The following is a 49076-nucleotide window of genomic DNA, read 5'->3' as shown; positions in this document are numbered from 1 at the left end:
AAATAAGAACTCTCAGCTCATCCGTGGTCAGGCTTTCCGTATTGTAGCGGTCATAGAGAAGCTCGCTTTTCATTCTGGCCCACATGCTTTCACATCGAGCATTATCGTGGCACCTGCCACCATCACTGTTCATGCTTTGTATAATGCCATATTTAGAAAGCGCCTGACGGTAGGTTTCACTGGTATATTGTCTTCCTCTGTCGGAGTGCACAATGGCACCTCGCAGATCAGGATGCGCCAGATAGGCATTATCCAGTGTATGCTCACACAGAGTTGCCTTCATGTTTGTTTCCATTGCCAGTCCCAGAACGCTGGAATCAAAGCAGTCGAAGATGGCTGAAACATACAGTTTTCCATCTTTTGCCTTGATTTCTGTGATATCAGTTACGCATTTTTCAAGTGGCTTATCAGCCTTGAACTCTCTCTTCAGAAGATCATCTGACTTACGTGCTTCCCGATCAGCCTTGGTAATGCCATTTGGCTTGCGCTTTGGCCGATGGACAAGTCCTATTTCATCCATAACCCTGTAAACGGTTCGTTCACTGGGGATCTTGATTCCCGTCGGATTCTTAAGGAGCAGTGCTTGGTACATGCGAATACGTCCATAGGTATCATTGCATTCATCCTCAGCATGGATCACTCTCATGGCATCAGCAAGATCCTGATATTTCCAAGGGCGATCTTTAATAGCAAGATATTTGTAGAAACCCTGGCGGCTGACGCCAAGCATCCGGCAATAGAATGAGAGTTTTCCCTTAATCACGCCGTCTTTCGTTTTTATGGCAATGAACATCATTCTTTGGTTCTTGCTGACTTCCGACGGCTGGCTGCGAAAAAAGCGCTTGCTTCCTCGAGAAATTCATTTTCCTCTTTCAGACGCCGGATTTCTTTGTCCTGATCTTTAACGCGTTTGCGGAGCATGACAAGCTCCTCAGCAAGACTCATCGCGCTTTCCGGAGTATGTGCACCGTCGCCAATATCCAATGTGCCTGCTCTAACTGCTTTCAGCCATGTGTGGATGGTTCCTTCTGGGATACCTAATTCTTTGGCTGCCTTAGCACCGCCGATTTCTTTGGCAAGTTTGACAGCCTGGATCTTATATTCCTGGTCGTATTTACGTTGGGTTCGTGACATTGAGAGTTCCTCCTTATTCTCTTTTATTATACATGAATTCCTTGAGAATAAGGTGTCAACTTTATTTATACAACATCATAATTATACCGAGTCACTATTTGAATCTATTCGTCATGTAAATAAATACGGGCAAGAATTTTGGTATGCCAGAGATTTACAAATCGCTCTGGAATATACTGAGTGGAGAAACTTTTGCAAGGTTATTGAAAAGGCAAAAGAAGCCTGCCGAGGTAGTAATAACGCGGTATCTGACCATTTTGTTGACGTCAACAAAATCGTAAATGCTGGTGCCACCAGTAAGGATATCGGAGATATTCAACTTTCACGATATGCTTGTTATCTTATTGTGCAAAATGGTGATCCTCGAAAAAAGGTTATTGCACTTGGACAAACCTACTTTGCAGTAAAAACCAGACAGCAAGAACTAATTGAAAATTATGAAAATCTTTCCGAAGATCAAAAACGTATCGCCATCCGGCAGGAAATGAAAGAGCATAATAAAATGTTAGTAGCTGCTGCCAAGGATGCTGGTGTTGAAACTACCCTGGATTATGCTATATTTCAAAATTACGGATATATGGGACTATATGGTGGTTTAAAGGCTAGCGATATAAAGGAGCGTAAAGGCTTAAAGAAATCACAAGACATACTCGATTACATGGGATATGAAGAATTAGCTGCCAACCTCTTCCGTGCTACTCAGACGGAAGCAAAACTCCGCCGTGAAAATATTCAAGGCAAACAGGAAGCGAATAAAACCCACTTTGAGGTTGGTAAAAAGGTGCGTGACACCATTAAAGATCTTGGTGGCACAATGCCGGAAGATTTGCCTACACCGGAAAAAAGTATTCAGCAATTAGAGAGAGAGCAAAAGAAAAAATTGAAATAAAAAATCAGCCCAGTGCACCAACACCAGCGCTGATTACCGGGCAAACCGATAAATCACCTTGAACAAGTTTTTAATTATGAAAAATATAATGCCTGGAGACTTTTGTTTGATAAAAAGGATACTAAAGAGAATCGACGTACCTTTTTGGAATGGATGCAACATGAAAATTAAAAACCCTTGAAAAATCAAGGGTTTTTAGAGCGGGTGATGGGAATCGAACCCACGTATCCAGCTTGGAAGGCTGGTGTTCTACCATTGAACTACACCCGCATGTTTATATATGAAGCAGGGCGGCCATTTTAAGAAATGGTGTCCTGCGAAAATGCCCAGAACCGGAATCGAACCAGTGACACGAGGATTTTCAGTCCTCTGCTCTACCAACTGAGCTATCTGGGCCCGCGACTTAATCCTACTTGCAATCTTGTTTCATGACTGCTCTGCGTCACAACAATCGTAGTCTACACAAATTTCGTCCAAATGTCAAGTACCTTATCAAAAAAATTTTAAATTTTTGCAATTATTCCTCTATCTCCTACAAATGATACGGTTAAAACTCCTCTTTTTCCCCGTACCATTGCAGTAAAAGCTCCACCACCCGGTTGTAGCTGATCATGCCATCCGAAACACCATTCAATTTCAGTGAAGCATTGGTCAGGGTATCTGAAACACTGTCCACCGTCTCCGTATTCACCACAGCTTTTCCGTTGATTCTCTCCCATTGCTCTTCTGTGACAAAGATATTGTCCTCCTGCACCTGCTGTAATACCTGTAACGGATGTACCGCCTCTCTGGCCGCCGCATAGCTGTCCGGATCCGCCAGTCTAGTCTTATACAGATCGTTTGCCACATAATTCAGCACACTTAAGTAACCCGCATATTGAAAAGTACTGTCATCCGACTCTACGCAGGCCAGAAATGCAATAAAATTCGCCTCATCCTCATAGATATACCCCCGGATGTGAGCCAGCTCATGACACATGGTTGCCGGTTTTTCCATGATGTACATGACATCATTGTAATTTGCCTCCATGGAAAACGGGAAATAATAGCCACACATATACATCTGACACATGAAATCCGAGAAAAACATAGCCTTCGGCCGGGGATAATAACCATCCAGCTGGTCATACCTTTTCCCCAGGCTCTGCATCACATCGATGGCTTTATCCTCCATATCCACCGCATTACCCCGGCTGTCCACACCACCCGAGTACACCACGGCACCACTGTCATCCCGTTCCATGACCTCACTGAGCTCATTACAGTGCCGGACGATATCATTGTAGATCCGAAGCAGTTCCTCCGTTCGTTCCTGTGTTGTCTGCTCCTGCGCTTCCTCTTCACCGAAATATTTCTCCGAAAATGTAGACCCATGATAGATCATGGTACAATTCAGCGTCATAATGGCAAATACGGCAAGCAACGTCCATGCAAAAAAACCAAAATATCCCTTCACTCCCCGGCAGTACTTTTCCGAATGTCTGCACGCCGGAATCAGCAAACTGCATCCCAGCACAACCGCAGCAAGCACCACCAGAATCCCTGCCACAATCAACCATTCGCCCACGGAAAAGGGAAACAACCCTGTAATCCTTCCGTAGGTATTGACCCAGATTGGGAAAATATAATCAATATAAGCATCGCTGAGGCTTCTGCTGCTCCAGGCAACGACCTGAAGCAGTAAAAGAACTGCAACGATGCTTAAATAAATTCGAAAACTTTTCTTATGGGATTTCTTATTCTCCATAGTACTCCTTAAGTGGCTTCCTCTTTTCCCACCTTGATCCTGGTCTTCTTCCAGATGCCACAGCGGTACAAAACATACAGGATCAACGCAGAAATGCCATTACTGATCACCACGGAATACCAGACACTGCGCACGCCCATATGCAGGACGCTCTCGCAGAACCACAGTGTCAGGAAACGGAATACCCACAATCTGGTCACATCGATGGCCATGGTCACCTCCGTATGGCCGGTTCCCTGGAACAAACCGGAGGTCGTATTGTATACGCCATTGGTAAAGCACCAGAATGCCATAACACTTAAAAAGTCTGCCGCCATGCCCACAACTTCCGCATCCTTGGAAAAGATTCCGACAATTGCCGTGGAAATCATATCTCTTGATAAGATCATACCACCTATGAACAAAAATACAACCGATATCCACATGGAAAACCGATATCCCTTCTCCGCACGGTCCTGCTGCTTTGCTCCCATATTCTGCCCCACGATAGTGGCCGTTGCCGAACCAATGGCATTGGAGGGTAGCGTGATCAGTCCATTCACCTTGTTGCCAATACCGTAAGCCGCCATGGCTTCCGTCCCGTAGACAAACACGTTTTTACTCATCAGCAGAAATCCCAGCTGCATGGTACTTCCGCCGATAGCGGTAGGCAGACCGATCTTAAGGATCATTCCCAGTTTTTCCCTCTGTAATCGCATGTACGCACGGTTCAGGCAGATATCATTTTCCTGTCTGCACAGAAGTCCGAAAGCCACCATGGCCGGAATCGCTTTCGCCAATAGCGTAGCCAGTGCTGCACCGGCAGTTCCCAGATCCAGGATGATCATGAAAAACGGATCCAGGAACAGATTCAGCGTAATACCTCCCAGATTAAGGAACATGGGGCGCACCGTATCTCCCTGTGCCTGATGTACTGCGGAAAAAATGTTGACCATATATAAAAAGGGCATATCCCAGATGACCACCCGCAGATAAACTCTTGCATAATATGCAGTTCCTCCGTCAGCTCCCAGCCAGTTGATGATAGCGGGTGTTCCCAGAAAACACAGTGTGGCACAGACCACGGCAAATCCCATGGCACAGGCAAATATCTGATTTGCCATGGATCTGGCATCCTCTTTTTCCCCGGCACCGATATACTGCGCAATGAGGACTGCACCGGCCACAGTGATGCCGCTGCCGAAATTCGTAATAATATTCTGCATCGGTGTCACAAGATTGATTGCCGCCAGCTGCTCTGTTCCAATTTTTCCCAGCCAGTAAGTATCCGTCAGGTTATACATCGTCTGCAGGAAGCTGTTAATCACTACGGGAATTGCCAGAGACAGGATCGCTCTGATCAGATTTCCGTGCAATATCAGATCCGGATTATATTTTTTAGCCGTTTTCATCGCCATCACTCCTAAGTTGTTCTTATCTATGTCTTTCCAAATCTAAGTCGTATTATACGTCAATTTTTCAGTGGTTTCCACGGAGATTTTAGGGTTATATGTATTAAAACACTTTTTTATTATCTTTTTTATTTACATCATGGAAAGGCGCATCGCCAGACGGCAATGCAGATTCTTGTGCAGGCACAAATCAGTACTTGGCTCATCGTATACGCAAAAAAAACCTCCCACAGCATCTGCCTGCGGAAGGGATCTTTTTCTTAATTCTGAAGTCATGGTCAGACTTATTTGATTACAAGGCTGCTCCAACCATCGCTGGGGATCAGAGAGATATAGGTCTTACCGGTATTGATCTGGATCTCCTCACCGGTCTTCGCATCATAGTAATGTGTGATAGCATTCTCGGAAGACTTGGTCCAGGTAACTTCGATAGCCTTACCCTGAGTAATGTAGTAACCGGAGCGTCCGGAGTCGATGGCATTGTAGATCAGGTAGCCTTCACCCAGTTCTGCAAAAGTGGTATCCTGCAGAATAACGTTCTCGAAAGTGAGCTGTGCATTGCTGTCAGCATCCTTGTGTGCAGAACCATACTCATAGTAATCATAGGTTCCGGTCTCTTCGTTGTACTTCAGAGTAGAACCGTTGTGCTTGAAAGGAAGCTCAATGGTAGTAGCGCTGATAGCATCACTTCTATCATCAAAGGTAACTTCTCCGTCTGCAAATTTGAAGTGAGGTCCCTGATAGTAATCATTGTAAGTAGTGGTATACTTGGAATTTGCAAAACGCTGCTTCAGACCGTCATAGGTCTTGCCCTTCTGGCTGTTGGTATAGGTATCATAAGTAATATACTCGGTAAACTCAGTTGCCTTACCATTGTTGAAACGGGCGAAACCACCACTGAAGTTAGCGGAATAATCTTTTGCTACCCAGTCATTGATGAAGTAAGGGCCACCATCATGGCAGAGAACTGCGTTCCACTCAGCTGCCAGCATGAAGTTGGTAGGACGTGCACTACGAATACTACCCAGCTGCTCGATCTTCTCCCAGTCCTTTACGACTACCATGAAACGTGTAATTCTGTCGTTCAGAGTACTGTTCATGATCTCATATACAACATCTGCATCTGCGGTGCCGAAATGAGGCAGTGCGGTTCTCTCGTTATCTACCATTACCGCGATAGGACGCTGATCCTTCAGATCCTCATCGATCCACTCGTTGGTAAGTTCGCTGCGATAGGAGTGCTCCGGTGCAACTTCATCCGCGGAAGACTCAGTTGTGGCAGGCTGCTCTACCTCCTTGGTATCGGTAGCAATAGGCTCTGCTTCTACGGTCTGGATCGGAGAAGAGATCGGCTCACTGTTTCCACAGCCGGTCAGAACGCCTACTGCAATTAAAATTGCTGCAAGTACTTTCTTTTTCATGAATGCTTCCTTTCATCTGTTTGTTCTATCCGGTCTCTCGACCGGCACTCTAAAATACATTGTATCCCTAAAGTCCTATGTTTGTCCACCGAAAATTCTTAAGATTTTCTTGAGATTTTATTTCGCAAAAAATGACATCTGGCAGTTGTATGCTGATGTCATTTTTGCTTTCTATAATTATTACTTATTATTCTTTTACAGCCCCGATATTTACTCCCTGTACAAAATATTTCTGGCAGAATGGATAAATGATCATAAACGGCAGAATTGCTACGATGACTGCTGCATTTTTTACTGTATTTTCCGTAGCTCCTTCTACCGCAGACGGCAGATCACTTCCCATGATCAATGCCCGCAGTTTCATCTGGAAGTTATATAAATTTGAATTCGTGATATACAGCTTATAGTTCGTGTAATCATTCCAGTATCCCACGGCATACATCAGTCCGATGGAAGCCAGTGCAGCCTTCGACAACGGCAATACGATTTTATACAAAATTTTAAAATGAGAGCAACCATCAATCTCTGCGGATTCCATCAGGCTGACCGGAATTCCCTCAAAGAAATTCTTCATCAGCACCAGATTATATACATTGATTGCCGGCAGCAGGATCACTCCCCACAAGTTGTTTGTCAGATGGAAGTCCTTCATTACCAGATAAGTCGGGATCATACCTCCGTTAAATATCATGGTAAACAACAGCACATTGGCAATAAATGCCCGCCCCGGCATCTTCCACTGAATCAGCACATACGCCCCAAGTACTGAGATCAGCAATCCCATGATCGTTCCCATAACCGTTGTGTAACAGGAAATCAGGAATGGTCTGAGCATCGTCGGATTGGTAAAAATTGATTTATACCCTGCGAACCCGAACTGCTCAGGAAACAACTTCATGCCATAAGCCGTCTTCAGATCAAAAGAGTCCACCAGTACTTTATATACCGGGATGATCATCACCAGCGAAAATACTGTAAATATTACGATCAATACGATATCAAAAATTTTCACTTTCTTTTTCATCATACAATACCTCTTCCTCTCGTCTTATGGCTTACCCTGTTACATACCAGTACCAGAATACAGCTTATAATAGAGGAAAACATACCGACCGCTGTCGTATACCCATAATCCGGAATTGCACCGGAGTTAAATGTCTGCGTATAGATATAAGTCTGCAATACATCCGATACCTTGATAACGGCATCATTCTGTAATACGAAAACTGACTCAAACAAATTCATAACTTTCGCCAGATTCAATACAAGTACCGTCACGATTGTATTATTCAACGCAGGCAGGGTAATATAGATCATCTTCTGGAAACGGTTTGCCCCATCCATCGACGCTGCTTCATACAATTCCGGACTGATTCCCGCCAGCGTTGCCATGAAAATAATCGTTCCCCAGCCTGTATCTTTCCAGACATTAATTATGTAATACGAAAATCTCCACCATTTCTGGTCTCCGAGGAAATATATATTATCCGTGATCAAGTGTAATTTCATCAGGACATCATTGACCAATCCCGCAGATGTCGGAGACAGGATCATGGAAAATATGGATGCTGCCACTACCCAGGACATAAAATGCGGAATGTATACAATTGTCTGAAATACCTTTTTCAACTTTAAAAAAATCAATTCATTCAATAATACCGAAATAATAACTGCCGCACCGGTATTCAAAATCAGCTTTGTAATACTCAGCACCAGCGTATTGCTGAACGCCTTCCAAAACCCCGGCATACTGAACATTTTTACAAAATGCTTCATTCCTACAAAGATCGGATCATTGATTCCTTTATATGTAAAAAAGGCATAACGGATACCAAACATAGGAAGATAATAAAATATCAATGCTGCCACCAATACCGGTGTCGCCATCAGATAGACTCCCCGATATGCACGGGCGTGCTTGAACGCGGTTCCCCCAGGTGTCCTCTTAGGCAAAGTTTTTCCTTTCTCTTTCACAACGTTTACCCTCCGTTCCGGCTACTCTATATCAGCTATTCAAAAATCCCATATATTCGTTGTACTTTGTCTCTTCTGTTTTATTCATATGTATGGTCAGTCCATCCTCTGAGAAATAGAGACGGATGCGGATGGATGCAACACTTTCTCCGATCAGCCAGCAGAAGATAAACAGCGTATTTTGATCCATCCAGGCTCCGGATGAAGCACATTTCTCCTTGTATATAGGGAACTCTCCCTCTTCCAGATGTCCGATTCCAAAGGGAAGCTGACATTCTCTTCCTTCTATTTCATACGAGAGTACTCCTTTTTGATCCGCATCGGAAAAAGTCACACCACACCATGTAAATCCATACTTATTTCGGAGCAGCGGATATTTTTTCCCGAAATCTGCACAAGGTTTTCCTTCAAATACCGTACGCAGCACAGGCAACGTTGTTTTCTCCACATCGTTTTCCGGGAAACAATCCTTCAGCAGCACTTCTCTCACTGCGGCAAGTATCATCTGCTCGGCTCCGCCCATACCCTGTGTATCTGCTGTCGTTACAACGACGAGATCCATTTCCGGAACTGCCAGCATTATCTGACCGCCCAGCCCCAGCATTGCAAAAGTCCCCTCCATCGGGATCCAGAACTGATATCCATACCAGCGATCATCGCCATCAAGCTGTGTTGCCGTTCTCGGTTCTGTCGCTCTCGCTGCATAGGATCCCTTTTCCTGCTTTAACAGCATACAGCCGGTACGCAGCAGATCCTCGGGAGTAGCCATCAGGCCACTCCCTCCCATAGAGGTTCCAAAGGGATCCTCTATGATATAAGACTCCTCGCTGAAGCCATTCTGGCGCAGCAACTTTTCTTTCAGGTAATCCAGCATCTTTTCACCGGTCAGTTTTTCTACCAGCGCACAGAGCACATGGGAGGATGAGGTATCATACATAAAGAGAGTTCCGGGTCTGTGGGTGGGTTCTGTCTGGAAAAAGCTCCTCACCCAGTTTTCCGTTGTGCTGGTCTTGTTATAAGTTGTCATATTGTAACATGTCTGCATTTTCAACATATTTTCTATCGTCATCTCTGCCAGCCAAGGATGCACTCTCCCGGGCAGATATTCCGGGAAATAATCACAGATAGGATCCTGCAGGGAAATTTTCCCTTCCTGCTCCAGCAATCCGATTGCCAGTGAAGTAAAACTTTTAGTCACAGAAAACATTCTCTGCAACTTATTACGGCAATAGGGTGCATAATATTTTTCAAACAATAGGTTCCCATGTTGTGCGATCAGCACACTGTGTAAAGGAATTTTTCTTTTTTCCACTTCTTTTACAAATTCCTGCATATTCTGTTCCGTCAGTTCTCTCATTTTAGCTGCCATACCATAACCTCCCATGCTGTCGCCTTTTTATTTATTATTCAGGGAATCTACGATTGCCTGAGACCATTCGGCTCCGCCTTCCTGTTCAAACCGCTTGTATCCCTCTTCCACAGAAACACCCTGTACCACGCAGTCCGCAATAATAGAGTTCTTCAGGCTGGTCAGATCGCCGTTATACTGGCTCATCATATCTGTTGTTACCGGCAAAGGTGCCGTCTTGTTATTGGCATTAAAGATTTCCATCGATTCCTCTGTATATTTCTTTACGGGAACCAGTCTCTCGGTCAACGGACAGATATTGGTATCTCCCATAATGATGGTCGTATACTGTACTCCGGGCTGGGAACGCATCTCCATCATATGGAACTCTCCATCCTGATACGTATTGCCACATACTGTTTCTGCCTGTCTGGACCAATGAACGCCTTCTACTCCATAGATCCACAATGTTTCCATGTCTCCATCATCAAAAATGCTTTCCAGAAAATATTTGAATACGCCTTCCGGATTCTTACAGGAAGAAGTAATCGCATACACCGGTGCACATCTCTGCCAGTATTTTCCAACCTCTGCGATAGGCGGCATAAATACCAGTTCGCTGTCCTGTCCATTCGCAGCCAGTCCATCCGACAGCTGATCAGACCATCCGCCTGCCCAGTAAGTAAATGCTCCGAACTCCCCTTCCATGAATTTGGTACGGCAGTTGCTGGTCGCATTCGTCAGAGATTCCTTATCGATATAACCCTTGTTGTAAGCATCCTGTAATCTCTTGATCGCTTCCTTCATGGAATCCTCGGTAAATCCATCTCTCCATACGCCATCCTCTCCCTGATAGAAAGAAGGATATGCATCCTGATAGAATTCCGGCAGATAATTGGTATAAGGAGCTTCATTTCCTACAAATCCGGCTGCGGATACACCAATGGTATTTCCATTGATACCGTCTCCATCCGGATCACCGTTGCTGAAAGCATCCAACATTTCCAGATACTCTTCATACGTCGTCGGAATGTCCAGTCCACAGTTATCCAGCCACTGTTTTCTGAGGAAAGTCATACATCCGCCACCTCCGCCAAGTGCCAGTCCGTACAGATGTCCATCCAACATATTGCCTTCTACGACACTCACATCCGTGTTGGGATTCTTCTTCAGCTCTGAATTGTTCCAGGCATCCGTCATATCCCAGAGAGCTCCCTCTCCCGCATATCCGGAATAATAGGAAGATCCAAGGATAACGACATCTGGCCAGTTCTCCGGTCCGCTGGCAAAGGTCTGTCCCAACACATCATAGTAGGCATTGTGATCCGGTTGGATGACTTCCAGTTCGATTCCTGTCAGTTCTTCCCATTTATTGACCCATTCTTCCTGACCGTCTGCCAATGTCGCCTGGAAAGTTCCGTCTACCATAATCGTAATCTTTTCCGGTTTCTCTACATCATCTGCAACATCTGCAACATCCCCGGCAGTATTTCCTGCCTGTGCATCGCTATCTGTCTTTCCTGTATCATTTCCCGTATTTTCCGCAGAGCTCCCACACCCTGTAAATATCATGGAACATACGGTAACCGCAACCAGTGCGACTGATAATAACTTTTTCTTTACCATAAATAACCTCCGTCCATATTCTGTTATCTTCTCTGTTGTTTCTTGTTTCTTATTTTGTTTTGTTTCTTTGCTGCTTGATTTGTTGATTATTGTCACTTCGGCGCCGGAAGTATCAATGTGCTTTCATTATATCTGTCATTTTGCACAATTTAAAGTCACATATTTCAAGATTTAGTGTATATATTTTTTGTTATTAGAGGCTCATTTTTTATGTCAATGATACACATTTTATTTTATTACATTCCATTTCATTGCCTTTTTCACCTATTATGATACTATAATAATATCTCTCAGGAGGGTTTTTGTTATGAATTCCAGAAAAAATAAATACTTCATAAAATTGATAACATCCTACAGTCTGCTCTTGGTCATTGTGCTCATTCTGGGAATTGTTTTCCATTTTATTCTTTCGCATAATGCAAAGCAGGAACTATTGAATGAAAATATGCTTTCTCTTAAAAATGTATCCGAGCAATACAGCAACTGCTATGCGAATATTTATCTGATTTCCAAGCGAATGGCAAATAATTCCAGCCTTTCCCGCCTGGCGGAAGCCGATCAGGGGGAACGAGCGTTTTATTATAATGCCTATATTACCAAACAGGCTCTGGTAGATATGTATTCTGACTATTCACTCCAGCCAATTCAGACCTATTATATCCATCTGCGTCATACAGACTACATAATCAGCTATAATGATTTTGAGAATCTCTATTCCTTTTATAAAAACAATCAAATGCTGGATCCCTCAAAATATGAGGAATGGAAGGAGACTCTGGAATCCTCAGACAATTATAACCATTTTCTTTCTCTTGACCATTTTGCGACCGAATATACACCACACAGAAAAAACTATTGTTATGCTGTCTCTCTGCAGAATTATACCTTCAAAAATATCAATGCTGACATCATTTTTGAGCTGAATGCTGATTATATGCAGCAAATGGTGGATTCTGTCGATCTGATGAAGAATGGCTGTCTCATCATCCAGGATAGCAGCAGTGACACTATGCTTACTTTCAGTAACAATGAAGCGCTGTTAAAAAAAATAGATGTTTCTCTGCTTTCCTCGTTAGATTATTCCGAACGGGGATATTCCAGCACAGTATTTCAGGGTGCTCCCGTCACAGTACTCTATACCTCCGCACAGACACCGAATCTGAACTATTATCTGATTGTTCCCACGTCCTACCTGAAAGCACCGGGAAACGGACTGCAGTTACTGTCTCTATTCGTTATCTTTCTCGGTGTCGTAGGAAGCTTTTTGATTATTGTTCTGTTGTCCAAGGCCAATTATAAACCCTATGAAGCAATGGAATATCGCCTGCGGGAAGTGAATTTCAACCACGAAGAGCTCATGCGGTTAAATGAGTCCCAAAAGATCACCCTCCGCAATTATTATTTTGATCAATTGATTCATGGTACGATTCTGAGTGAGGAAGAAGCTGCGTATGCCCAAAATTATCTTTCCATTTCCGCTAATGCCAATTCCTTTGCTATCTTATACTGTAATGTCTACCTGGATACTTTGGAGCTAAATAATGACCCTCAGGGAATGATCAACATCCTCTCCCCTGATTATGCGGATGTTATTTCCGATATCCTTTCCAGTTATTTTATACATTCCTATATCATGCAGGGTTCCCGAAATAGTGTTTATACTATTTTATTATATGACAGGGAAGAACTGGACAAGGTCGAAGATTTATTTTCACATGTTCATACTACACTATTGCAAGAATACAATATCTGGATTTATGGTGGATTAGGCTGTACAACCGACACCATCTCCTCCGTCTGGAAATCGTATCGCCAATCCAAAGAGGCTGTAAAACGTATCTCCAGCCCAGTGTACCTGTGTCTGTATCGTGAGATTTTGGAATTTCAGGATTCCTTCTTTTATCCTAATGAGGTTGCGGATCAGCTATATAATTTTGTAAAATCCGGTAACTTCAAACAGACAAAAACAATTTTTAATTTTATAAAGGACGAAAATTTTAAGAAACGAAAACTTAATTCCAGACAAGTGAAATGGCTTTTAGAAAATATAGAAATTACGTTATTGAAAGTAATCAGGGATAACGACATTTCCTATGATGACTCAAGCTTAGCCGGTCTGTCCGAAGATTCTACCCTGAAAAATTACGAGCAGATTGCTCTGGAATTATGTGAAAAAAACAAGCAACCGGAAAACGACAACCAGCTGATTGTGCGCATTCAGGCTTATATTGATGAGAATTATGGGGATCCATCCTTATGTTTAAGCAGAATATCGGACCTGTTCCACATCTCCGAGAGTTACTTTTCCTTCCTTTTCAAAAAAACAGTAGGGGTAAACTTCTCTACGTATCTGGAACAGGTCCGCATGACGCAGGCAAAACATCTGCTGGAAACAACGAATATTAAAATAACAGATTTATACGTGGCGGTCGGTTACAACAATCTGACCAGCTTCCGCCGTGCATTTAAGAAAAAATACGGTGTAGCACCCAATGCCCTTCGAGAATAACTACTTATTCTTTTTCGGTTGCTTTCTCGCGCAGCACTTCCTCAAACTGTTCGATGGGTACCGGTTTGGAATAGTAATATCCCTGCTGCCAGGTAGATCCAAATTTCTCGATATAGTCGCTGACTTCCTTATCCTCAATACCCTCAATACAGGTTTCGGTGTTTGTCCTCCTGGCATAATCCACGATAGACTGCACCATGGCCTGATTCTGAGGTTTTTGCTTAATATCACGGATGAAGCTCATATCTACCTTCAGTTCGTCAAAAGGAAGCTCCAGCGCCAGACTTAAGGAACTGTTGCCTGTTCCGAAGTCATCCAGTGCGATCTTGATCCCCTGGGAATGGAAAAATTCTACCTCTCCGCGCAGGAAATGAATATCCAGATCTCTGCATCGTTCTGTCAATTCGAGGCAAAGCTCCTCCGGCTTCGCACCGGTCTCTTTTAAAATATTCATAACAGCACTGCGGAACTCTCTGCGCTCCAGCTGTGCCGCCGCCACATTGACATTGACGAAAAAGCCTTCCGTCTCCTCGCGCAGCTTCTGTACATCCGTAAGTGCTGTCCGAAGGATCCAGTTCCCCAGATCAAAAATACAGGGATCCTGTTCCAGCCACTCCATGAACACACCGGGGGACACCATCCCGTAAGGCTCCAGTTCCCATCGGAGCAGCGCTTCCATTCCCCGGATCTTGCCGGTCTTCGTATCGGCAATCGGCTGATAGAACATCCGGAAGCCTTCAAAGTTATGCGTAGCACACTGATGGATCACACCGATCAGTTCAAACTGGTTCTCGTCACTGCCACAGACCTCATCATTAAAAATCACCAGCTCTCCGTGATGCTCAAGCCGGGAATGGTTCAACGCATAAGTCAGACGGCTGCGGACCGCGTTCGTCTCCTTCATATAAGGTTCCATAAATATTGCGCCGGCAGATACCTTCAGAGGGATCTTTTTCCCCTCTACCTCTGTATTTTCAAAAGCTTCTACGATCTCATCGTATATCTGCTGTAGTTCCTCTTTGGATACATTTTTAAAGCTGATCACAAATTTCGCACCGGAGAGCCGGTATACATATCCTTTTCCCCTTAACAGGCGCAACAGCTCCTGTGCCGCACAGTTCAGAATCTTATCCGAAAAAGCGGCACCGTACATAACATTGATATGACTAAACTGATCCAGTCCGATCTTCAGCAGAGTCCCCTGTCCGCTTTCCTCCAGGAATTCCCTGATTTCCCGATCCAGCGCCGGTTCCGTATGCAATCCGGTAGTCGCATCCACCTCGTCGGAAATACCGTAGTTGTTATATCGTATTACGATCACAAAAGGCTTTCCATCCTTATCATTCAGCATTTTCGCCCTGGCACTGATCCGGTTGTAGGTGCTTCCGTCACGCACCCGGTATTCCCAGGGCTCGTCCATATTTTTCCCGGCAACTCTCTCCTGGAATCCCCTCCGGAAATCCTCCAGATCATCCGGATGAATCGATCTTTTTGATTTTTCTTGTCCGCGGATGGTATAGTTCTCCTGCATACCAAAATATTCCATCGTCTTCTCGGACCACCATGTCACGCCGTTCCGCAGATTGGTTATGGATATGTAGGACTTTTTCGCCAGAGAAGTAATGGCTTTTACAATATCCGGGAACAGGATATCCATTTCCTCCCAGAATTTCTGTTCATCATATGTATTGATACTCATGTCTCCTCCCGACACTTTCTTCTGTATGCCCACAGTCTCTGAATGCACCCTAGCATCAAATAAATTATAACATACCAAAATGATGTTTACGATAGGATAATTAATATAAATTTTTTATGAAATAAAATATCTTATGATTGACTTCGAAAACTATCTGTAATACTATGCAATATAGCAATTATTTCAAATTTGAAATATTCACTTTTGTAATTTCAGTAATTACACTTTGTATAATACTAAGTAAGGAGGCCTTCGGATGAATACTGATATCGAATTCGTACAAAAATTCAATCTGGCTTACAACGCCATGTGCAAACCTCTGTGCCAGCAGTTAAAGCTGCCACAGACAGCTTTTGATATTCTCATGTTCTTCGGCAATAATCCGGAATACCACACTGCCAGTGATGTCGTGGAGATCCGCCGGATCAAGGCGAATCTGGTGTCCGTCAATGTGGACAAGCTGGTGTGCGAGGGGTACCTGGAACGCAGAGAGGCTCCGGATGACCGTCGGAAGACTCTGCTGTTCTGCACGGAGAAAGCACAGGATGTCATCGAAAAAGGCCGCATGATACAGAGCATTTTCAAAGATACTCTGCTAGATGGCACCGATGAGACAAGCAAAGAGATCTTTTACCACATGCTTCATGTCATGGAGAGAAATATGGACAATATCCTGAAAGGAGATAAATAAATGCAGATTTTAATCACGATTCTTGTCACTTTTTTCGCCGGCATGGGAGCCGGCCTGGGCACCGGATTTGCCGGAATGAGCGCTGCTGCCGTCATCAGTCCCATGCTGATCACTTTCCTCGGCATGGATCCGTATCTGGCCGTCGGCATTGCGCTGTCCTCGGACGTTCTGGCCAGTGCCGTATCCGCTTATACCTATGCGAAAAATAAAAATATTGATGTCAAAAACGGCCTGATCATGATGGGAAGTGTGCTGGTATTCACCGTCGTAGGCAGCTACGTATCCAGCCTGGTGCCTTCCGCTACCATGGGGAATTTCTCCGTGTTCATGACTTTCCTGTTAGGTATCAAATTCATCGTCCGGCCCGTAATGACCACCAAAGAAGCCATGCAGGGCGTCTCCGCGAAAAAAAGAGCCATTCAGTCTCTGGTATGCGGTATGCTGATCGGCTTTATCTGCGGTTTCGTCGGTGCCGGCGGCGGCATGATGATGCTGTTGATCCTGACTTCTGTTCTGGGCTATGAGCTGAAAACTGCTGTGGGAACCAGCGTCTTTATTATGGCTTTTACCGCTCTGACCGGTGCAGTTTCCCATTTTGCCATTGGGGGCATGCCCGACTGGACCGTATGGATCCTGTGCGTCATCTTTACCCTGATCTGGGCCCGGATTGCCGCACTGTTCGCCAACAAGGCCACACCCAAGACTCTGAACCGTGTCACCGGTGTGATCCTGGTGGTGCTGGGCATTGCAGTTATGTGTTTTCACCTGTTAGCCTAGCTGATTTCCTATACCGTGTGTATTTTCCGGCGGAGTGATCGTTGCATTGCTCCGCTGATTTTCTATGATCTTGCGGATTTCCGACAGATCCCTGGCAAAATAAATGCCTTCCTGTCTCTCCGGGGAGGACAATCCCATCTCCGTCATATGTGATAACAGTGCTTTCAGGCTGTCATAATAGCCGTTAAGGTTATAGAGAATGCAAGGTGCCTCCAGGTGCTTTAATGACACTTTGGACATCACTTCAGCGATCTCTTCCAGTGTTCCGGTTCCGCCGGGAAAAGCAATAAATACATCTCCCAGTTCGATCATTTTCGTCTTGCGTTCTGTCATGTCCTTTGTGACGATCAGCTCCGTAATGGCATCATACTGGTATTCCATATCAATGAAAAACTGCGGTTCCACGCCGGTCACCTCGCCGCCTGCCTGTAATACGCTCTCCGCGATCTCTCCCATAAGACCGGATTTGGATCCACCGTACACCAGGCGGTTACCGCTTTCACCGATCCAGGTTCCCAGCTCACGCACCGCTTTTCTAAGAGAAGGATCATTTCCTTCATTTGCTCCCAGATATACTGTAATGTTCATCGTATTTTCCTCCTGCTTCCAAGTATAAGGGCTTTCCTTTCTTTTGACAAGGCAGGAGCTACCGGCACAAATGTGAATGACGTATCGGTTGCGTTAATTCAGGCATAGTACACCTGCTGTCCGGATTCTTCTTTTACATAAGCAATAAATTCTTCCGCCACATGGGACAGGGTATGATTTTTATTCCAGATCAAAGCATAATCCGCATGGGCATTCGGATGCTCCACCGGCCGCACGCAGACGTCCTTGTCTCGGATCAGGGAGGAAATCGATGCCGGATAGATCGAGATGCCGACGCCGTGGAGGCTCAGTTCGTAGGCATTCATCATATGTGCGATCCTTCCCCGGATCACCGGAGCATGCCCTGTGCCATCGAACCATTTATCGATTTCACCTTTTCTGGATTCTCTGGAGGGAATCAACAGATCATAGGGCAACAGCTCCGAGGGCTTCACCGGATCATTTTCCCAGGAATACAATGCATGTCCCTTGGGGATCACTGCCACCCAGGGTTCTTCATACACCGGCAGCACGTGGAATTCCTCTGTGTTATAAGGGGCCGTGATCATGGCAATCTCACACAATCCCTTCGTTACGCGGTTATTCACATCATCTGTGTTGCCGTTCCACAGATTGTACTGTACATGAGGATGTCTCTGCTGAAATCCAGCGATCCACTCCGCGAAAAGTCTGGGTCCGCAGCCCTCTACCGACGCAATGTATAATGTCCCCTGCAGTCCTTCCTTGCGTTCTCTGACATCCTCCTCCGACCGGTTCACCAGGTCCAGGATCTGATTCGCATACTGCAGGAACAGCTCTCCCTCTTCTGTCAGGGACACTTTATGGGGTGTGCGAAGGAACAATGTCGTCCCCAGCTCCGCCTCCAGATCCTGGATCTGACGGCTCAGGGGCGGCTGCGCGATCGCCAGCTGCTCCGCGGCTTTCGTGAAGCTTTTCTCCTCCGCCACTGCCTTGAAATACCGGATATGCCGCAATTCCATCTTTCCAGCATCCTCCTTCCATGCTTTTTCCAAAAACCAGCTTAATCTTTCTATTTTGTAACATGTTGTATTTTCTTTTATTATACCTTTTAGGTATTATTATACTTCTATTATATGTATTTCACATTATAAGCGCAATATGGTAAATTATAATCATCAAAAGGAAGTCAGGCCTGACCCCTTAAGCGTAACAACAAAGTCAACAGTTCATTTGTCTTGGAAAGGTTAAGGGTGAATATTATGAAGAAGATCATGGAAAAGGTTAACGAGTTTTTTGACGAGTATTACAAGAGCTTCGCTGAAAAATTCTGATAGAAGTGTGTTTTTCACGCTCATATACACAGAAAAAGCAGCAGATCTGGCGGGATCTGCTGTTTTTTTGTTCAGGTATGAAAATAATATCCGTCTCCATCACTCCCGTCATCCCATTCCTCATTGTCGTCAGATCCTATATATTCTCCGCAATTAGGGCAGTCCCCTTCATAGATTGGGTTCACAAATTCTCCACAATGTGGACAAAATACATCAATAAATGGATTATTCATTTTTCTTATCCCCTTTTCAAGATTTTATCCGCATCCAGCCCATAGGCTTCGATGCACTTTCTCAAATACGCCGGATTCGCCTGTTCGGTCTTATACCTCTCGTACTTATGCTTCTCGTAATACTCCCGCTCGAATTTCTCAGGCGGTGTTCCGTAGCGTTTATTATATCCCTTATACTTTGCTATGGTATTTGGCGGATTCAGGATCTCTATTTTCCTGTCATGGACATATATCCCCACGGCAACCTCTTTGCAGAATTCCTCCTCCGATACCGTTTCGTCACCCCAGGGTCCTTCGTTCCACCCCGTAACCGCAATGATCAGATTCAGATAAGGAAATGCATAGAGCAGTTTATACCATTCTTCGATAAATTCCCTGACCGTGGGGTATTTTTGCGTAGTCGCATTCGCCCCAATCGTTCCATCCGCACGGATCCAGCCATATCCCGTGGGATAATGATTCTTCTGAATGAGACAGTTCTCAAAATTCACACATCCGATATAATCTTCATGGCTGCGAACAGCACTCACGTAAAAATTTAAAAATCTGTCCGTCCTTCGGATAATATCAAATGCCTGCTCTGCCGTTACGGGTACTCCTCTCATCCGGTAATAGGGCCTGCGGACATTTCGAACGGGATTGACTGACTCATCCCCGGCAATAGCGATCTCAATTTCCGAATGCTTTTCATAAACTTCTTTCGGTATCAGCCAGACAATAGCATCGTCTGCTTTATTGCTGATTTCTATGGCTCCGGAAATAATTTTTTCATACTCCCATTCCTTCGTCTCCATATAGGTATTCCCGTATTCATCCGTATATATCGCCACTTCACAATTCTTTTTCAGATAATCAAATATTGTCATTTTCTATTCCCTCATCTGATGTAACTGTATGTGTTTTCTGCCTCCTTCCTTATGCTGCAATCATAGCATAAGAAATCATGTAATCATTCACTATATCTAGGGCTGCGCTTTCTGGCCGCAAAAAGCCCATCGATTATTATTCATCGACGGGCTTTTCCTTCTCTTATTCTCTTATTTCTTTATCAGGATTCCTTTAGGATCTCCTGCAGGCTTCTCGGTTCGTAATCCATCCAGGGTTTCATACAGCCGACATTGCAGGCCCGTATGGGGCTGTCACCAATATGGCGGCAGTCGTTATCCTTCATCCCTGCCAGACATTTCTGAAAATATTCGTCCTCCGGGCTGTTGTGGGTGTGTCCGTAGAGCAGAATGGTGCCGCGGCTCATGTGCTTCCAGCTAAAGATCGGGTAATGGCATAATACCAGCTCATAGCTTTTACCGGCTATGGAGTCCCGAATCTCCTTATAATCACAGACTTCCGAAAAAAGCTGTCGGTATCTGAGGTCGGACACGTCATCGTGATTGCCACGGATCAGGACCTTTTTTCCCTTCAGGATTGCCACCAGAGCGATTAGATCCTCGTTCTTACCGCGCATGCTCACATCCCCCAGGATATACACGGTATCGCCGTTATTCACCTTTTCATTCCACCGTTTTACGATCTCGGTGTGCATTTCCTCCAGATCCCGGAACGGACGGTCATCGAAACGTATTGCCGCTTCATGAAACAAATGCAGATCACTGATATAATAATTCATATTGTTCCCTCCCGTTCCACATTCGCTACAGATAAAACATCTCAATAGTTGAGCGTTCTCATTATCGTTTCAAATTCTAATTCCGCATTTTCATCCAACAGTTTTGCGCAAAACAAAACTTTATTCTTAGAAAATCCAAAATACCATATTTCATCCTTTGGAAGAGCTGCTCCATTTTCAGTCTCAGCAGCACTTAATTCCCATGCAACCGCAAGTTTTCGGATTTTTTCTTCTTTCCTACCTAATTGTAGCTCACTACTGCTCTTTAGTTCTGCATGCTGACCTAAATATACTTGCACAAATTCATCTGCTGTTGTCTCCCGATCAATCCATGATGGTTCTGCAAATTTTGAAATTTCCACATTTGCTATTTCCCGGTCTTGATATAATAGTGTGAAGTTGGCATAATCATCTCTAATATCAATTTCATTTATTGTCCAACCATCATCTGGCGTCCATGATGCAATATTATTAATTGGCTCTGTTTTACTTTTACAGCTTACTAAGCTCAAACATAAAATTGCAATAACGAATATCAGTTTTTGTTTATATCTATTCTTCATAACTTAGCAGTACAGCCTCCTTTTATTGGGAATATCGTTAATATTCCTTTTTCCGTTGCATGCTTTTCCCAGTCATTTTCCGTCAATATCTCTAGCGGTAATAATCTCTGTGGACCGTTTTCATCCTCTTCATATCCCCAGGAGTATCCGCCCAGGAATTTCAGTTTATTGCTATTCATGCGGGAGGGCAGATCTACTAGATAGGTATAAGCTGTCCATTTCAAATGTCTACACCCAGCCAAATTACAACAGGGAGCATCAAATATTTCTGCCGGATAACCATACGCAAAATATGGATTCCCTTTTCCCAGATTTTCATCACTGACATCTATGGAAAGCTCTCTGTTTTCCCCATAATTTTCAATTCTTTCCACGAATTGAATAAATCCACAGGATCTCCGATAACCGGTCGCATTCATATGTTCAAAGTAACCATGCATTACCGGATAACCTGTGCAACATATTTTATCTATCGGAAATCCCTGAAGGGCATCATAGCCAATTTCCCTGGGATCTGTACCTTGCGTGTATTCTACGGTGAGATTTTCTTCTATTCCATGAAGTGTAAAAGGAATTGTTATTCTGCTTTCCAAAGAATTATCCCCTCCTTCTATATATTCTGATAAAACGGCAAAACATTTCCCCATTTCTCCATGTTTTCTTCCTGAATATCAATGATAGAAAATACTCTGTCATATCGAAGATCTAATTCCGCTGACCAATGAATGAACTGTTCCTTTGTTGCATCATCCATTTCATTTTTTATGATAATTACAATATCAATATCACTCTCATCCGTATTATCATTTCTGGCGACAGATCCGTACAATATGATTGCCAAAATACTATCCGAAAAAAGATCTACTACCCCTTGGGTCAAATCCTCTTTCATTGTATTTGTCAGCATACTGTCACCCCTTCGTCTTGAGAATATATTACTGTTATTTGTATACAATTATATTCCTTCTTTTTATCATTCACAATAAAAAATAAGAGAAACACGGCATTTCTACCGTGTTCCTCTCACTAATTAAGTATGCTGGTGGCCGGACTTGAACCGGCACGGGGTTGCCCCCGAGGGATTTTAAGTCCCTTGCGTCTGCCTATTCCGCCACACCAGCGGACGCATCGCAACGCGCAAACCGCGACGTGCGAATGGATGGAGGTGGATTCGAACCACCGAAGCAAATTGCAGCAGATTTACAGTCTGTCCCCTTTGGCCACTCGGGAATCCATCCATGTCAGGCAAAGTGCCTTAACAATGTGAAATTGTAGCATATGTTCACACAAATTGCAAGATGTTTTTATTATTTTAGTGTAAAAGTTCAGCCATAGGATGACAGAAGCGACGATTGGGTGCTTGCACACAAAGCGTCAATTCTGTCATCCTATGAGCAGAGCGCCAATCTATGAGCAAAAGTAGTCACGAAGTGACGAAAAAGCGTGCTAACGCAACTTTGCGAATGGCGCAGGCTGAACTGCTTCAATATAGTATAAATAGAAAGGATACTGCGACAGTTGCATCAGTCCATAATCGGTCACTTGATATCCATCCTGCTGCAATCCGGCGATGACATCTGCGCCAAGTTCATTCGGTGTAAAATACCAGAACCTGTCGGAATCCGCCTGGTTGTAATCTCCGTTCACGATTTCATTATCCGGATAGTAATAATACAGCACGGTCCAACCCAGATGTTTTACACCATTCGTGACCATATTTACATCCTCATCGGGTGTACCGATCAGATCCAGTGTTTTTTCGGTCTCCACCTTCTGCTGTTCATAGCTGTCATAGCATTCCCGATAGTTCTGAATTCCCAGGCCGAATAATACTACCAGCAATACCGCCAGCACAATTCTGTTTACAGCCTCCAGGCCCTTCCAGGACTTCTTCTCTAGCTCTGCAGCCAGTTCCAGCACTCTGCTGCTGCCGATCACCAGCATTACAATCGCGACCGCACTTAGCGGATACAGATATCTCTGTGCCAGCATCGGCGCCATAACAACACTTAACAAATAAGCAAATGCCAAAGTTCCAAGGATTGTGCAGGCTCCCACTGCCATGGCATATGTCTTGTCAGACCAGTTTCTCACAGAAGGCTTCTGCATATGTACTCCGTCTTTTTCCACAGAGAATACAGAAGAATCCACTGCCAGGGTCACCACCAGAAACAGAATCACCAGCGGGAATACGATACCATTCATCCCTCTGCCGCCCATAACGATCTCCAGACTCTGGTCCAGTCCCAGGATCTCTGTCATCCACCAGCCTCTGCTGACATTTTTCAAGCCGGCATAGAAGAAATATAGCCAGGGTGCATAACCTATGAAAAATGCTACGATGGCCAGAACACCCTTTATCCATGTTTTCCCACGGTATTTGATCCATACGGCCACTCCGGTGAAAAACATCATAATGCCTACAGCCACCAGTGCATAATAGTGAGAATACGCTGCTGCCAGTGCCCACAGCACCATGCCTGCCCAGGTCTTCCTGCTGCCGTCAGCAATGACTCTGTAGGAACAATAGAAGCAACCCGTTACACACAGGAAAGCCAGCGCATACATGCGGACTTCCAGATTGTACTCCAGACACGCCTGTCCCAGACCGGAGATCATCACAAAAAATGTTGCCGCAAGCATTCCGAAATGTTTCCGCACAACGGTCAGTGCCAGTACGATCCCGATCACGAAGGGCACCAGAGAGGCCAGGTGGAATACCGGTACCTTATATCCGAACAGGGTCCCGAATAATTTCAGCCAGTAATAATACAGTGGCGGATGATTGTCCCAGTAATACAATACCTGCAAAATGCCATCCACATCCTTGTGAGCCGTATTCGCAGAAAATGCCTCATCCCCCCACAGTACGCGGTCGGACATCATGCTGAAATTCAGACACACCACCAGCACTGTCAATGCCAGTACTGCCACCGGTCCTATGTATTTGCGAAATACGCTCCACGCCTTGCTATCGGTAATCTTACTCAGGACGCTCCGGATCTTCTCATGCTTTCCGGCTTTCGCTTCTTCCACGAACAATTCTGCAATGGCATAGACCAGCATCATGCTGATCTCCAGACATAGAACTTTCACTGCATATTCTCTGGATTCCAACAGCTTTCTCAAGATCGTATTGCCGTCATTGCCGGTCAGCGACAACAGGATCCAGGGAATGACCAGCATACAGAGCAGGCAGGTGAGATAACGAAGGACATATTCTCCCTTCCCGATCGTGACAGACTGTCCGCTTTTTTTGTTATTTTTTAAAATAGATTGCCGCCAGATCCCAATGGATACCAGCGGCAACAGCAGGGTAATAATGATGGTGAACATCGAATATCCTCTCTGTCTTTTGTATTTGTAACTATTTATAGGGCAAAGTAACCACCATGAGCAAAAAGGAAGCCTCGCAGAGGCGGTTTTGCGAATGGTGTTCTGAATAGTTACATATATTTATTCTTCTACATATTTCAGGATCGTTGCCGAGGTCTGTGGCATCTCGATCAGAACCTTGCCTGCCCTGATCTCATACTCCGCACCTTCCATGCAATACCCGTCATCCCTGGACTGCAGGATCACTTTCATCTTACCTGTCTTAGGGGTTCCGATCTCCCACACATGAATCTCTTTGGTGATGGGATGATAATTATTATTGATCAGGATCGCACACTGCCCCTTGCGGTTAAAACGTCCGTAAGAAATAAAGTTGTAGTCATTTTCCAGCATTTTCAAGGAGCCGATCCGCAGCTCCTCGTTCTCCCGGCGCAGGCGGATAATGTCCTTATGAAATGCCAGCAGCACCTGATCCTCATGTCCCCAGGGATACGTTCTGCGGTTGTCGGGATCCGTGAAACCACAGACACCGGCCTCATCTCCGTAATAGATCGTAGGTGCACCCGTCCATGTCATCTGGATCACAACACCTTCCCGGAAGACCGCTTTATTAATACCTTGTTCCGCAGCCTGGGGGCCCAGTGTATTGGTACGTCCCACCTTATGATTTGTTCTCGTCAGGAAACGGGAATGATCATGGTTGGACAGTTCGTTCATCGCCACCTGCCAGCTGGGCATGGAGAAACTGGAGGTATGATGCCGCATAGCACCCCAGAAGCTCTCGGAATTGCCGAGCAGATCCTCCCGGTAGTCATCACTGTGTTTCTCCATACCGGTCAGAAACCAGGTCACGGGCTCCATGAATGCATCGTAGTTCATAACGGTATCCCATTCATTTCCCTGTAACCAGTCTCTGGTGTTGCCGTAATGCTCTGCCAGAATAATGGCTTCCGGATTGGCCTCTTTTACCGCTTTCCGGAATTCCTGCCAGAAATGATGGTTGAATTCCTGACTGTGACCCAGATCAGCTGCCACATCCAGTCTCCATCCATCCACATTGTAGGGCGGAGATACCCATTTTTTCGCTACATGAAGGACATAGTCCATCAGTTCCTGGGATCCCTCGTAGTTCAGCTTCGGCAGTGTGTCATGTCCCCACCATCCGTCATAGGAATTGTTATAGGGCCATGCTGCCTGATTGTGGAAATCAAAGTAATTCCGATAAGGGCTGTCAGCACTGACATAGGCACCCTTGTCATATCCTTCCGCATTTTCATAAATGCGCTCTTTGTCCATCCATTTATTAAAGGATCCGCAGTGATTGAAGACACCGTCGAGGATGACTCTCATGCCTCTGTGATGTGCCTCTGCCACCACCTGTGCAAACAGTTCGTTGCTGGCTTCCAGATTCGCCTTGTTAGTGACACGGTCGATGTAACGGGAAGCAAAACGGTTCTCCCGCTGTCCGTCGGGAAGCAGATCCCCTTCATCACTGACAATCTTTCCAATATGAGGATCAATATAATCATAATCCTGAATATCGTATTTGTGGTTGGAAGGGGAGACAAACAGAGGATTAAAATAAATCACCTCAACTCCCAGATCCTGCAGGTAGTCCATCTTGTCCAGCACACCCTGCAGGTCTCCGCCGTAGAACTCACGGACATCCATCTGTGCGGGATAACGTCCCCAGTCCTCTACGCGGTGTACCGGTTCTCCGATGTAGCAATATTCATTGGTCAACACATCATTGGAAGAATCTCCATTGCAGAAACGATCCGTATAGATCTGGTACATGACCGCTCCCTTGGCCCAGTCGGGGGTGTGGAAACCGGGAATGATAATGAAATCATAATATTCATTAACTTCCTGCACCAGGCCCCGCATATCAAAGATGCCGGTAATTCTGCCGGTCTGCACCTCAAAATAATAAGATACCTTCTGATCATCCAGACGCATTACGTAGGCATAATAGTCAAAATCATTTTTGCTCTCCACACGTACCATAAGATGCTTCTGTCCGCCGCATACCAGGAACACTCTGTCCACATTATTTCTGGCGGTCCGGAAGCGGATCGTCACTTCGGAAAAACAGGCCGGCTCTTCCGGAATCACATACTCCGCACTTGTATCCGTAAAAAGAGCTCTTCTGTTAAATACGGGTCTCATGGCAGCAATATACTGCTGATTATATTCTGTTCGACGTAATCGCTCCAGATCCATAGTATCTATCCTTTCTGAGACTAATGTCTTACTATCTATATTATGACACTGCTTCTGCCAAAGTGCTTTGTTGTCTTGTGCGCTCCGGCAGTATGACATGTCCCAAGCTCAAAAGCTCTATTTATTATACCCTTTTTCCTTACATCTGACAACTGCCCGCCTCTTTATTCAGCGATTTTTAGGCAGTAAAAAGGACAGTCTTGGGAGGACTGCCCTTTTTAGAGAAGGTATTTCTTTCTTATGGGGTATAGCAAAAAACTATATAATGTATTGGGGGGGTTACGAGTATTATAATAGCATGCACTCCTATTTTTGACTATTCTCAAAATTCACAAATATCACAAAAGTGAATATTCATTTTTGTATATTTTTCACAAAATCGGTTTGTACAATACTACCAATTCCACGAAACTCCCGCGAAAACCTTTTCCTATACGAAAAGACCCTCGAATTCTTCTCTGGTGATCTTCTCCTTCTCCAACAGCAGCTGTGCACAGCTATGCAGCACATCCTCATGCTGTAAGATAATATCCTTGGCTTTGGTATAGCAGTCATCTATGATGTGCTTGACTTCCTTATCGATCTCACCGGAAATCTCCTCACTGTGCGCCTTGGCATGTGCCAGATCCTTACCGATGAAGACTTCATCATCGTCATCGTCATAGCAGATGACACCGATATGATCAGACATTCCGTAACGGGTTACCATACGGCGGGCTGTCTTGGTGGCTTTCTTAATATCACTGGATGCTCCGGTGGTAATATCTCCGAAGATGATCTCCTCCGCAATACGTCCTCCCAGAGATACCATGATATCCTGGAGCATACGGCTCTTGGTGGCGAACATCTCATCCTTTTCCGGCAGGGGCATGGTATAACCGGCGGCTCCCACACCGGTAGGAATAATGGATACGGTGTAGACAGGTCCCACATCCGGCAGCACATGGAACAGGATCGCATGACCTGCCTCGTGATATGCCGTAATCTTCTTCTCCTTGTCGGAAATAATGCGGCTCTTCTTCTCTGCACCGATTCCTACTTTGACAAACGCCCTCTTAACATCTTTATTTGCGATAAAGGAGCGATTCTCCTTCGCTGCGATGATCGCTGCCTCGTTCAACAGATTCTCCAGATCCGCTCCGGTGAATCCTGCGGTAGTCTGTGCAAGCTGCTGTAAATTTACATCATCTCCCAGGGGCTTATTCTTCGCATGTACCTTCAGTATTTCTTCTCTGCCACCCACATCCGGAGTCCCTACCGCTACCTTACGGTCAAATCGTCCGGGACGCAGGATCGCGGGATCGAGAATATCCACACGGTTCGTAGCTGCCATGACGATAATGCCTTCGTTGACACCGAAACCGTCCATTTCTACCAGTAACTGGTTCAGGGTCTGCTCTCTCTCATCGTGTCCGCCGCCCATACCGGTACCACGCCGTCTTGCCACGGCATCGATCTCATCGATAAATACGATACAAGGTGCATTATGCTTTGCTTCTTCAAACAGGTCACGCACACGGGAAGCGCCCACACCGACGAACATTTCCACGAAATCAGATCCGGAGATGCTGAAAAAAGGTACTCCGGCTTCGCCTGCCACGGCTTTCGCCAACAGGGTCTTACCGGTTCCGGGAGGGCCCTCCAACAGGACACCCTTGGGGATTCTGGCTCCGACACCGGTGTATTTTCCCGGCTCCTTCAGGAAATCGACGATCTCCTCCAGTTCTTCCTTTTCCTCTTTCAGACCGGCCACCTGAGCGAATGTGACACTCTTGTCACCCAATGTCATCTTGGCGCGGCTTTTGCCGAAGTTCATCATCTTGCCGTTACCACCGCCTGCCTGTTGGGCATTCATCATCATGAACAGGAAAGTTCCCACCGCCAGCACGACCAGCATCGGCAGCATATAGGTCAGGAACCAGTTCTCCCTTTCAATGTCATTGACCACCGGATCAAACCCATACTCACGTACCAGGGTCTCCAGTTCTGTAATGTCCGTTGCGTACAGCTTATGAGATACACCGTTCTTCATCTGGATCTCCAGATATCCGGTAGGTGCTTCTCCGTTGGGCTGCACCACGACTTCCGATACATTGCCGGCATCCAGATCCGCAATGAACTCCGCCTTGGTGTATTCATCTGTACGGTTGTTCAACAGGTTGAGACCGAAGATCACCAGAAGCAGAAGTATGATAAATATAAAATATGAATTGATTGTTTTGCCGTTTTGTTTCAACTTCACGGGCCTCCTACATCTTTGTATCGCTTAATCGAATTCTACCACACCGATGTAAGGCAGATTACGATATCTCTGATCATAATCCAGACCATAGCCCACTACAAACTCATCGGGAATATTAAATCCGGTATAATCCACATGGACATCGATCACTCTTCTCTCGGGTTTGTCCAACAGGGTGCACAGACGTAAAGAAGCCGGACCTCTGTCCTTCAGCATCTCCAGCAGATAGCTCAGGGTTCTTCCGCTGTCCACGATATCCTCTACTACAATAACTTCCTTATCTTTCAGAGATTCGTCCAGATCCTTCACGATCTTGACTACACCGCTGGACTTGGTATCGCTGCCATAGCTGGATACGGACATAAAGTCCAGAGATACGGGAACAGTGATACGCTTTGCCAGTTCACACATGAAAAAGCTGCCACCCTTCAGTACACATACAAGGTGTACCTGCTTGCCCGCATAGTCCCTGCTGATCTGCTCACCGATCTCCTGGATTCTCTTATCTACTTCCTCTTCTGTCAACAGTACTCTGATATGCTCTGCCATTTTCTTTTGTCTTTTCGCTTTTAAGCGAACTCCTTTCTTATTAATTGTACCTTTAAAATACGTTTTGTATTCTCCGTTACTTTATAATATTCGCTGATACGGTATCCCACGACCCACAGTACATGCTCTCCCTCTGCCAGGATCGGCAGTCTGTCGCGTTCCGCCTGTGGGATCTTTTGATCGACCAGATAACTTTTCAGCGATTTATGGATCATCCCGCCTCTGCCGTCAGCAATGGTCAGATAATCACCCGGCTTTCTTGTCCGTATCACCGGACATTTTTTTATTTTATCATAATCAAACCATTTCGTATACTGATTTGTGGGAACTTCTTGGTTTTTTTCATGAGCAGCGGCCAGGTCACACACACAGTATTCCACCGTTCCCACTTCACATTCCACTGTCCCTGTCTGTCCGGGGGAAAGCTGCAGAGTTGGTTGATATTTCTCAGCCACTTCCGTCTTCTCCAAAAGCTCCCTGTCTGTCCTCTCTACTGTCAGCAGGACTTCCTCATATTGCCGTCTACCCCGGATGCCGAACGGAAGACAGATCTGCCGGTTGCCTTCCCTGGTAAACAAGGTCAGCAGCTCCTGAATATGCTGGTAAGTGATGTCTTTCTGCCCGGGAGACAATTGCTTCACTTCTTCATACAAGAGGCGCTTACGGATCACAGGATGCAACGACAGAAAAGACTCCACAGCAATACAGATCACCGCGTTCCGGCTGTCCCCCGTCTCTGCGGACTCTCCGTCACCGTCCGTTGCCCGGATACATCGGCCAGCTGCTTCTTTTGTCTGCAGTTCCAGATAGTCCTCCGTCTCCGCCAGCAGCTCCGCCGTCTGATTCATATGCGCTACACAGCCCTTTACAATATTCTGCTCCGCATAAGGCAAAATATGATGCCGAATACGATTTCTGGTGTAGTCATCCTCCTCATTGGTGGCATCCTTGCAATAGACAATTCCTCGCTGTTGTAAAAACTTCTCGATCTCCCACCGTTCCAGACATAGGAGCGGTCGTATAATCCGATCTCTCACAGGCAAAATGCTGGCCAGTCCCCGGATTCCACTGCCCCGGAACAAATGGAACAGCTGGGTCTCGCTGCGGTCATTGCTGTTGTGGGCCACTGCGATCTTCGTAGCTCCCCACTCCTTTGCCGCCTTTTCAAACGCCTCATATCTCGTTCTGCGCCCGGCTTCTTCCTCAGAGATTTTCTCCATGCGGGCTCTGTTCCTTACCTCTGCCCTGGTCAGGAAAAAAGGGATTCCTCTCTCCTCGCAGAGCTGCTCCACATACCGGGCATCTTCTCCGGCCTCCGCGCGAATGCCGTGATCCACATGCACTACGGCAATGTCTGTAGGTACTTCCTTCTGCCATTCCAGCAACAAAAATAAGAGGCAAACCGAGTCTGCCCCTCCAGAAACACCAGCTACCACACGGTCGCCGGCCTGCAGCATGTGATGCTCTCTGATATATGCAAATACTTTTTCTCGCGTATCCATCCATGTATTCATGTTTTTACTCTATCCTAATTATGGGGAAAAATCAAGGCGGCATCACGTGTTTTCCCACAGGCAGAGCACAAATACCGTCATATCGTCCCGAATCCGTCCCTCTGAGGCACAGATGGCATAGGACAATATTTTCTCTGCGATCTCCTGCGGGTTCTGTTCCTGCAGCCCTTCCAGCACCTGTGCCATGCGCTCTTCCCCGTCTTCCATCATATCCAGAACCCCGTCCGTCATCATGACCAGCAGATCTCCCGGCCGGATCTGACACATCTGTCGTTCCATCTGCACTTTTTGAAAAATACCTAACGGCAGGCTTTCGCCGCCGACACAGAGAACCCTTCCGGAGGTCTTCCAGAACGTGGCAACACCGCCCACCTTGCAGATCTCACATTCGCCGGTATACAGATCCAGGCTGCAAAGGTCTATCGTAGGATGATCGTCCTCTTCATTTTGCGCATACAACGCGGAATTCAGGAGATTCACAGATGCCTCGGTCCCGAAGCCCGCCTCCAGCATTTTTTCCATGAGATCCATGACTCTGCCGCTGCCCCGGCTGGCATCCTCCCCGGAGCCTGTCCCATCAGACAACAGCAGGATCAGCTTCCCTTTTTCCGATTCCATGGTGGCATACTGATCCCCCGAGACTTTCTCCCCTTCTTTTACCGCCCGGCTCACCCCCGTCAGTGCTATGTATTTCGGTTCCTCTGTGAACAGAAAACAATGCGGCTCCTGCTCCACGAGATAAGGGCTTCCTGAAGAAACCTGCAGCTTTTTTCCCAATAATACCGTCAGCATGTCCGCCACCTGTGCCGCCTTATAGTGCCTTTTTTCGGTGGACAGTGTCATACTGATCCCTGCTTCTGTCCCGGAGCTGCTGCCGTCCTTCTCCACATAGCAGAGGTCTCTGGCGATGATCCCTTCACTCTTGAGCGCCTGTACCAGGCTTTTCCTCTTTTTCTCTTCCAGCGGACAATACCCCAGTTCCTCTCCTGCCACCCGTTCCATGATCCGGGCCACTTCCTGCAGATGGTCTCCCATGATCTGTCTGCTCTGCCACAGCATACATTTTTCCAGAATATTCTGCCTGTCCTCTCCTGTAATCTGTATCTCCTGCCGAAAGCTCTTCCCCAGTTCCTCAAAACTCTCCGCATATCCCATCAGTTTCTGTCTGCACAGCAGTGAGATCTGTGCACACTGTTCTCTCTCCAGCCGTTCCTGCTCCTTTTTCCCTATGATCATGGCATCCTCCCCTTTCTGTTTTCACGATTATAGGGCAGTTTTCCTCTTCCTTTTGTCAAATCGAGGGAGGGAGAGACTTCATTTTTTGCGACAAAAAAAGCAGGTTCACTGTTGAGAAACAGTTTCCCTGCTTAATTGTCTTCCTGAAAAAGGATCTCACCTTCGTATACCAGTCCCAGCTTATCCTTCGCCACCTCTTCCACATAAGCTTTCGTCTGAGTGTACTTACCGAATTCCTCGATCTGTTCCGCTCTGGCCTGCTCTGCTTCGATCTGCGCGCCAAGGCTTGCGATCTGGGTATCATAGCCCGCAATCTTCTGTTGTAATTCCACGCTCCGCACCGCAACGACCACCATGATCATCAACACGACCAGGGTCACCAGGAACATACTGAACCGGTTCTGGTGTCTCTTGCGGTAGGCTGCTTTTCTTCTTGCCATACGCGCATCTCCTTTTAATGAATATTTTAAGCATTTTCCTAAGTATAGTCAACTGCTTTTTCAGCCAATTTCCCGTTATCCGCAAGGCTTTCCGGATTGGGTGCAGAAGAGTATTCAGGCCCAGTGCCACATACTTTACAAAAAAGGGACTGATTGTCCTGTGATATAGGTACATTCCCGCCAATGCCCCCAGCACGGCAAACCATCGCAGGTTCCCGTTACTTTCATGAAACATCAGCAGAAAGACCTTTCCCGCACAGTAGATCCAGAATGCCAGATCTTCCAGAGATACCATGCTGGTACTGTGAGCAAACACTCTTCGCAGGATCCGCAGAATATCATACAGAAAAGTGATCCCCACACCCAGCAGAAAGGAATGCAGCAGAAAAACATTTTCATCCATCAGCGGAACAGCCTGCCCAGGAAGGATTCCTGTTTTTCTCCGGATGCTGCGGTATCCGAATATACAAGGCTGTCGATCCGGCCGTCAATATCCACTTCCCCCTTGTCTAATGTCAGGCGGTTCACATGGAGCTCGTTGCCACGGATCATCAGCATCCCCTGTTCCGTCTCCAGCAGGATCTCCCGCAGATCAAAGGAAAGGACGTCATTTACTCCATTCACGGTACATGTCCGTCTGTTGGTCATGGTCACTTTATGCATACGACCTGTCGCGTTTAAATCTTCCATTCTCTCCATAGCCTCCCATCCTCCGCTCCTTCCGGAACCGGACTTACAATGTATTGTATGGGAAAATGTGGAAATTTATACATAGAGAACCTGATATTATATATAACGGAAAAGTTCTTTGGCTTCTTCTTTTTTCACGGTCTCCTGTACATCCAGGACCTCGACTTTTACTTCCTTGTTGCCGAAAGAGATGGAAATGATATCTCCCTCTTTGACATTGGCGGATGCCTTTGCCGGCTTATCATTGATCAGCACTCTGCCGCTGTCGCAGGCTTCATTAGCCACAGTACGGCGCTTGATCAGTCGGGATACCTTCAAATATTTGTCTAATCTCATGCTTTTAACCTCACGATCATCCGTTTCTGAAAAACAAAAGAGACCCGAAAGGTTGTCCTATCGAGTCTCTGAAAATTCAGCTTCTATTATGCGTTCAGCATATCCTTTAATGCCTTACCAGCCTTGAACTTAGGAGCCTTGGAAGCAGCGATCTTCATAGGTGCGCCGCTCTGAGGATTTCTACCCTCTCTAGCTGCTCTGCTGGATACTTCGAAAGTACCGAAGCCAACTAACTGAACCTTACCATCCTTCTTTAACTCTTCAGCAACAACATCGGTGAATGCCTTTAATGCCTTCTCCGCGTCCTTCTTGGAAAGACCTGCCTGATCAGCCATAGCTGCAACTAATTCTGTTTTGTTCATATTGAACTCCTCCTGTAATGAGTTTTCGTTATTAATTTTACGCTCGAAAATAGTTCTTTTGAAACGTCTATACATATATATATCTGTTTTTATCCCTTTTGTCAAGGTTTTTCCGCATATTTACGGCATTTCTTCCCCTCCCGGAAAGGATCATTCTGTCGATGAAGAGCTGGCCGTCAGGTCTACAAATGAGTAGGATACATCCTTTTCTTCTTCATCCACCTGTACCGTATAACTTCTGGTTTCATAACCGGATTTTCGCAGGGTGATCACATGACTTCCTGAGGTCTTCTTAAAACTGCAGGGGGAAATTCCCACATAGTTGCCGTCCAGATATACCTCCACATTTTCCGGAGCATCAATATGCACGCGGTAATAGGTCGTAGTCGTATCTGCGGTGGAGGTAGATTCCGTTGCGGAAGAGCTGGAAGAACTGCTGCTTTCCGTACTGTCTTCACTGTCAGAGTCCGCCTTATCCAGCTGGACATCCACTCCCGCGGATTCCTGTCCCACCCTGAGATACTGTGTAAGCGACTTATAGCCGTCCGCCTTTGCTATAATCTGGTGAATACCGTATTCCAACGTGATCGGCTGGGAAGCATCCACCTGACTTCCATCGATATACAATTCTGCATCGGAAGGATTCAGCGAAAACAGCACCATACCGTACTGTGCCTCTGCCACTTCCAGATCACCGATATCCAGTGTTGTTTCCTCGTTGCGGTTGATTACGACATTTTTCGTGCCACCACCGCCGTTATAGCTGATATCTACCTGATAGCTTCCCTCTGACACCGTCACCAGCATGTCCTCTGTGATCCGCACGATCTGTGTCTGGCCGATTTCCAGCCAGCCACCCACAAAGTTCTCATCGTTGACCAGTCTGAGGTATCCATGGCCTTTTTCCACTGTTACGCTGAGCACTGTGCTGTCAATGCCGTGAAACGTCAGAATATCCGCCGGATTCAGATCCATTTTTTCAATGCTGTGTCCCTGGGAAAAATACTGGGTATCCCTGGACAACTGGAACACCTCTTCCCCGATGGCCACCTCATTCCGTACGGTATTCATCTCGTAGTGCTCTACATCGTCATACTGCCATGCTGTCTGCGCCAGCTGCATGGAGGTCAGATGCTTCTGACTTTTCAAAAAAGTCACATCCACGATGTCCCCCTCCTGCAGCTGACTCAGGGAAATTGCCTTTCCATATTTATCTGCGAACCGCGTTGTTCCGTCCATGGACAGCGTGTAACGTTTGCCTAAATCCAGATTTAACAGTGTGACAGTGTTGTCAACATTATTGATATCCACCAGTACCGCCGTATCTGCGGAATCATAGCTGTCCGGATTGGTGACAACAAAGCCGGTATCTATCCGCTCTGCCTGTGCCGTTGGCGCAGGTGTTGCCGCCGTCCCGGAGGATTCTGTCTGCCCGCATCCAGCAAATGACATTGCTGTCACAAGCAAAAGGATTACCACTGTCTGTTTCGTTTTCGAATACTTTTTGTCTTCGAATCTTTTCAACGTTTTGCTTCTCCTTTGTCTTCTGACGCTGCGATCCTGCCGCAACGTCTCTTCCGTTGTCTGCCGTTCATTGCCCGGCTTTTATCTTTGCAGCAGTTTCAGGAATTTCTTTCTGGCCGCTTCCTGTTCCAACAGGCGGTCCAGTTTCTCCTGATTCTTCTCCGGGATCCAGGCCTTGCCGGAATTATAATAAAAGTTTACGATCTTCCACAATTTCTCAGGATAGGACAGGCGGTAGACCAGATCCTGTCTCTCATAGGGCTTTAACGGTCTGACACTTTCATAAGCCGCCAGAAGCACTCTGCCCCATTCGGCATCCCATTCACTTTTTTCCAAAAGCTTTCGCAACAGCAGATACAGGTCTCTCACCGGCCCGTCTGCCTGACATTTTTCGAAGTTCACCAGGAAAAATCCACGGTCCTGCCGCAGAATATTATGATATTGGTAATCTCCGTGGCAGAAACACAGCGGTACTTCCTCTCCGCTGTCGGAGGCAGCCAGCTCGATCTCTTTCCATTCTTCACACAGTTGTCTTGCTTCCTCTAAAAAAGGATCAATCACTGCAGACAACCGGATCTCGAACCAGGTCTTCTGGCTGCGCTGTTTCAAGAACCTGCGGGCTCTCTTAAGCTCCCGGTTACGCTTCTCATAATCCCGGCTGGGGAGATATCTCTCTATGACCGGTGCCGAAGTCTCCTCCGTCTCCGGAAATACCGGTGTAAATTCCAGATCACCGTGCAGTCTCGCCAGAAGCCGCATGGCTTCCATACATTCTTCCCTGTCACGGATATTACATTCTCGGCCTTCCCACCAGGTCTTCAGAATATATCTGACACCGTCCCGGTCTGTCACCGATAACGCACCTTCCTTTGTGGCAAGCAATCGCTCCGCAGGAACGGTTCCCCGTTCCTCCAGGTGCTTCAGGACCTGCTCCTGCAGACGCAGCTGTTCCTCGCGTCCTGTATATTCCTTGAAGATCAGGCAGCCCTGCTGTGTATCGCACAGAATCGCCCCCCGCCCTTTTCGGGTACGCAATACCTCTATCTCATACTGCTCCAGCAGTGCCACCGCTCTGTCATTCACTTACAACCCCTCCTAAGATATGTACTTAACCGATTTGACGGTTCCTACGCTATCTTATGAGGAAAGCCTGTAAAGTATGCTCAATCTTTGTCTGCCGACAGTTCCTTTACCTTTTCCAGCAGCTGTTCTCTGGTATTCTGCTCGGGATGTTCCAATACCAGTTCCAACAGCTTCTGCAGCATATCGCCCAGCTCCCTGCCGGGCTTCATTCCCATAGCAATGAGATCCCTGCCGGTGACTGCCAGTGTTTTCAGGGAGACGCACTGCTTCTTTTCCAGCATTTCCTGATACAGTTTCTTCCAGAGTTCGAGATTCTCCAGTTTTTCTGTTCTCAGGTAATCGCTCTGTGCCAGAATATCTGCCTGTTTCACCGGGAACAGCAGCGGGAAAATATCTTCCCCGATCTTATTCACCGCCCGGCGGACAATCCGCAGATCCGGTATCACATCATTGCCATAATCATGGTATCTCACCAGACGGGTGACCACCGCAACGGTATCATTATCAAATCGCAGTCTCCGCAGAATCTTCCGCGCCATCTCTTCTCCCACCGCCGGATGTCCGTAGAAATGAGTGATTCCGTCTTCATCCACAGTAAGTGTGGCCGGCTTGCCGATGTCATGGAGCAGCATGGCATAACGCAGATTCTTGTCCGGCCCGATCTCCATAAGTGCATGTAATGTATGCTCACCCACATTGTATTTATGATGCTTGTGCTTCTGCGGTGTCTCCATCATGGCATCGAATTCCGGTAGGATCACCTTGGTGACACCCATGTCATAAGCTTCTCTGAGGGTGTCAGGATGAGGGGACACCAACAGTTTAGTCAGTTCCACCTGAATCCGCTCCGCACTGATCTTCTGCAGGGTCGGTGCCAGCTTCCGTATTGCCGCCTCAGTATCTTCGTGGATCTCGTAGCCCAGCTGGGCTGAAAAACGAATTGCCCGCATGATCCGCAGCGCATCTTCTCCAAAACGTTCCTCCGGGTTGCCTACGCATCGGATCAGCTTCGCCTCGATGTCTTTTAATCCGCCGAAAATGTCGATCAGGCCTTCCGTTTCATTATAAGCCATGGCATTGATGGTAAAATCCCGGCGTTTCAGATCCTCCTCCAGGTTCGGAGTAAACGTCACTTCTTTGGGATGTCGGCTGTCTTCGTATTTTCCATCTACACGGTAGGTCGTAACCTCAAAGCCTTCCTTGTCCAGCATGACGGTTACGGTGCCATGCTGGATTCCGGTGTCGATGGTGCGACGGAACAGCGTTTTCACCTGCTCCGGTCTCGCCGAGGTGGTAATGTCCCAGTCCTCCGGGCATCTGCCCAGGATGGAATCCCGCACGCAGCCGCCTACCACATAGGCTTCAAATCCGGCATTCTGTATGGTTTCTATGATATATTTCGCTTTTTCAGGTATTTGTATCTGAATCATATATATCCTCTTTTGCAAAAATCACACACGCTCATGACTCTGTGATTTTCGCTTGTGACTGCTTTGTGTCTATTGTCTGCTTCTAAGAAAGGCTATGCCTGCTCCGGGTTCATGATGAACTTATCGATGACTTCCACCAGTCCGTCTTCATCGTTGGTGCCGGTGATATAGTCCGCCGCATCCTTGACCGCCGGTTGGGCATTCCCCATTGCTACGCCGGTTCCCGCATATTCGATCATGGAGATGTCGTTGTAGCCATCGCCGCAGCAGATCGCATTTTCTCTGGTCAGTCCCATGCCTTCCAGCATATGATCCAAAGAGGTGGCTTTGTTCACATCTTTCGGCATGATCTCGATGAAATAGGGTTCGGAACGGTAGATGCTTGCCACATCGCTGTATTTTTCCTGCAGCTGTTTCTCCAGCTCCGGTGCGATCTCTTCCGGTGCTGTCATCAGGCATTTATTAATATCGAAATTCACATATTCGACGAAATTGTCAACGACCTTTATAGGAATTCCGTTGATTCTGGCTTCCAGCTGCACATAGTCATCCGGCTCGAACGCAGAGATGACGCCAGGACCCTGATAAGTGATCAGTCCGCAGCCATTCGCTTTGGCGAATTCGTACAATCCGGGCACAATGGACAGGGGCAGTGTTCTCTGATAGACCACTTCTCCTGTCTTACACTCCACGATACGGGCTCCGTTAAATGACAGTAGGTATCCGCCGTATTTTTTCAGTTCCAGCTCCTCTTCACATTTCCGCATGCCGGGGGTGGGACGACCCGAAGCCAGGATCACCTTGTGACCATGCTGTAAAATATTCCAGATTCCCTGTTTGGTAGCTTCCGTGATCTCTTTTTTTGAATTGGTCAATGTTCCGTCAATATCCAGTACCAGAACTTTTTCCTGCATGTTTATTCATACCTTTCTCAAAGTTATTCTCTGTTCAGCTCACGTAACTGGCAGAGTCACATTATCATGTTTCCCGCCCTTTTGCGACTATTTTTGCTCATAACCTAACAGTACCTGTCTCTTCTGCTTGTGCAGTGAAACAGGTACTTGTCTGTTGTCTATGTTCTGTTCCTGAGCAAGCTTTACTGTGCCTGTGTTGCGGTCTCTTCGGTAGCAGCAGTCTGCTCCTCGGTGATTTCCTGGGTCTCTGCGGTCGCGGTCTCAGCGGCTGCGGATTCCTCTGCCTGCACCTTCAGGTAATTCAGTTTACCCTTGGGATCCTCTACTGTTACATCTGCGGTAATATCCTGCATATGCTGACTCATTGTATCGGATACTAGCGTATTCTTGATGTTGATCTTCCACTCGGGCTGATCCTGTCCGATGTAGTAAAGTACATAGGTGGTGTCACTGACAGTGATGGCTACGGTATCTCCTGCCTGACGGCTGTTGTCGAAGATCCAGTTGCTCAGCTCCTCTGTCATACCGGTCTTGGTCACCTGCTCGAACAGACCGCCGTTTTCTACTGCAGAAGTATCCTGTGTATACTTCTTGCACAATTCTGCGAAGCTGTCCTCGGTAGCTGCACCGCTCTTCCACTCCTCCAGGATCTCTTCACCGGTCTTATCCTCGGTGGGAATGATCACACGTACATCTGCGGAAGGAGTCTCATCCAGATATCTCTTCTCAAATGCCACGGCATAGTAGCAATGGCTGTTGTCGTTAGTAATGACGGTGGTGTCTCCTGCCTTTCTGGCATCATCAAACAGCCAGTCGGAGATCAGGTAGTTCACGGAAGACTTCTTCTCATTCTCGTGTGCTTCGCCGTCTTTTGCCACGGTCTTCTCCGCATCATCTGCCAGTACCTTCGCATCTTCCATTGCCTTGGCGATCTCAGCATCGGAAGGCTGGTAAGCGGTATCGGTGCTGTCGGAAGCTGTTGCATCTGTAGCTGCCGTCCCGTCTGTTGCAGTGGTATCGGTGGTTGCAGCAGTCTCCTCTACGGGATCTGCCAGTTCGGTAGGTTCTGTAGGCAATTCTGCCTCAATGGTCGTCAGGCGATAGTCTACGGAATCGTAGGTTGCCTTATTTTCCTCATAATAGCTCTGGATCTCATCATCACTGGGAGCATTGTCCTCCTGCAGCTTCTGATAATAAGCGTTCATTACCATGTCGTTCTTCACATATTCTTCGATACGGCCCATGGTTGCATAGCTTCCGTAGATGGAACGTACATATTCCTTCTCGGAGATGCCTGCGGATGCAGCGGAGGTTTTGATGGTCTCCTTGAAAGTATTGTACTCATCCGTGGTATCGTAGGTGAAGCCGGCTGCTTTGGCTTCTGCCATCAGCGCCTTATTCTGCTTCAGGCTCTCTACTGCATTCTGCTCAAAATAGTCCTGCCAGGTCAGAGTATCGGAATACATCTGTGTGGACAGATCCTTGCTGGTATCCAGTCCGAAGTATGTCAGATAGCTGCCGTACTGGGTGATATAATTGTTCTTGGTCAGGTTGTATTGGTAATCGAACTCTACCTTGTTTACAGCTTCTCCATTGACCACCACATAGGTCTCATGAGTTGCCAGATAGGTACGAATGGGGAAAGATGCTACCAGACATACCAGAGCCACAAGCACTACGATGCCGATGGCCGTGCTGATGCGCTCTTCCTTTTTCTCCTTTTCCTTCTCCTCTTTACGTTTCTGTACCTTACGGTCATATTTGGTCATGACCTTCTGTTCTGTTTGTTCTTTATTTTCTGTAACTTTTTCATTCTTAGACATTGCTTACATGTCTCCTTCCTGGTGTCTTAAGTCCCAATGACTCCTTATTTTACCGTATTTCTGCGGAAAAAGAAAGCTATTTCACATATTTTTCAAGTTTTTCCACGATATTTTTCACACATCCGGGCTCAAAAGGACTGTCCAGTCCGACTTCTTTGATCATATTAGTGTAAAAATCACTGGCGGACAGCCTGCACAGCTTCAGATAGCTCTTCCACGCCTCTGTAAAATCGGCATCCATCTTCACCTTGTACTGTAGTGCGCAGGTCTGTGCCAGACAATAATCGATATAATACAGAGGGTAGTCGTAAATGTGCAGTTGCTTCTGCCAGAAGCCTCCCTGTCCGAAGAAAGGATCTCCCTCGTAATCCAGGTGGGGCTTGTACTCCCGCTCCAGACGGCTCCATGCCTGCTTTCTCTCGGCCGGGGTCAGCTCCGGGTGCTCATAGACGATATGCTGGAACTCATCCACCATACAGCCGTAAGGAATAAACGCAGCCGCATCCTCCAGATGCATTTCCACGTAATCCTGCGCTCTGTCGCCGAAGAACAGGTTCATCCACTTTTCCGTGAAAAATTCCATGGACATGGAATGGATCTCTGCAGTCTCCATGCCGATATCCGCATGCTCTCTGATAGGATCCTGTGCAGCGAGATACCCCTGAAACGCATGACCACACTCATGCGTGATGACGTCCACATCACCGCTGGTACCGTTAAAGTTAGCGAAGATAAACGGTGCATGGTAGAGAGGCAGATAGGTCATGTAACCTCCAGCTTTCTTGGTCTTGCGGCCCAATACGTCAAACAGTTGGTTCTCCATCATGAAATCAAAAAATTCCGCAGTCTCCGGGGACAGTTCCCGGTACATCTTCTGTCCGGCTGCCATGATCTCTTCCGGGGTGCCGGTGGGCGCCGGGTTGCCGTCCTTAAAATATACCTGCTCATCGATATAACTGAGCTTCTCCAGACCCAGTCGCTGTCTTCTGCGGTCATGCAGCTTCTCTGCAAAGGGTACGAAATACTCCTTGATCTGCCTGCGGAAAGCCTCTACCTCGTCCTTACCATAGCAGTTACGATTCATACGGTAATAGCCCAGTTCCAGATAATTCTCGTAACCCATGGCTCTGGCCTGTGCGGTACGGTTCTTCACCAGTTTGTCGTAAATGGTATCCAGCTGCTCCTCATTTTTCCGGAAAAAGTCACTCATCTTCTCCCATGCCTGTCTGCGGACATTGCGGTCACAATTCACCAGATAGGGCCGTAACAGGGACAGATTCAGTTCCCTGCCGTCGAAGTCGATCTTCGCACCGGCGATGAGCTTATCATACTCCATAGTCAGGGAATTCTCCTCCTGCATCAGCGGGATCAACGCCTCGCTCATGGACTTCTGTGCCAGCTCCATATTCTTGAACGCTACCGGACCGATCTTCTCCTCCAGATAAGCTCTGTAGGGGGATTCATATAATTTCTTCTGATAAGCCAGCACCAGATTGCTGAATACCGGTCCTTGCTCATCGTAGTATTTATGCTCTTCCTCGTAGAATTTATCGGAAGTATCGATGTCGAAGCGGATATTCGCGATCGTCATCAGCGTCATGACACAGTCCGTCAGCGCATAGTACTTCTGATGCACCTCGAACTGCTCCTCCCCGCTCTTCGCCGCATCCAGCTCCCGGATCAGTTCTCCCATCTCTTCCTGCACTTTGGCAAAATCTATTCTCTCGTAAGGCATGTCCTGAAATTTCATAATTATAGTAACCCTCTCTTTCTGTGTCCTTAGGAATCTATACTGCTTATCTTACCCCAAAATGCCGGGAAAGTAAAACTTTAGAAGCGTTCTGTAACATTTTTCTGGATTTTTTGTAGCCTTTTTGTAACATTTTTCAGACTTGCCAATAAGGAATCCCTATGGTATGGTGGTATTAGAAGTAATTTTTCTTCTTTCAAAAATTCTTATAGACCCGTCAGTGGTCAAAGTTTCCCTTATTATTTATTTTATATGGAAAATATTTGTTTTATTTTATTTTTACATTTATTTTGCAACAGAAAGGAGATTTATGGAGTTAAAACAAAATAATATAACCGCCAACTATTTCTCGGAGGAGTATTTGATGAATACTGTGTCGAGATTCTGGAAAAATTTTGTTGCGGAAGAAATTTCGTATGGGAATGCGATAGCTGCTGCGCCGGGGAATGTGGCTGTGGCAATACCGGCTTCCGGAAAGCGGAATTATAAGGATCTGGTGTTCCGGAAAATATTTCATGACAAGGAGAAGCTGCTCTCGCTGTACAATGCGCTGAATCACTCGCATTATGAAGATCCGGAGCTACTGCATATTACAACTTTGGAAAATGCGGTTTACCTAAGCTTGCAGAACGACCTGTCATTTGTGGTGGATTTTGATCTATGGTTTTTTGAGCACCAGTCCACCCTGAATCCCAATATGCCGTATCGCTTTTTGCTGTATCTGGCAAGTGAATATTCAAAGATGAACTCAGATGACCTGCTTTATTCCAACAAGTTACAGATGCTGGATACTCCGCATTTCGTAGTGTTTTATAACGGGACGGATCCTCTCCCGGAATACAGCACCCTGAAGCTGTCCAGTGCCTACCGGAATAAGGAAGAGACTCCTCAGCTTGAATTACAGGTACAGGTAATCAATATCAATCTCGGGTTCAACTCCGAGCTGATGGATGCCTGCCAGATTTTAAAGGAGTACGCCCAGTTTGTCGCAGAAGTCCGTGAGCAGGCAAAGGTGTATCCAAACCGGCAGGCCATCGTTCAGGCCGTGGACGTATGTATCAGGAGGGATATTTTGAAGGAATTTTTGCTTGAGAATAAGAAGGAGGTTATTGATATGGTGTTTTTTGAGTATGATGCTGAGGCGGAAAAGAGAGTTATTTACAAGGATGGCGTAGAGGAAGGCAGAGCAAAAGAAATTGTTCGGTCATGTAAGGACTTTAACTTGTCAAAAGAGGATGCAATCCACAAGTTAGAGACTCTACTATCAATCCCTACACAATCTGCCATTGACTATTACGAAAAATTTTCAAAGGAATTTGAAAATGAATTCTCAAAAGCACAAAAAATTATGTAAAAGGAGCACATTGGTATGAACTTTTTTGAGTATGATGCTGAGCTTTCTATTTCTACACAGGCAGCCATGGATTACTATGATAATTTTTCGAAGGAATTGGAAAGGAAATCTTTGGATGATCAAAAGGTCTTATAAGAACCCAAAAAGGGCAGCCCGTCATGGACTGCCCTTTGGTTCTTACATAACTCTTACAGATATGGTTCGTTCCTCTTTGGAAACAACCTGATCTCAGCTTAAGCTTACTGTAACAGAGACAGTACGCCCTGGTTAGCCTGATTGGACTGAGCCAGCATAGCCTGACCTGCCTGAGCCAGGATATTGTTGTTGGAGTACTTAACCATCTCAGTAGCCATATCGGTATCACGGATCTGGCTCTCTGCACTGGTGGTATTCTCTACAACGTTATCCAGGTTGTTGATGGTGTGCTCAAGTCTGTTCTGAACAGCACCAAGTGCAGAACGCTGGGTGGATACAGTCTGAATGGCATTCTTAAGGGTTTCGATAGCTGCTGTAGCACTATCAGCAGTATTTACTTTCAGATCAGATACTCCAATTCCCTGTGCGCTCATAGATTTGATAGAAAGATCTATCTTATTGCTAGCTTCTCCGTCTGCGCCGACGTGCAAAGACAGGTTCAGCGCATCAATTTTCTTGTCAGTCTTGGTTGTGACAGTTACAAAATCAGTAAGTTTATCTGCACCGATTTCAACTATATCTCCTTTTGTACCACCAGCTGCAGGATCTTTACCATCTGCAGATAAGCGAGAATATAAACCACCTTTATATACACCATTCTGATCAAAGTAGTTTTTCAAATCTGTTGCTTTGATTTCCTTACCATTTTTATCCATCAATCCCGTACTAGACACATCTAATTGTGCTTTGATTGTAGCTGCATCTGCAACCTGCCCTGATACCTGAGCACCCCACTCAGAACCCGCAGCAGCATCAACCTTATAAATCTTGTATCCATCTTTTGCATTTCCCTCTGCATCGATATACTTTGCAAGGTCTGTTGCTTTTGTAGCATCAGTCAAAGCGGTTTTTTGTCCAGCTGCATCTACTGCCCAAAATGTACTTCCGTTTTTAAGGGTAAACGATTCCTTAAATTCCTTGCCAGCTACAATGGAAACACTATCAAGAGAAGTTACATCTTCGTCTGTTTTTACACCTTTCAGCAGATAGGTCTCATTGAACTTGGTGGTCTCAGATACACGATCAATTTCCTTTACCAGCTGATCAATCTCATCCTGAATATATCCACGATCATCCTCGGAATTAGTTCCGTTTGCAGACTTTACTGCCAGTTCGTTCATTCTCTGCAGCATATCGTGTACTTCGGTCAGAGCGCCTTCAGCGGTCTGTACTGCGGAAATACCATCCTGTGCGTTCAGGGATGCCTGTGTCAGACCTCTGATCTGCTTTCTCATCTTTTCACTGATGGACAGGCCTGCTGCATCATCAGCTGCACGGTTGATCTTATAACCGGAAGACAGTTTCTCGGTGGATTTTGCCTGAGAAGCGGTGGTTAAGCCTAACATTCTGTTAGAGTTCATAGCTGTAAGATTGTGTTGTACTACCATAATAATTTACCTCCTTGTATTACTGCCCAATTCCTTTTGCGGCAGTGTGCGTATCTGTATTGTTATTGAGAAATCCTTTTCTCCCAGATACTTGTTGTTAGTTTTTATAGTAACCGGAGTAGGAGCTTCCCTGTCGGGCCCTGACAGAGCCGCTCTTCCTCCGGTTATTACCATATGAAATTATTTGTCCGCATTTCCCTTTGTGATGATCACATTTGACTTCTTGCGGTACTTCTCCGGGTGCTCTTCTTCCGCATAATATTTGGGAAGCTTCGCTCTCTCCTCCGGATCTGTGATCTGGTTCTCCAGCACCGTGCTTCGCACGATGTTCACCTCTCTCGGTGCATCGATCATGATACGAAGATGATTCTTAGTTCCTCCCAGGAACACGATCTTGATATTGTCATTGATCATCAGGTATTCTTCCGGACTAACGGTCAGACGCAGCATATAATAACCTCCTTGCTCTGTTCAGCCTTCCTTGCCTGCTGTTTCTCACTGATGCAACATTCTATTATGGAATGTTGCATTTCCCTAATTCATTTATTCTATCAAGGAGGCCATTATGAGCACGACACAACCTATCCGCAGCAAACAGCTTCTACACGATTTCAAAGAGTACTTCCTTACCAAGCAGCCCAACTCCAGGAATTACACTCTCGTCCTGATCGGTCTGAACACCGCTCTCCGCATCAACGACATCCTTCATCTCACCTGGGGAGATGTCTATTGCACAGAACACAGCCGCTTTTACACCCATCTCCTGATCACGGAGAAAAAAACGGAAAAAGAAACCAGAATCCTGATCAACAGAGAACTTCAGGAAACATTACTGTCCTACCGGAAAACACAGCCTTCCATAGCCGACACAGACTATCTCTTTCCCAGTCCCAGAAAAGCTGATTCCCCGCTCTCCCGATACCAGGCCTACCGCATTGTCCGCAAAGCTGCCGAGGCCGTAGGAATCGAAGACGTGATCCGGTGCCATTCCCTGCGGAAGACCTTCGGCTACCATGCATGGAAAATGGGAACTCCGCCCGCATTGCTGATGGAGATTTACAATCATTCTTCTTTTCAGATCACAAAACATTATCTGGGAATTGAACAGGATGACAAAGATGCCGTATTTCGTGACATACAGCTATGACATACGGCTTGCATAATTGCTATGATGATATGAAAGTAACGCATTAACGATTTTTACAAAAAAGGCTAAAGTTTTCCCATGGTCAGCCGAAATATGTAGTGCAAGACAAAATGCAACATTCCATAATAGAATGTTGCATTTTTCTATTTTAATCCTTTCATTTCTGTGGTATTCTTTTAAAGACTGCATATCGCTATTTTTCGACAAATACTTTCCTTTTTTGAAACATATACAGTCAGAATCAGGAGTACACATGAAAAGCTTTATATGTGAAATGTTCTATAAGCAGCGGGCGGCATTCGAACAAAGCTGCGCTTCCAGGGGTAAAGAATATCCTCTTCCGGAAGATGTTTTCCTACAATCGGATATTTTCTATGACGAGAAGCATGTTCCGGCACATCGTCTGGATGTCTACCGTCCCAGGGGACGGGACGGAGAGATTCTCCCGGTCATCGTCAACGTACATGGCGGAGGCCTCCTCATAGGGAACAAGGAATTCAACCGTCCCTTTTGTGCCTCCCTTTGTGAGGCGGGGTATCTGGTATTCAGCATTGAGTACCGGCTGATACCGGACTGTCTCTTCTATGACCAACTAACTGACCTGCATCTGGCACTGGATTTTATCCGGGATCATCTGACGGAATACGGCGGTGACATTTCCCACATATATGCCTGCGGTGACAGCGGCGGTGCCTGTCTGCTGACTTACGGAATCGCCATGCAGCGAAGCACTGCACTGGCACAGGCTGCCGGAGTAACCCCTTCTGACCTGCCAGTCCGGGCACTTGGCCTGGTCAGCGGTATGTTCTATACGAACCGCCTGGATCAGATCGGACTTTTCCTCCCCAGATATCTCTACGGCCGGCATTATAAAAAAAGTGCTTTTGCCCCCTATGTATCTCCGGAGCACCCGGACATCGTGACCAGCCTGCCACCCAGTCTCCTGATCACCAGTGACAACGATAATCTTCAGAGCTATACTCTGAATTTTGAAAAGGCTCTGCGCAGACATCAGATGCCCCATAAACTGATCAACTACCCGAAGGATCCCCGCCTGACCCATGCGTTCAGCGCTTTTTACCCGGATCTTCCGGAAAGCAGGGAAGTGATCCACCATTTGATTCATTTTTTTGAACATACCGGAGATGACTGTAAAGGAGGATACGTATCATGACATACGACGAAAATGTTTTCAAAGAAAAAGCTAATCGGAAAGCCCGTAAGATCTGGATCGTTTTTGCTGTTTTACTGAGTGCCAACTATGGCTCCGATGCGTCCGGGGGATTATATCCCACCACTTCTTACCTTATTTTCCTGGCATTGTGCTGGCTGCCTCTGATCTTCGGCGAAGTGCTGTTACGTGTAAAGGGCTGGGCAACGGAGCTCTACCGCTACGATCTGGTCATCGGTTACGGCATCTTCTATACCTTTGTAATCTGTACCACAGCGTCACCCATCGCATTCACTTACATCCTTCCGGTGACAAGCTTACTGGTCCTGTATAAGAACCGGAAATTCATGATCAACTGCGGTATCGTCAACTCTCTGATCATTGTGGGCGCTGCCGTCTACCGCTACATGCTGGGCTTTAACAGTGCTTCCGATATGAAGAATTACCAGCTGCAGCTGTCCTGTATCATCCTGTGTTACATCTGCTATGTCATGTCCATCCGCCATCTGAACGAGTCCGACGGTGCCATGACCGACAGTATCAAAGCCGACCTTCACAGAGTGGTGACCACCGTAGAACAGGTCAAGACATCCAGCAATACCATTCTGGACGGCATTACCGTTGTCAGAGAACTGGCTTCTGAGAACAAGCACGGTTCCGATATGGTCATGCTGGGTATGAATGAATTGACGGATAATAACCATATGCTACAGGATCGGACGACCTCTTCCACACAGATGACTTCCGACATCCGTGCCCAGGTGGAAAATGTTGTGGCACTCATCAGCGAAATGGTATCTCTGGTCGGGAAAACCGAATCCCATTCCAGTGTCAGTGCAAAA

44 protein-coding genes and 4 tRNA genes (1 of these 48 only partly in view) are annotated in these 49076 nt (G+C 46.3%); 8 read left to right on the top strand and 40 right to left on the bottom strand.

The window, feature by feature from the left end; genetic code table 11:
• Together DWZ61_RS00750 and DWZ61_RS00745 are read right to left on the bottom strand one after the other, a co-directional pair.
• Window positions 1-796, bottom strand: a 796-nt coding sequence (locus DWZ61_RS00750; RefSeq protein WP_227734092.1) for an IS3 family transposase, incomplete at its 3' end; no start/stop codon positions are given.
• Complete coding sequence (locus DWZ61_RS00745) at window positions 793-1134, bottom strand: transposase (RefSeq protein WP_118537246.1); 342 nt, start codon at window positions 1132-1134, stop codon at window positions 793-795. The genes DWZ61_RS00750 and DWZ61_RS00745, both read right to left, overlap by 4 nt.
• Before the next feature lie 52 nt (window positions 1135-1186).
• On the opposite strand from DWZ61_RS00745, the gene dinD reads away from it, so the two are divergent.
• Complete coding sequence (dinD, locus tag DWZ61_RS00740) at window positions 1187-2023, top strand: DNA damage-inducible protein D (RefSeq protein ID WP_227064035.1); 837 nt, start codon at window positions 1187-1189, stop codon at window positions 2021-2023.
• Window positions 2024-2222: 199 nt separating this feature from the next.
• Here the strand turns inward: dinD and DWZ61_RS00735 are convergent.
• The 9 genes from DWZ61_RS00735 to DWZ61_RS00695 form a co-directional block, all read right to left on the bottom strand.
• Window positions 2223-2293 (bottom strand) — tRNA-Gly (locus tag DWZ61_RS00735).
• A gap of 53 nt (window positions 2294-2346) precedes the next feature.
• Window positions 2347-2419 (bottom strand) — tRNA-Phe (locus DWZ61_RS00730).
• A 151-nt stretch (window positions 2420-2570) separates the two neighbouring features.
• A complete protein-coding gene (locus tag DWZ61_RS00725; protein ID WP_118537150.1) occupies window positions 2571-3770 on the bottom strand; it encodes a DUF3810 domain-containing protein in 1200 nt (399 codons plus the stop codon).
• Between the two features lie 8 nt (window positions 3771-3778).
• A complete protein-coding gene (locus DWZ61_RS00720) occupies window positions 3779-5161 on the bottom strand; it encodes an MATE family efflux transporter (protein WP_118537149.1) in 1383 nt (460 codons plus the stop codon).
• 284 nt (window positions 5162-5445) lie between these two features.
• Window positions 5446-6582, bottom strand: coding sequence for a DUF3048 domain-containing protein (locus DWZ61_RS00715; RefSeq protein ID WP_118537148.1), 1137 nt, complete (start codon window positions 6580-6582; stop codon window positions 5446-5448).
• A 187-nt stretch (window positions 6583-6769) separates the two neighbouring features.
• Entirely contained in the window at window positions 6770-7609 is an 840-nt protein-coding gene (locus DWZ61_RS00710; protein ID WP_118537147.1) for a carbohydrate ABC transporter permease, read from the bottom strand.
• Complete coding sequence (locus DWZ61_RS00705; RefSeq protein WP_243026324.1) at window positions 7606-8556, bottom strand: ABC transporter permease subunit; 951 nt, start codon at window positions 8554-8556, stop codon at window positions 7606-7608. The genes DWZ61_RS00710 and DWZ61_RS00705 overlap by 4 nt, the downstream gene beginning before the upstream one ends.
• 31 nt (window positions 8557-8587) lie before the next feature.
• The gene (locus tag DWZ61_RS00700) at window positions 8588-9925 is read right to left on the bottom strand and encodes a serine hydrolase domain-containing protein (RefSeq protein WP_022312531.1); all 1338 of its coding nucleotides are present in this window, start codon (window positions 9923-9925) and stop codon (window positions 8588-8590) included.
• A gap of 27 nt (window positions 9926-9952) precedes the next feature.
• Window positions 9953-11530 carry an extracellular solute-binding protein gene (locus DWZ61_RS00695; RefSeq protein ID WP_022312530.1) on the bottom strand — a complete coding sequence of 526 codons (1578 nt, stop codon included), beginning with the start codon at window positions 11528-11530 and terminating at the stop codon, window positions 9953-9955.
• A gap of 307 nt (window positions 11531-11837) precedes the next feature.
• On the opposite strand from DWZ61_RS00695, the gene DWZ61_RS00690 reads away from it, so the two are divergent.
• The gene (locus DWZ61_RS00690; RefSeq protein WP_118537145.1) at window positions 11838-14039 is read left to right on the top strand and encodes a helix-turn-helix domain-containing protein; all 2202 of its coding nucleotides are present in this window, start codon (window positions 11838-11840) and stop codon (window positions 14037-14039) included.
• A gap of 4 nt (window positions 14040-14043) precedes the next feature.
• Here the strand turns inward: DWZ61_RS00690 and DWZ61_RS00685 are convergent, their stop codons facing one another.
• Window positions 14044-15738 carry an EAL domain-containing protein gene (locus DWZ61_RS00685; protein ID WP_022312528.1) on the bottom strand — a complete coding sequence of 565 codons (1695 nt, stop codon included), beginning with the start codon at window positions 15736-15738 and terminating at the stop codon, window positions 14044-14046.
• A 256-nt stretch (window positions 15739-15994) separates the two neighbouring features.
• Between DWZ61_RS00685 and DWZ61_RS00680 the strand changes: the two genes are divergently transcribed.
• Window positions 15995-16429: a MarR family winged helix-turn-helix transcriptional regulator gene (locus tag DWZ61_RS00680; protein ID WP_022312542.1), complete on the top strand. Its 435-nt coding sequence runs from the start codon at window positions 15995-15997 to the stop codon at window positions 16427-16429.
• The gene (locus DWZ61_RS00675) at window positions 16430-17206 is read left to right on the top strand and encodes a sulfite exporter TauE/SafE family protein (protein WP_118537144.1); all 777 of its coding nucleotides are present in this window, start codon (window positions 16430-16432) and stop codon (window positions 17204-17206) included. It abuts the gene before it with no gap.
• Here DWZ61_RS00675 and DWZ61_RS00670 read toward each other — a convergent pair.
• The 26 genes from DWZ61_RS00670 to DWZ61_RS00545 all read right to left on the bottom strand — a co-directional run bounded on the left by DWZ61_RS00670 (window position 17198) and on the right by DWZ61_RS00545 (window position 42979).
• Complete coding sequence (locus tag DWZ61_RS00670) at window positions 17198-17794, bottom strand: TIGR00730 family Rossman fold protein (protein ID WP_118537143.1); 597 nt, start codon at window positions 17792-17794, stop codon at window positions 17198-17200. The genes DWZ61_RS00675 and DWZ61_RS00670 overlap by 9 nt on opposite strands.
• Before the next feature lie 98 nt (window positions 17795-17892).
• Window positions 17893-18795, bottom strand: coding sequence for a LysR family transcriptional regulator (locus DWZ61_RS00665; RefSeq protein ID WP_118537142.1), 903 nt, complete (start codon window positions 18793-18795; stop codon window positions 17893-17895).
• 383 nt (window positions 18796-19178) lie between these two features.
• On the bottom strand, window positions 19179-19340 hold the full coding sequence (locus DWZ61_RS19545; RefSeq protein ID WP_022312546.1) for a hypothetical protein: 162 nt from the start codon (window positions 19338-19340) through the stop codon (window positions 19179-19181).
• A 5-nt stretch (window positions 19341-19345) separates the two neighbouring features.
• A complete protein-coding gene (locus DWZ61_RS00660) occupies window positions 19346-20206 on the bottom strand; it encodes a hypothetical protein (RefSeq protein WP_118537141.1) in 861 nt (286 codons plus the stop codon).
• Between the two features lie 182 nt (window positions 20207-20388).
• On the bottom strand, window positions 20389-20964 hold the full coding sequence (locus DWZ61_RS00655) for a metallophosphoesterase (RefSeq protein WP_118537140.1): 576 nt from the start codon (window positions 20962-20964) through the stop codon (window positions 20389-20391).
• 41 nt (window positions 20965-21005) lie between these two features.
• Window positions 21006-21527, bottom strand: a complete 522-nt coding sequence (locus DWZ61_RS00650) for a hypothetical protein (RefSeq protein ID WP_118537139.1) — start codon at window positions 21525-21527, stop codon at window positions 21006-21008.
• Window positions 21524-22120, bottom strand: coding sequence for a hypothetical protein (locus DWZ61_RS00645; RefSeq protein WP_118537138.1), 597 nt, complete (start codon window positions 22118-22120; stop codon window positions 21524-21526). The genes DWZ61_RS00650 and DWZ61_RS00645 overlap by 4 nt, the downstream gene beginning before the upstream one ends.
• A gap of 17 nt (window positions 22121-22137) precedes the next feature.
• A complete protein-coding gene (locus tag DWZ61_RS00640) occupies window positions 22138-22434 on the bottom strand; it encodes a nucleotidyltransferase domain-containing protein (protein ID WP_118537137.1) in 297 nt (98 codons plus the stop codon).
• A gap of 130 nt (window positions 22435-22564) precedes the next feature.
• Window positions 22565-22648, bottom strand: a tRNA-Leu gene (locus DWZ61_RS00635).
• 35 nt (window positions 22649-22683) lie between these two features.
• Window positions 22684-22765 (bottom strand) — tRNA-Tyr (locus tag DWZ61_RS00630).
• A 208-nt stretch (window positions 22766-22973) separates the two neighbouring features.
• Window positions 22974-24863, bottom strand: a complete 1890-nt coding sequence (locus DWZ61_RS00625; protein WP_118537136.1) for a glycosyltransferase family 39 protein — start codon at window positions 24861-24863, stop codon at window positions 22974-22976.
• A gap of 120 nt (window positions 24864-24983) precedes the next feature.
• Window positions 24984-27086, bottom strand: coding sequence for a glycoside hydrolase family 13 protein (locus DWZ61_RS00620; protein ID WP_118537135.1), 2103 nt, complete (start codon window positions 27084-27086; stop codon window positions 24984-24986).
• A gap of 430 nt (window positions 27087-27516) precedes the next feature.
• On the bottom strand, window positions 27517-29322 hold the full coding sequence (gene ftsH / locus DWZ61_RS00615) for an ATP-dependent zinc metalloprotease FtsH (protein WP_118537134.1): 1806 nt from the start codon (window positions 29320-29322) through the stop codon (window positions 27517-27519).
• 30 nt (window positions 29323-29352) lie between these two features.
• Entirely contained in the window at window positions 29353-29877 is a 525-nt protein-coding gene (hpt, locus tag DWZ61_RS00610) for a hypoxanthine phosphoribosyltransferase (protein WP_117465369.1), read from the bottom strand.
• A 20-nt stretch (window positions 29878-29897) separates the two neighbouring features.
• A complete protein-coding gene (gene tilS / locus DWZ61_RS00605) occupies window positions 29898-31391 on the bottom strand; it encodes a tRNA lysidine(34) synthetase TilS (protein WP_117465370.1) in 1494 nt (497 codons plus the stop codon).
• A gap of 42 nt (window positions 31392-31433) precedes the next feature.
• Window positions 31434-32627 carry a SpoIIE family protein phosphatase gene (locus DWZ61_RS00600; protein WP_118503029.1) on the bottom strand — a complete coding sequence of 398 codons (1194 nt, stop codon included), beginning with the start codon at window positions 32625-32627 and terminating at the stop codon, window positions 31434-31436.
• Window positions 32628-32758: 131 nt separating this feature from the next.
• Window positions 32759-33067, bottom strand: coding sequence for a septum formation initiator family protein (locus tag DWZ61_RS00595; protein WP_118503031.1), 309 nt, complete (start codon window positions 33065-33067; stop codon window positions 32759-32761).
• A gap of 402 nt (window positions 33068-33469) precedes the next feature.
• Window positions 33470-33757, bottom strand: coding sequence for a sporulation protein YabP (gene yabP / locus DWZ61_RS00585; protein ID WP_117465441.1), 288 nt, complete (start codon window positions 33755-33757; stop codon window positions 33470-33472).
• Between the two features lie 96 nt (window positions 33758-33853).
• Window positions 33854-34093: an RNA-binding S4 domain-containing protein gene (locus DWZ61_RS00580; RefSeq protein ID WP_022313248.1), complete on the bottom strand. Its 240-nt coding sequence runs from the start codon at window positions 34091-34093 to the stop codon at window positions 33854-33856.
• A gap of 86 nt (window positions 34094-34179) precedes the next feature.
• Window positions 34180-34530, bottom strand: coding sequence for an HU family DNA-binding protein (locus tag DWZ61_RS00575; RefSeq protein ID WP_255713168.1), 351 nt, complete (start codon window positions 34528-34530; stop codon window positions 34180-34182).
• A 75-nt stretch (window positions 34531-34605) separates the two neighbouring features.
• On the bottom strand, window positions 34606-35979 hold the full coding sequence (locus tag DWZ61_RS00570; protein ID WP_118537133.1) for a PEGA domain-containing protein: 1374 nt from the start codon (window positions 35977-35979) through the stop codon (window positions 34606-34608).
• Between the two features lie 81 nt (window positions 35980-36060).
• Complete coding sequence (locus DWZ61_RS00565) at window positions 36061-37062, bottom strand: CotS family spore coat protein (protein ID WP_118537132.1); 1002 nt, start codon at window positions 37060-37062, stop codon at window positions 36061-36063.
• A gap of 80 nt (window positions 37063-37142) precedes the next feature.
• Window positions 37143-38492 carry a CCA tRNA nucleotidyltransferase gene (locus DWZ61_RS00560; RefSeq protein WP_347475398.1) on the bottom strand — a complete coding sequence of 450 codons (1350 nt, stop codon included), beginning with the start codon at window positions 38490-38492 and terminating at the stop codon, window positions 37143-37145.
• Between the two features lie 92 nt (window positions 38493-38584).
• Window positions 38585-39406, bottom strand: a complete 822-nt coding sequence (locus tag DWZ61_RS00555; protein WP_022313243.1) for a Cof-type HAD-IIB family hydrolase — start codon at window positions 39404-39406, stop codon at window positions 38585-38587.
• Between the two features lie 182 nt (window positions 39407-39588).
• Window positions 39589-41229, bottom strand: a complete 1641-nt coding sequence (locus DWZ61_RS00550) for a peptidylprolyl isomerase (RefSeq protein WP_117465377.1) — start codon at window positions 41227-41229, stop codon at window positions 39589-39591.
• Window positions 41230-41305: 76 nt separating this feature from the next.
• On the bottom strand, window positions 41306-42979 hold the full coding sequence (locus DWZ61_RS00545; RefSeq protein ID WP_118537131.1) for a M3 family oligoendopeptidase: 1674 nt from the start codon (window positions 42977-42979) through the stop codon (window positions 41306-41308).
• A 310-nt stretch (window positions 42980-43289) separates the two neighbouring features.
• On the opposite strand from DWZ61_RS00545, the gene DWZ61_RS00540 reads away from it, so the two are divergent.
• The gene (locus DWZ61_RS00540) at window positions 43290-44333 is read left to right on the top strand and encodes a hypothetical protein (RefSeq protein ID WP_147326657.1); all 1044 of its coding nucleotides are present in this window, start codon (window positions 43290-43292) and stop codon (window positions 44331-44333) included.
• A gap of 239 nt (window positions 44334-44572) precedes the next feature.
• Here DWZ61_RS00540 and DWZ61_RS00535 read toward each other — a convergent pair whose 3' ends face one another.
• Window positions 44573-45916 (bottom strand): flagellin, encoded by a 1344-nt coding sequence (locus DWZ61_RS00535; protein WP_118537130.1) that lies wholly within the window; start codon window positions 45914-45916, stop codon window positions 44573-44575.
• A gap of 180 nt (window positions 45917-46096) precedes the next feature.
• Window positions 46097-46366: a carbon storage regulator gene (locus DWZ61_RS00530; protein ID WP_022313558.1), complete on the bottom strand. Its 270-nt coding sequence runs from the start codon at window positions 46364-46366 to the stop codon at window positions 46097-46099.
• A gap of 115 nt (window positions 46367-46481) precedes the next feature.
• Between DWZ61_RS00530 and DWZ61_RS00525 the strand changes: the two genes are divergently transcribed.
• From DWZ61_RS00525 to DWZ61_RS00515, 3 genes are all read left to right on the top strand, one after another.
• A complete protein-coding gene (locus DWZ61_RS00525) occupies window positions 46482-47063 on the top strand; it encodes a tyrosine-type recombinase/integrase (protein WP_118537129.1) in 582 nt (193 codons plus the stop codon).
• Window positions 47064-47316: 253 nt separating this feature from the next.
• Window positions 47317-48237, top strand: coding sequence for an alpha/beta hydrolase (locus DWZ61_RS00520; RefSeq protein ID WP_022313556.1), 921 nt, complete (start codon window positions 47317-47319; stop codon window positions 48235-48237).
• A protein-coding gene (locus DWZ61_RS00515) for a methyl-accepting chemotaxis protein (RefSeq protein ID WP_118537128.1) crosses the window boundary here: on the top strand, window positions 48234-49076 show its beginning. It continues 1254 nt past the right edge of the window; the window shows 843 of its 2097 coding nt (coding positions 1-843); its start codon is at window positions 48234-48236; its stop codon lies off the right edge, out of view. Before DWZ61_RS00520 ends, DWZ61_RS00515 begins: the two co-directional genes overlap by 4 nt.

It is taken from the genome of Clostridium sp. AF34-10BH, assembly GCF_003478095.1.
Classification (GTDB): Bacteria; Bacillota; Clostridia; order Lachnospirales; family Lachnospiraceae; genus Acetatifactor; species Acetatifactor acetigignens.
Note: the sequence above shows the minus strand (reverse complement) of the source record. Positions and strands in the feature narration are given on the sequence as shown.

Bases quoted from the DNA above. Each gene is read 5' to 3' on its own strand.
- DWZ61_RS00745 (WP_118537246.1), bottom strand. From the start codon at position 1,134: ATGTCACGAACCCAACGTAAATACGACCAGGAATATAAGATCCAGGCT.
- DWZ61_RS00725 (WP_118537150.1), bottom strand. From the start codon at position 3,770: ATGGAGAATAAGAAATCCCATAAGAAAAGTTTTCGAATTTATTTAAGC.
- DWZ61_RS00720 (WP_118537149.1), bottom strand. From the start codon at position 5,161: ATGAAAACGGCTAAAAAATATAATCCGGATCTGATATTGCACGGAAAT.
- DWZ61_RS00715 (WP_118537148.1), bottom strand. From the start codon at position 6,582: ATGAAAAAGAAAGTACTTGCAGCAATTTTAATTGCAGTAGGCGTTCTG.
- DWZ61_RS00710 (WP_118537147.1), bottom strand. From the start codon at position 7,609: ATGATGAAAAAGAAAGTGAAAATTTTTGATATCGTATTGATCGTAATA.
- DWZ61_RS00700 (WP_022312531.1), bottom strand. From the start codon at position 9,925: ATGGCAGCTAAAATGAGAGAACTGACGGAACAGAATATGCAGGAATTT.
- DWZ61_RS00695 (WP_022312530.1), bottom strand. From the start codon at position 11,530: ATGGTAAAGAAAAAGTTATTATCAGTCGCACTGGTTGCGGTTACCGTA.
- DWZ61_RS00690 (WP_118537145.1), top strand. From the start codon at position 11,838: ATGAATTCCAGAAAAAATAAATACTTCATAAAATTGATAACATCCTAC.
- DWZ61_RS00685 (WP_022312528.1), bottom strand. From the start codon at position 15,738: ATGAGTATCAATACATATGATGAACAGAAATTCTGGGAGGAAATGGAT.
- DWZ61_RS00680 (WP_022312542.1), top strand. From the start codon at position 15,995: ATGAATACTGATATCGAATTCGTACAAAAATTCAATCTGGCTTACAAC.
- DWZ61_RS00675 (WP_118537144.1), top strand. From the start codon at position 16,430: ATGCAGATTTTAATCACGATTCTTGTCACTTTTTTCGCCGGCATGGGA.
- DWZ61_RS00670 (WP_118537143.1), bottom strand. From the start codon at position 17,794: ATGAACATTACAGTATATCTGGGAGCAAATGAAGGAAATGATCCTTCT.
- DWZ61_RS00665 (WP_118537142.1), bottom strand. From the start codon at position 18,795: ATGGAATTGCGGCATATCCGGTATTTCAAGGCAGTGGCGGAGGAGAAA.
- DWZ61_RS19545 (WP_022312546.1), bottom strand. From the start codon at position 19,340: ATGAATAATCCATTTATTGATGTATTTTGTCCACATTGTGGAGAATTT.
- DWZ61_RS00660 (WP_118537141.1), bottom strand. From the start codon at position 20,206: ATGACAATATTTGATTATCTGAAAAAGAATTGTGAAGTGGCGATATAT.
- DWZ61_RS00655 (WP_118537140.1), bottom strand. From the start codon at position 20,964: ATGAATTATTATATCAGTGATCTGCATTTGTTTCATGAAGCGGCAATA.
- DWZ61_RS00650 (WP_118537139.1), bottom strand. From the start codon at position 21,527: ATGAAGAATAGATATAAACAAAAACTGATATTCGTTATTGCAATTTTA.
- DWZ61_RS00640 (WP_118537137.1), bottom strand. From the start codon at position 22,434: ATGCTGACAAATACAATGAAAGAGGATTTGACCCAAGGGGTAGTAGAT.
- DWZ61_RS00625 (WP_118537136.1), bottom strand. From the start codon at position 24,863: ATGTTCACCATCATTATTACCCTGCTGTTGCCGCTGGTATCCATTGGG.
- DWZ61_RS00620 (WP_118537135.1), bottom strand. From the start codon at position 27,086: ATGGATCTGGAGCGATTACGTCGAACAGAATATAATCAGCAGTATATT.
- hpt (WP_117465369.1), bottom strand. From the start codon at position 29,877: ATGGCAGAGCATATCAGAGTACTGTTGACAGAAGAGGAAGTAGATAAG.
- tilS (WP_117465370.1), bottom strand. From the start codon at position 31,391: ATGAATACATGGATGGATACGCGAGAAAAAGTATTTGCATATATCAGA.
- DWZ61_RS00600 (WP_118503029.1), bottom strand. From the start codon at position 32,627: ATGATCATAGGGAAAAAGGAGCAGGAACGGCTGGAGAGAGAACAGTGT.
- DWZ61_RS00595 (WP_118503031.1), bottom strand. From the start codon at position 33,067: ATGGCAAGAAGAAAAGCAGCCTACCGCAAGAGACACCAGAACCGGTTC.
- yabP (WP_117465441.1), bottom strand. From the start codon at position 33,757: ATGGAAGATTTAAACGCGACAGGTCGTATGCATAAAGTGACCATGACC.
- DWZ61_RS00580 (WP_022313248.1), bottom strand. From the start codon at position 34,093: ATGAGATTAGACAAATATTTGAAGGTATCCCGACTGATCAAGCGCCGT.
- DWZ61_RS00575 (WP_255713168.1), bottom strand. From the start codon at position 34,530: ATGTATAGACGTTTCAAAAGAACTATTTTCGAGCGTAAAATTAATAAC.
- DWZ61_RS00560 (WP_347475398.1), bottom strand. From the start codon at position 38,492: ATGATTCAGATACAAATACCTGAAAAAGCGAAATATATCATAGAAACC.
- DWZ61_RS00555 (WP_022313243.1), bottom strand. From the start codon at position 39,406: ATGCAGGAAAAAGTTCTGGTACTGGATATTGACGGAACATTGACCAAT.
- DWZ61_RS00550 (WP_117465377.1), bottom strand. From the start codon at position 41,229: ATGTCTAAGAATGAAAAAGTTACAGAAAATAAAGAACAAACAGAACAG.
- DWZ61_RS00545 (WP_118537131.1), bottom strand. From the start codon at position 42,979: ATGAAATTTCAGGACATGCCTTACGAGAGAATAGATTTTGCCAAAGTG.
- DWZ61_RS00540 (WP_147326657.1), top strand. From the start codon at position 43,290: ATGGAGTTAAAACAAAATAATATAACCGCCAACTATTTCTCGGAGGAG.
- DWZ61_RS00535 (WP_118537130.1), bottom strand. From the start codon at position 45,916: ATGGTAGTACAACACAATCTTACAGCTATGAACTCTAACAGAATGTTA.
- DWZ61_RS00530 (WP_022313558.1), bottom strand. From the start codon at position 46,366: ATGCTGCGTCTGACCGTTAGTCCGGAAGAATACCTGATGATCAATGAC.
- DWZ61_RS00525 (WP_118537129.1), top strand. From the start codon at position 46,482: ATGAGCACGACACAACCTATCCGCAGCAAACAGCTTCTACACGATTTC.
- DWZ61_RS00520 (WP_022313556.1), top strand. From the start codon at position 47,317: ATGAAAAGCTTTATATGTGAAATGTTCTATAAGCAGCGGGCGGCATTC.